Here is a 55,346-nt window from a genome sequence, read left to right on the forward strand (position 1 = left end):
TCTACTTGGGGATACCCAAAGACGAGATACTATCCATCACGAGGAACATCAATGCTCTGGCAAGGAAGATCCATCAGAAAGCCATCAGGCGGACGGTACCACCCCTCCTGCGGCAAAAAGCGTTTTGAGATCGGCAGGTCCCCGGCTGAGACCGTTATCGGAGAGAGCCGTAACCGTATCATCCGGACCCGCGGAGGAAACACAAAGGTTCGCGCACTCCGCAGTGAGTATGCATCAGTATCTGATTCAAAGACCGGGATCACAAAGAAGGTCGCTATCCAGAATGTCGAATCAAATACCGCAAACCCAAACTACGTCCGCCGTAAGATGCTGACAAAAGGGGCGATCATTAAGACGGAGATCGGCAGCGCCCGGATAGTTTCCCGCCCAAGCCAGGATGGCGTCGTGAACGCTGTTCTGATCGAATAAACCATACATTTTTCTTATTTTTTCCGGGGCCCGGGGATCAGTCTCTCATCTCCCGGCCAGTATGAACCAATATCGGGGGATAGAGTTTTAGCCACGTATCATCTCATATACGTGTATTATGCGCCGGGTCTCATACCAGTTCCCAAACCACTGTGATCTTGTCTTCGAACATGATGTTCCTTTCCAGGAAGCAATACGATCCATCTGCAAACTGGACGGAAGCCAGACGAATTTCCGGACAGAGAGAGGACTCTTCAAGCGCGAGATCCATGTTGAGATTGCCCGCGATAAAACCGGATTTGAGAGAGTACGGACAGATTCGGATTTTATCGACGATATCAGCGAACGCGCCGATTTTCTCCTTCAGATAAACGACACCCTCCTGAAGGGTGAGGGGAGATATCCTGCGGCGGAATATTCCTTCCTCCTCAGGGTTGATGATCTCGGCAGCCGGATAGAGGGATTCATCGTCCAGCAGGGGAGAGATGGAGAAGTTGACGCACTTGACCTGAAGAATCTCCTGAAGGGTGCCCTCTCGTGAGCCTCAGGACAGTGGTGGCAGCCGCATTCAGGCATCTCAGAAAAGAACGCCTCCAGAAGGTCGAGTTCATCTATTATATTGCTATTGACCGGAAATGGATGAATAAGGAAGAAGCAACCCTTCTCCTTGAACGGGCACGCGAGGAGGGACTTCTTCTCTTTCAGGGTGGTGTCTATATCCCTGCATTCAGTCCGGGAGAAGTAGAGATACCCTTGGGTTTCAAGCCTTCCACATCCATACTCAGGAAGGAAGATCCGATTGAGCGACTGGTCTCTTCGATCGCAGCAAGGGCAGGAACAGACCAGCGGGCGATGTATGCTGAAATGAATAGGATCATCCATGATCACTTTGATGACCGGCTCCTCCCCGAAGCGGCTGTCATGATCCTTGCACGCCGGTACCAGGTGGATACCGAGGGCTACCGGGAAGAGCTGATGAGCAGCCTCATTCAAAAGAGTGCCAAAAAAACCGCCTGATACCAGAGCGGTCAGAAAAAAGATTGGGCTTATTCAGCCTTTGCCTCTTCTTTTGGAGCGAAGATTTCTGCAAGAGGAGTCTTGCCGGTCTCAACGACCTTGACATTGATCTGCACAAAGTCGGATGTGATCTCAGATCCCCGAACCGTCTTCCTCCGCCGCTCCCCGCGCTTCGTTGGGTTGAAGCCGTTTCCGCCCGTCAGGAGCAGGTGGCGCCGTGCAGATCCTGGAAGCCCTCTCCGTGCCGGGATACCGGTTCTGTCGCTTCCACCGGTGATTTCGATGCGATACCCGTCAAGTCCGATGACACCAGCATCGATCTGGTGTGATATTGACTTTCCGATAAATGCACCAGCTGCACCGCCACTTGCTACCGTATTGTAGGAACGGCCGGTCTCTGGGTCTGATATAACAATTTTAAAGTCTACCATGTATCGAAACAACTCCTCGTTCTTTCCGAAGCCGAAGTACCCATATTGTTTGAGCGTCCCGGTTAATACTACTTACCCCAGAAGGGATTATCCCTCCTCCTGATCATTGCATATTCAGAGAGTGCTTCCTGGGAGCTGATATTGATATGGGAGAGCATCTCCCGCTCAAGAACCTTCACATGCCGCTCAGGAATTTCCACATAAAGGGTATCGCCAACATGGATCTGTCTTCCAACCGTTGGACCCTCAATCGATACGGCGATCTCCATCCCTTCTTTTGCCTCTGTGACGGTATCGCCTTTATCCTGCATCATCTTGACCGTCCCGACCGAGCGACCCTCAAGATTCATAAGATGCACCTTCGGTCTGAGGAGCCCGCCCAGAACACGGACACCAACGACTGCCGGATCACTCTGGCGGAAGACACAGTTGGGAAGGAGCTGTATCTTGGCAGGCATGATGACCGCTTCAAACTGCTGCGCCTCGCGCCTCCGAATCTCCTCATCCCGCCACTCGATGTAATCGTCGATCACCCGGTAGATGATATTTCCGGAGAATACTTTGATATCAGCATACCGCGGGTGTTTGAGCATCTCTTCGACATCAGGGAGAATATCAGTTGCGAAACAGATGATGACTTTATGAAGCGGCTCACGCATCGTCTCAAGCTCTATGATGTCATGGCGGCTGACCGGGCCGACATCTGCACGCATAATCTCTATCTCCTTCGCCTCAAGTTCCTTTGAGAGGGCCTCAAGCGCACCGATGGTATCTGCTTTAATACTGATACCAAGGTGCGAGAGTTTGACATTGACCGCCTGCATCTCGGCATTAATCTCCATAACCACCTCATCACGATTCCCTTTGATGACACGGAGCGGAGATCCGGAGACGACCTCATCAAGATTGGGTGCTGCAAGTTTGATACCTGCGGCGGCAGTTACCGACTTTACCCGTTCGAAGCGATCCTCAATGAGTATCTCCTTCATCGGGCGTGCCTTCAGGACAGATCGTACTTTTGTGATGATGCATCCCGATGCACCAGCCACCCCGATCTCATCCCCGACCGAGAGGGTCCCATCATAGAGGATGAGATCAAGGGTCATCCCAAGGCCACGTTCCTCCTTCACCTCAAGGACAGTCCCCTGGCCGGGGCCATCCGCGGTTATCTTCAGTGATTCGGTCAGGTACCGCTCGGCAAGGCCGATCATCACCATCAGGAGATCGGGGATGCCCTCACCAGTGATCCCTGACGATGGAACAATAGCGATGTTCCGTGCAAAGTCACGAACACGGTCATAGCGTTCGGAGTTGAACCCAAGATCAGAGAGCTCCCCGACGATCTCATAGATCCGGGTCTCAAGGATGCCCTGGACACGCTCATTCTGTTTTGCATACGTCTTCTGGAACGGTTCATCCGGGTGAACACGCCATCCGGGGATACGATCCACCTTGGTTGCAGCAACGACAAATGGTGTCTTACAGTTCCGAAGTATCTGGAGAGCCTCCTGCGTCTGCTGTTTAAAACCCTCATTGATATCGATGACCAGGATGGCTATCTCCGCAAGAGCGCCCCCACGTGCGCGGAGGGTGGTGAAGGCGCGGTGGCCGGGTGTATCGATGAAGAGAAGGCCCGGGATCTTGATCTCGGCCTTCCCGGTCAGCCCGCTCATCTTTCGTATCGCATCAATCGGTATCAGCGTCGCTCCGATATGCTGGGTAATGGCGCCCGCCTCGGTACTTACGACCTGTGAGCCGCGGATCTTATCGAGGAGCGATGTCTTCCCATGATCAACATGCCCAAGGACACACACGATCGGCGTCCTGATATTATTCTTAGCCATATCTGATACCCCTCCTGAAAAGCCGGGATTACCTGAATAATCCCGGAAAGTGATACTCTATAACGCATCCGGAGTATTATATTCTTTCGAGGAGCGGAAGTGGAGAGGGAGGGTGATCGTTGGGAGTCAATCCGTTAATTTAAAGAGTTAGAAACGGCAATAAGAATGAGCATTTATGCTAGGGTAGGGTAGCTGGACATCCTATAGGACTGTGGATCCTTTGACCCGGGTTCGAGTCCCGGCCCTGGCCTGAATCACCTTTTCTCTATGAATTGCATCCTGATCTGCATATCGGAACGTCAGGGACTATCATCAATTCTGGAAAGAGAGAGGAACCCCTTATGGGTTATGACCCTTCTTTGATAATCTGACATTTTCTTCTATTGGCCTTTGGATTCACCCCTGCCCTTCTCTAAATGAGATCCTATCAGAGCCCGTATCATTGCAAGGTCAAACATTCCCTTTCAGAGAGCATATCCGGGGCGATACCACCCAATCGGGAAGAGATGCGGAGAGGAACTATTATATCACCCCAGTGGATAAAACCAGAGATCAATAGGAGACGATGGAATGACTGACGAGATGAGAAACCCGGAAGGAAAAGAAGTACATAAAGGCATGAGCACCAGAGGCCGATCCATCCAGGAGTGGTGGCCAAACCAGCTGAATCTGAAGGTTCTTCACCAGCACCCGGCCCTCTCCAACCCCATGGGTGAGGGTTTTAACTATGCTGAGGAGTTTACAAAACTCGAACTCGCAGCGGTGAAGAAGGATCTCCATGCACTGATGACCGACTCGCAGGACTGGTGGCCGGCCGACTTCGGCCATTACGGTCCCTTCTTCATCCGCATGGCATGGCATAGTGCAGGCACATACCGGATGGGGGATGGACGGGGAGGTGCCGGTTCCGGCCAGCAGCGTTTCCCGCCACTGAACAGCTGGCCTGACAACGTAAACCTTGACAAGGCACGCCGTCTGCTCTGGCCGATCAAACAGAAATACGGCAGGAGCATCTCATGGGCAGATCTCATGATTCTTGCTGGAAATGTTGCCCTGGAGTCGATGGGCTTTACAACCTTCGGCTTCGCCGGCGGCCGCGAGGATGTCTGGGAGCCGGAAGAGGATGTCTACTGGGGCTCCGAGAGCGAATGGCTGGATGATACACGCTACTCCGGCGACCGGGACCTTGAAAATCCGCTCGCGGCAGTGCAGATGGGGTTAATCTATGTCAACCCAGAGGGTCCGGACGGTAACCCCGACCCCGTTGCGGCAGTGAAGGATATCCGCGAGACCTTCGCCCGTATGGCCATGAATGATGAAGAGACGGTTGCCCTCATCGCTGGCGGCCATACCTTCGGAAAATGCCATGGTGCAGGACCCGCATCCCATGTCGGGCCGGAGCCGGAGGCAGCGCCCATCGAGGAGCAGGGGCTCGGCTGGAAGAGCAGTTTCGGCACAGGAAAAGGCGGGGATACGATCTCCAGCGGCCTTGAGGTCACCTGGACAAACACACCGACGAAGTGGAGCAACAACTACCTCAGGATCCTCTTCAACCACGAATGGGAGCTGACAAAGAGCCCGGCCGGTGCGTACCAGTGGAAACCAAAGGGCGACGGAGGCGCCGGGACGGTTCCGGATGCCCATGACCCGTCAAAACGTCACCAGCCAACCATGCTGACAACCGATCTATCACTGAGGTTTGGTGAGGACTATGAAAAGATTGCCATGCGATTCCTTGAAAACCCCGATCTCTTTGCAGATGCCTTTGCCCGGGCCTGGTTCAAACTGACGCACCGTGACATGGGGCCGCGCTCACGCTACCTCGGTCCGGAAGTCCCTGCTGAAGAGCTCATCTGGCAGGATCCCATTCCCGCCGTCGATCATGACCTGATTGGCCCGGAGGAGATCGCCTCTCTGAAAGAGAAGATCCTGGCATCCGGCCTGTCGGTCTCTGAGCTGGTATCCACCGCCTGGGCATCGGCTTCAACCTTCCGTGGGTCTGACAAGCGCGGTGGTGCAAACGGTGCCCGCATCCGCCTTTCGCCACAGAAGGACTGGGAGGTCAACCAGCCTGACCAGCTGGCAAAGGTACTCACAACCCTTGAAAAGATACAGACCGGATTCAACAGTGAGCAGAAAAGCGGTATCAAAGTGTCACTCGCAGATCTCATCGTTCTCGCCGGCTGTGCAGGTATCGAGCAGGCTGCAAGGAATGCCGGCCACACCGTGGAGGTACCCTTCTCGCCGGGGCGGATGGATGCCTCAGAAGAGCAGACCGATGCGGAATCCTTTGCTGTACTCGAACCGAAAGCAGACGGCTTCCGCAACTATCAAAAGACCCGCTATGCCGTATCATCTGAGGAGTTGCTGGTTGACAGGGCACAGCTGCTGACCCTGACCGCACCCGAGATGACAGTGCTCCTTGGTGGAATGCGCGTGCTGGACACCAACGTTAACCAGAATCCGCACGGCGTCTTCACACAAAGGCCTGGGGCACTCACCAATGACTTCTTTATACACCTCCTCGATATGGGCACAGAGTGGAAACCAGTCCCTGAAGAGGAAGGTCTCTTTGAGGGGCGTGATCGCAGGACCGGTGATCTGAAGTGGACCGGGACACGGGTCGATCTGATCTTCGGCTCAAACTCCCAGCTCCGGGCTCTTGCCGAGGTATATGGAAGCGCCGACGCAGAGGAGAAGTTTGTACAGGACTTTGTCGCGGTTTGGGCGAAGGTGATGAACCTTGATCGCTTCGATCTTGCCTGATCATATCATAAACGTCCTCACGTGAGAATCTGACAGGATTTCGGAGATTCGTCGCGACTACCTCAGCAACGTGTGGACCATCACTGAACCACACCTTTTTTAGTTCATAGAACAATGGATATTGCTACGATATGGTAATTACCGGCATCGTACCCTCCAGAGGGCCTGTAGCTTAGCTGGTTAGAGCGCCCGGCTCATAACCGGGCGGTCATGCGTTCGAATCGCATCAGGCCCATTCAGCATCTCTTTTTCGCAGACACATTATCGATCAGCCCCGTCTGAAACGGCGCGCATAGGAAGGGGCACTCCATCCTTTCGAAATATGAGATGAGGTATGGCCATACAATAGGCAATACTACAAATAAGCGTATACCATGGAATAAATCTACCATTCCCATCCAGAACCATCCCTTCGGCAGACGCTGATACTTTATCAGCTTTTACCACAAGGGACGTGTATGAAGTGTCCGGTCTGTGGTGATGATTGCGTCTCCGATGCATTCGAGATCATCAATACAATGGAGACGATATTTGCCCCCTGCCCCCGGTGCAGGGGGAGACGGCTTGACAAAAAGGTACCCCCGCCCGATTACACCCCCCCTTCCCCCTGCACCTGCAAAAAGCGGTTCATCGATGACATATTTGCCCATATATACCGGATAGGGGTGGAGGAGGGGGAGGTTGTTGGAACTGAACCATTAAAAGAGATCGGAACCCCGCTCATTCATCCGGGAATGGTACTTAGTGAGGCACCGTACCTTCCACCCCGATCCCTTGTCCTCCTGACCGATCTCTTCTCTCAAAAGACGGCGGAGAGGATCGTCGCTGAGATACCCGAGGTCAGGGGAGTCGTCCAGGATACCCATATCACCCCAGGAATTGTCAGTCCGGATACAATGGAAACCCCAAAAACCCATATCCTCCTTGCCGGGTGCGATGTCCGCGCAAATATATTCAACACCCAGGTAGGGCCCATCGTCATTTATAAACAGACATCAACGATGCATATTGAATTTCCACGCCCGGTGAATCCGAAGATCCTTGCAGTCGATCGGAAGGTCTTCACAAAGAAGCCAAAGACGTTTGTTGATGCCTGTTGCGGCCCCGGGACTCTCGGGATCGTTGCAGCACGCCTTGGGGTCCCGCATATCATCTTCAATGATGCATGGTACGCTGCCGCCTTCTGGACGGCATATAATCTCAAGGTCAACCATGCCTACCTGGGGATCGATGATGTCGAGATCCGTGAGAGTTACCAGGCGATGGCAGAGAACCCGGTGAGGCGCGAACCATATCTGATCGCCACCACACGTGGCGGCCTTGCAGTCGAGGTCTATCAGGGGGACTACAGCCTTCTCACCCCCCATATACCAGAAAAAGGTGTGCTCACGGTGATTGATCTCTTCGACAAAGCCTCGCGCGATATGGTTGAAGAGGTTATCACCCGCTGGAAGGCAGATAATAAAGGAGATGTATTTATCCCATAACAACCGATTCTTTACGGGAACTAGCCCGGGTGGTTAGACGTCACCTGTGACCCGAAACCGTCGATATGCGGGGGGCGAAGTCTGAGGAAGGCCGAGGCAGCTTTCGGAAAGCAGGTACTTCCGACGTAGAAGCCTCGTCCTGTGAGGTCAACGGACAGGAACCAAGCTTCCGGAGGGAAGTGAGGCCTGTTGCCGCAGGGAACGGTTCAGGCCCGGAAGGGAGCAGACTTACTGTGGACGTCTGGCGCCCACGGGGGAGCGGGGTGGAGAAGGAAGCCCTGTGGAACGGGGGTATGTGCGGTCGACCGATGACACGTTCCCATTCTCTGATTTCTATGGTGAAAGTTGCTATTATCGGAGCGACAGGGCAGGTTGGATCCTATGCTGCCCATGCAATATCGCAGATTCCACAGATCAAGGAGGTTACCCTCTTTGGCCGTGATGGAAACCAGCAGTACCTTGAAGGGCTCTCCCGTGATCTGGTTGATTCATTTGCAGCCCGTGGAACAAATACAAGGATAAGCTGGAGCTGTGATGAGAAGGATCTCCGTGGATCGGATATCATCATCCTGACATCCGGTGCTGCACGGAAAGCAGATCAGAGCAGACTCGATCTCGCTGTTGAGAACGGAAAGATCGTTGCCAGGTATGCCGAAAAGATCGGCAGGACAGCCTCAGAAGCACTTCTCCTGGTCATTTCAAATCCTGTTGATATCATGACAGCGGTCGCTCTGAAGTATTCAAATCTTCCACCACACCGTGTCTTCGGACTTGGAACACATCTCGACTCAATGCGTCTGAAATCCTGTATTGCCGAATTCTTCAATGTGCATGTATCTGAAGTACATACACGGATCATCGGTGAACATGGTGACACAATGGTTCCCCTCTGGTCAGCGACGACAATAGGTGGCATTCAGATTAATAACCTCCCGGCCTTCTCGCACCTTCCAAAGGACAAGATCATGGAACGAGTCAAGACGAGCGGGTCATTGATCATCCGGAGCAAAGGATCAACGGTCTATGGACCGGGAGATGCAATTGCGACGGTCGTCCGGACAATTGTCGAAGATGAACACCGTATCCTTACCGTCTCTGCCTTCATCAAGAAGGAGGTGCATGATATTGGAAGTGTCTGCATCGGCGTTCCGGCACGTATCACACGCGGCGGTGTCTTTCCTGTACCGATAAAACTCCCCGATGACGAGCTGGAGGCTTTCAGAAACTCCACAGAGACGATTCGGAATGTGACACGACAGGTCTTTGAGTCACTCGAAGAGAGAGAATAAAAAAAATTAGATCATCCGGCTGAGATCGACGATCTCTGCACGGTCTACACCAGGAATATCAAGGAACTGTGACTCGATACCTTCTGTTGCACCTTCCTCATCCTGAATGACGGTTGCAACCTTGAGGGCGACGAGACCAAAGCCGATTGGCTCATCCCTCATATCTGAAACCCCTGGAATCTTCTCACGAATCGCTGCTTTTAATGCCTCAAGATCCACCTCAGGAGACTCGGGCATCACCTTCAGAATAACTGCTACTGCTCCCATCTTCACGGCCCCTGAAATCCACACTTCTGACAGGCATACTGGATGCTCTGATGTCTGCATCGTGCACACCGGCGTATCAGCTCGGCGCACTCAGGACACTTGAATTCAGTCGCGCCGCGCTCAGCGAGCGGAGCGTTGCATGACGTGCACTTAACCATTGACATAGTCGGACTCCCTTATATGATTGGGATACCTCGGTTATAATTCCTCTGTCCCGCCGGTGATGATGGTTCCGGAGAGAGGCTCCCCGGATAATGCCTGCCTGAGCGCATCGGAGCTTCTCCCATTGATAACCAGAGCAGAGATCCGCTTCCTCAGAATGAACGGGATACACGCGGGATCGACAGTATCAGTGACAACCGGAGAAGAGACCTCGGAAAGCAGCCTTCCTTCTGAGATGATGCCGTCGACCGATTTGAGAAGGATCAGCGGGAGGTCGAGGCGCCATGCAACCCATGCGGCTATTGTATCCGATGTGATGTCCCATGAATGTGGAAGGGGATCCTCCCTTCGCATCAGACAGTATGGCAGAAGGACCGACGGCTCATTAACGCGCACGATCCTGTCGGTTGTCGGGATTCCATGGGATCCGATATAATGGCCATACTGCTCCATCGCAGATATCGCCATCCAATGAGCGGCATCAGCATCGGGATCAAGGTCCCGGACCGCATCTGCAAAAGCGCCGCCTCCGGGAACGATAAGAGAACCTGTCCCATGATCAGTGAGAACCTGTACCAGACCAGGGACGATATCACGCAGGCTCCCCCCAAGCTTGATGACGTATGCAGGCATCCCCATGTACAGAAATGAAACCGGGACGGTAAAAAAGGAATAGATCAGATCTCTTTCATGCACAAGAGCATCCTCCCACTCTTGATTCTGCTTCTGCTCATCCCGGCAACCGTATCTGCCGGGATCACCGTCGTCGCCTTCTGCCCGGACCCCTATCTCCCCCATGATCCGGACGAGTTCATCGTCCTCTCAGGAGAGGGATCGCTTGACGGATGGACGATAAGGGATAATCAGGCGACACTCAGTTTTCCACCCGGAACAAGGATCAATGGGGAGCTTGTCATCGCACGGCAGGCTGAAGCTTATAAACTGACGCATGGTACATACCCGGATTATGAATGGGAGGAGTCAACCCCGGCAGTCCCAAACGTCATCAGAGAAGGGCGGTTTATCCTCGCCAATGCCGCTGATGAGATCACGCTGCATTATCATGATGAACTGAGGTTTGAGATCGCCTGGCCACGTGATATCCGGTCCCGTGAAGGGCAGGTGCATCGGATCATTGACGGAGAGTGGAATCCCCGCCCCTTCATGATCGGCCAGAGCGACTTCTCTCCACTGCGTGTCGAGGGGGTCTCTGCCACCCTCTTCGTCTCCCCCGACTCTGCATACGAGGTTATTGAAGAGGCGATCCTCTCAGCTGATCATACGATCCTCATGTCAGTCTATGAGTTTACCCACCCCGGAATAGCAGATCTCATCCGGGATGCCCACACACGGGGGGTTGATGTACGGATCCTCCTTGAGGGAGGTCCCGTCGGAGGGGTATCACCCGAACAGACAAATCTCCTCTCAGGGCTGAACCGGACAGGCATTCCGGTCGATATGATGGGATCTCCCGGAGGAGAACGGGCCAGGTACCGGTTCCTGCATGCCAAATACCTTATCATCGATGGAGAGTCCGTCATCATCACAAGTGAGAACTTCAAGGAGAGTGGAATTCCGTTTTCAGGATTTGAAGGAAACAGGGGGTGGGGAGTATGGATCCATGACCGCCGGTTTGCCGATTACTTCTCCATGGTCTATGCAGAAGATGCTGTGGGAAGGGATATCACCCCGATCATGCCGCTGTCCATAACCCAGGAGCCGCAGAGAATCAGCGCCACCGCCTGGAGATCACGGTACGCACCGATCCAAATCCATGATGCAACGGTTATGCCGGTCATCTCGCCCGACACCTCCCGGCTTGTACCCGCAATGATCGCTGAAGCAACGAGATCAGTCGAGATACAACAGGCATACATCAGAAACTGGACAAGGAACGATCCGAATCCATGGCTGGATGAGGCGGTCGCTGCCGCTCACCGGGGGGCGCATGTCCGGATTCTCCTTGACGCAACATGGTATAATATCGCTGGTGATAATGACAACGACGAGATGGTTGCGTTCATCAACGCCTATGCGCAACAAGCCGGTATTCCCCTTGAGGCACGACTCTTCGATGCACGCCGTCCAGGAATCACCAAGATCCATAACAAGGGGGTTATCGTTGATGGCCGGGCGGTTCTGGTCTCCAGCATCAACTGGAATGAGAACTCCCCGATGAATAACCGGGAAGCCGGGGTGATCATCGAACACCCGGACGCCGCTGCCTACTACCTCAGGGTCTTTAATGAGGACTGGAGGAGTGGATACCAAAGCCGGGATTCTCCGGTCAGTGAGAGAGACTGGACAAAGCCGGCTATCGCGACCGCGATGCTGATCTTCTTTGCAGGGATCATCATCGGGAGGAGATACCTCAGATAAAAAAAGGAAGTTACCGACGCTCTTTCTTGGCGCACCGGCAGATATCACAGATGGTGATGCTGCCGGAGCCATCATTCATGATGGTAAAGGCCCATCGATCAAGCATCTCTGCCATATCATCGGAGAGCTCTATATCTCCTGACCCGCGCTTTCTGCTCAGGTACTGTGATATGGCGGCACGTGAGATCCCAAGACGGCGGGAGACCTCGCTCTGCCTCACACCCTGCCTCTGAACCAGACGGCATACCAGCTCTGCCCGCATACGGGGGAGATAGTTCCGTGCCAGCTCGTCACAGAGCATGATGTCGCAGAGCGGCCTCTTCATGCAGTTGCCCTCTGTGGTTCACTCACCCTGCATTCATAGATGATCTGCCGTGCATCCCTGAAGTTAAACTTCTCAAGGATCAGACCCTGATCCTTAAGGCGCTTCAGGGCATACCGCACCGTTCGGGGTGCGAGGCAGCTCTCTTTAACAATATCCTTATGTGTCATCGAACCACCCTGCTCAAGCAGATGGAGAACCTTCTGCGAGGAGGGGGGTAACAACTCGGGATGCATAGAGATATGTTAACGCTGTTAACATAAGAACCTATCGCTTGATAAGAGGTCAGAGTTAAATGGATCTTTATGGTATACCGGCCTGAAAGAAAAGCCCTCACCCTCCTTGTAGGATCCCTTCTTATCATCCTCCTCATCCATGCAGGAATCACAATGGCAGGGCCGGGAGCATTCACAAAGCCCTTCGAACCGGATCTCCCTGATGGATCAAGGGTCTCACTTGAGGGATCGGTGGAGGATATCCGACAGACCCGGACAGGCGGGCATTGGAGTGCTGTCGTCTCCGGAACCCGGATATTTATTCCACGGGGAACCGGCGATCCCGGACTCAGGATAGGTGATCAGGTCTCTATCTATGGAATCCTTACAACGTACGACGGGGAGAGGGAGATCACGATACAGAGTGCAGGAGATATTATCAGGCACTGACCCATTATCGGGGCCTGGATTCAAAGATATCAGACCGGCTCTCCTCATCGAAACGGACTTTCCCAAATTCCTTCTTCCGGGTTGAATCCTTGATCTCGATCTTCGCATCCTTCTTCGTCTTCTTCCCCTCAACCCCAAAACCAGGAGAAGAGTCGCCATTATTGATTGTGATACGGGACATCAACGGGGTATTAGCCCCCTCCCAATATAAGAGTGTTGGAGAGGTTATGGGTTCAGAGCCCATCCCGGGGGATCAGCTGTGAATCCGACAGCCCACATGACGACCGTGAAGAGGAAGATCGTCCAGAAGAAGACACCAATCAGGTTTAATGCCCATCCGGATCGGACGAGTGTTTTGATATCGATATACCCGGTACCGAACGCAACCGCATTTGGCGGGGTTGCCACAGGGAGCATGAATGCAAGAGATGCACAGACCGCAGCTGTCATCATCAGAACGTAGGGGTGCAGGCCCATCGAGACGGAGGTGACTGCCATGATCGGCATCATCACCGAGGCGATGGCGGTGTTTGATGAAACCTCGGTAAGGAGCGAGACGACGAGCGCAATGATCAGGGCAACCACAGCGATCGGGAGGAGATAGAGCATCGAGAATGAATCAACGATAAGCCCTGCAAGTCCGCTCTTAATGAATGCAGCCGAGAGGCAGAGACCACCACCAAAGAGGATCAGAATACCCCATGGAATCTTCTCTGCCCATTCCCAGTTCATCGTGAAGATCCCCTCTTTCCAGTTCACGGGGAGAACAAAGAGAAGTACTGCGGCAAATATTGCAATCCCGGTATCAGAGATACCAGGGAAGATGAGATCCAGACCCGGAACCGTCACTCCACCAATATCCTTCGTCTTGGCAAAGATCCACGAGAATGCAGCAAGAAGGAAGACGAAAAGTGTCCACTGCTCTCCTCTGCTCATGGGGCCAAGCTCTTCCATCTCCTGTTTAATGACATCCTTTGCCTGGGAGAGTTTTCTTGGGAGATGACGGTATGGCACCTTAATCAGCCAGAGCCAGACGATGGGGATGAGCATTGTCGCAAGAGGAATACCAAACTTCATCCAGGTAAAAAAGTCGATCTCCGGAGCCTCCGGGAAGAGGATCTTCATCTGGGCTATGAAAATACCATTCGGAGGCGATCCGATGATCGTTCCGATACCACCAATATTGGCGGCATAGGCAACAGCAATGACCAGGCATCCTGCAAAGTCACGCTGCTCCTCATTCATCTCATTGAGTTTGGTATTAATTCCTGGCATCACCGTTGCAATGATTGCTATGGCGATTGGAATCATCATCATCGCTGTGGCAGTATTTGAGATCCACATCGAGAGGAATGCGGTTGCAACCATGAAACCAAGAATGAGCCGTCGGGGACTGGTTCCAACGATATTGATAATATGAAGGGCAATTCGCCGATGAAGCCCCCAGCGCTGCATCGACATTGCGATGATAAAACCACCCATAAAGAGGAAGATGACGGGGTCCGCATACGGAGTCGTCGCCTCTCTCACCGTGAGAACCCCAAGGAAGGGGAAGAGGACAATGGGAAGAAGTGCAGTCACCTCAAGAGGGATCGCTTCAGTCACCCAGAATATCGCCATCAGGACTGTCACAGCAAGGACATACCGTGCCTCAGTGGGGATGACCGCCGGATCTATCGGCACCAGCAGGAGCGTAAAAAACGCCAGTAAGCCGATTGCTTTCCCGATCTCTTTCTTCATTCCTTCACTGTATTGAAGTCAGAGGATATTAGCATTCCTTTTTGTATTATCATCATTGCGGAGGGGCGAAGGATCGGGTCATCATCAAAGAAATGCAGTTTGTTTTGGAGTGAATATATCTCATTAATTCTCCTTTCCAAGCTTTTCAAGGGCTTTTTGCACCGAACGTCTGACCCGCTCACTCTCATCGTCCACTGCAGAGCGAAGAGCCTCTTCTGCCCTCTCCCCTCCGATCTCTCCAAGAGCCCATGCAGCCTTCTCCCGGACAAGCCGCTCAGGATCTGTTATCAGAATATGGGCAAGTCTCTCCACGGCCTCTGGATCACCAATGCCACCCAGCCCCTCGGCTGCACCGATCCTCTTCCATTTATCGTCATCGTCGAGCATCGAAATCAGGTGGGGAACCGCCTCGGGATCTCCAAGCCTGCCAAGAGATTTTGCAGCGATCCAGCTGACATCAACATGGGGATCCGAGAGAGCTTCGATGAGAGGCCCGACTGCCCTCAGATCACCCTCCCCACCAAGAGCCTCCGCGGCCCGCCACCGGAAGGTCAGCGTCCCTTCACGAAGAAGTGTTATCAGATGAAAGAAGAGCTCATCCTTCTTTGCCACACCATTTACAAGTTCCGCCATCAGTCACACCTACGCCGCATACGATATTGGGTAACATAAATGTGCTGATCGCGATCCTCTTATGCCCCGACCTCCCATGGTACTTATATGGAGACCGAGAGAGGTGAAGAGTGCCGTACCTTTGCGGTAGCGCCTGGCGAGAAGATCGATATCCTCGAACTTGAAGAGCTTGGTCGGCGATATGATATTGCGATCTACCTGTACTTCGAGGAAGAACTTGCCAGAAAGGTATCAATCTCCGACGATCTTGCCATGTATAAAGAGGTTCCTGAATATGAACGCCCTTTTATCCGGCTTGACTCTTTTATATCCTTTGCAGGAAGCCAGGATCCAGGGTTCCGGGATAAGCTCTCTGAACTTCCGCTGATCCTTGAGGTCATCGCCTGCGGAGAGGCAGTCATCGAGGGAGAAGAGCGCCGGTATATTACCACACTGATGCCATTTCTTGACGAGATGGAAGCCCTTGAGATCTGAGATCTCAACCGGTGCTCCCGTCATAATGCCGCCCTGCGAGGGCGGCAGCATATATCACGGCTCCCAGAAGGATGATCATCGCTCCTGAAGGAAGATCAAGGGTATATGAAAGGGTAATTCCTGCAAGAACCGTGACAACCCCGATTAATATGGCGGTCACCATCATCGTCGGCAGCGTCCGGGAAAACAGCCGTGCGGTTGCAGCAGGGAGTGTCAGAAGAGCGATGACGAGGATGATCCCGACGACCGATATAAGAAGGACGACGGTGACTGCGATCAGAAGAAAGAGAAGAAGCGTCAGCCCACTGACCGGCAGCCCCATGATTTTTGCATACTCCTCATCAAAAGTGACCGCTGCCAGCTGATTAAAGAAGACCGATACAACCGTCAGGATCAGCAGAAGAAGCAGCCCCATCATCATGATATCCTGACGGGGAACAAGCAGAATATTTCCAAAGAGATAACTGAAGAGATCCGGCGCATATCCGGGTGTGAGTGCAATAAAGATGACGCCGGCTGCCATACCGGTTGCCCAGAGCGCACCAGTTATGGTATCGGTATCCTGAAGCTCATGGGTCCTGAGATACCAGATCAGAAATGCTGCACCAATTGTAAAGAGAAATGCGCCAAAGAGGGGATCGATCCCCAGGAAATAGCCAAGTCCCACCCCCCCGAAGGCTGCATGAGAGATGCCTCCACTTGTTGTGACCATCCTTCTGACGACGACGAAACTGCCGGTGATCCCACAGGCAATGGCAGCGATAACTCCGGCAATGATTGCATTCTGGAAGAAACCATACCCAAGTATCTCAAGCATCATCATGCTCCCTCAGTACCCGGTGCGGGACCCCATGGGCGATGAGATCGACAGGGCAGCCATACACCGATGTGAGCATCTCATCGGTTATCATCGCATCACCATGGGTGTAGAGATGGCGATTCAAACATGCAATCCGATTTACCTTCCCGGATATCGCCCCGATATCATGCGTAACGATGATCACCGTCATCTCGTCAAGAAGTGTATTGATAAGACTGAAGAACTGCTCTTCAGTCGGAGCATCGACATAGACGGTCGGCTCATCAAGGATCAGAAGGCGTGGCTCTCCTGCAAGTGCCCGGGCAATGATCACACGCTGCTGCTGGCCACCGGAGAGGGTCGAGAGGGGGAGATCCCCGACACCGGAGAGGCCGACCATGCCAAGCGCCTGCTCCGCTGCCTCATGATCCTTATCCCGGTATCTCCGAAGCAGGCCGGGAATATGGGAGAGACGCCCCTGCAGCACCATCTCTGTAACCGTGATCGGGTATGAGAAGTCGAAGGTATGGAACTGGGGGACATATCCGATCATCCGCCTGCCTTCACCAGGTGGATGGCCGAAGATGGATATTCGCCCCGATGAGAGGGGGAGAAGACCGAGAAGGGCTTTGAGCAGGGTTGTCTTCCCCCCGCCGTTTGGCCCGATGACTGCGGCGAAGTCATGCTCCCATACCTCCCAGGATACACCATCAAGGACGACATTCTGTCCATACCGGACGGATACATCCTCCATCAGAAGAGCCCGTGTCACCTCATCGCCTCTTCAAGAGCTTCAGCAACATGAATGAAGTTATTGAGATACTCTTCTGCAAGCGGATCGATCACGACAACCATCGCACCCGCCTCTGCTGCGATCACCTCTGCCGTCTTCTGTGAGAACTGCGGCTCGACAAAGATGATGGAGATCTCATCCTCACGGGCAATCCGGACTATCTCTGCAATATCGCGTGCAGTCGGTTCCCTCCCTCCGAGATGGACGGCGATCTGTTCCAGATCATACTCCCTCGCAAAGTATCCCCAGGCATCATGGGTGACGATGAAACGCCTGATACGGAGATCCGCCAGATCCTCCTGGATTCGGGCATCGATCCCACTGATCGCCTCATGGTACCCGTCAAGGTTCTCCCGATAGAATGCCTCACCATCAGGATCGATCAGAATGAGGGATGTGGCAATCGATTCAGCCATAACCCCCCCGTTCGCTGGAGAGAGCCAGATATGTGGATCATATCCTCCATCGCCATGACCACAGCCGCAATCATGGTGATCATCCATCAGGATCAGATCAATACCATGAGAGAGATCAACGATCCGCAGGTGGGGATTTTGCGAGGAGAGGCGTCCAACAAGCTGATCCTCAAATGGAAAGAGACCTTCCCCAACCCTGAAGAAGAGATCGGACCGGGATATTCTGCGAATCTGGCCGGGTCCCGGTTCAAAGGTATGAGGCTCGGAACCCGGAGGAACAACGACTGTCACCGAGACGCGATCCCCTCCGATCACCTCAACCATCTCTTTCATCGGAGGGATCGTGACCGCGATCTGGAGTACACCATCCGAAGAGACGGTATCATTCCGGATGCATCCCGAATAGAAGGATGCGATAAGGACGAGCAGGAGAATCAGGAGTACAGCCCTCATCATCAATCACTCCGGGGAGCAGCAGACCGCATCATGATCGATACGGCCACAGACCGACGTCGTCGGGTGACCGCATGATGCGCAGATCCGGTTTATCGCCTCACGCGAGACATAATGCTCAAATCTTTTGACTTCCGCACAGGCTTCACCAGGGGTAAAACCATAGTGCGAAAAGAGAAGGGAGAGAATTTTATGCCGCCTCTCAAGAAATTGAGCCATTTGATAGCCATCTTCAGTGAGATGGGCATCAGAATACGGCCGATGGACAAGGAGACCGGCTTCTGCAAGATCCTTGATCACCTTCGTCCCGGTTGATGGGGAGACACTAAAATACCTGGCAATATCCATCGTTGTCACACGACCTCCTGCCTCCAGAATGAACTTCAGATACTCTGCTCTTCCGGGTGTTATCTCAAATTCATCGAGAGATGACATACCCTGAACAGCATTCTTAAGATAATATAATTTTCGGTTACCGACACTTCTTTTTTTCCAGCGATGATCATCTCTTTGTAGTATGACGCCAGAGGATTCGATCAGAGGAGTCCATAATGACAGGGAGACGTATCTTTCAGAAGCCGGTCGTGGTCGTGAGCCGGTGTATCGAGTTTGATCATGTGCGGTATAATGGAGACATGATCACAAGTCATGCGGTCTCGTCGATGAAGCCACATATCACCTTCATCCCAATCTGCCCGGAAGTTGAGATCGGGCTTGGCATCCCCAGGGATACGATCAGGATCGTGCTGACTGAAGAAGGAGAACGACTGATACAGCCATCCACCGAACGGGATCTCACCGATGAGATGTCCACCTTCTGCTCATCGTTTCTTGACAGCCTGCCGACTGTGGACGGATTCATCATGAAGAATAAATCACCGACCTCCGGTATCTCGGAGGTGAAGAGATACCCATCTGCAGGGAAATCCTCACCCGTCGGAAAAGGACCGGGATTCTTCGGCAGAATGATACAGGAACGGTACACCGACCTCCCCATCGAGGATGAAGGGAGAATACGGAACCGGAGGATCCGGGAGCACTTCCTCACCCGTATCTTCTGCCTTGCCGATCTCCGTGCCGCAGAAGAGAAGGGAACGATGGAGGCGATCATCAGGTTCCATACGCAGAATAAGCTCCTCTTCATGGCATACAGCCAGCCGATGCTTGGAAAGCTTGGAGCCATCGTGGGAAACCGGGAGCGGCAGCCGGCTGCTGATATTTTTAGTCAGTACAGACCGATACTCCTTTCAGGAATGCGAAGGGCTCCACGCTTTACCTCTGAAATAAATGTCGCCCTCCATTCTTTCGGACATCTGAAGAAGACCATCTCCCGGGACGAGAAGGCGTTCTTCCTTGATGAACTTGAGGCATACCGACAGGGAAGAACGCCGCTATCAGCACTGAAGACCCTGCTCCGGGCATGGATTCTCAGGAGCAGCACCCCGGAGCTGGCAGAGCAGACATGGTTTGCACCCTACCCGGATCCATTGATGATCCTCGATCCTGAGGATACCGAACGAGGGCGTGATATGGAGATCACCTGATCAGGTCACCCAGCAGGTAATGATGCCGGTGGCCGGTGATCCGCACCCGTTGGGCACTCCCAATCTCCAGAGGTTCGCTGATGATGATCGGTCGGTAGGCACGGTCCCGGGTGGTGACAGTTCCCTCTTTGACAACCTCGGTCACCACCACATCCATCTCCTCACCGATGAAGGATGTATAGATCTCATCAAAGATCCCGCGTGCAACTGCCGTCGCCTGCCGTGATCGATCCTTCTTGAACCGGTCCGGCATATCATACCATGATGCGGCAGGGGTGCCCGGCCGGGCAGAGTACCGGGTGATATTGATCTTCTCCGGCCGGATCGCTCTCAGGAGATTGATCGTCTCAGAAAACTCCTCCCCGGTCTCACCGGGGAACCCGCAGATGATATCGGTTGAGATCCGGGCATACGGAAATTCCTCTCGTATCATCTCTACAATCCGGATGACATCATCCCGGGTGTACCGCCGGCCCATCCTCCGGAGCACAGTATCGGACCCGGACTGTATGGGGATATGAAAGAATGAGAAGATACGATCATCCCGGCATGCACGGAGAACCTTGCCAAGGACAGGATTGAGGGTATCAGGGTTCATCATCCCCATCCTGATCGCAAATGTTCCTGGCACCGCAGAGAGTGCAGAGATGAGATCGCCAAGATCCGATCCGAGATCCATGCCCCAGGCAGATACATCCTGTGCCGTCAGCTGGATCTCCACTGCACCCCTCGCAACCCGTCCCTTCAGCTGCCTGACCACCTCCTCCACCGGATAACTCAGAAGAGGGCCACGTGCCTTTTTTGTGATACAGTATGTACAGTGGCCGGTGCATCCCCGGGCGATCTGGATCACCGCCACCCGCCCGTCAGGCTGAGTTCCGGCAGACTGAAAGTGATGATGAATCGTATCCGGATCGATCACGACACCGCCACAACCGGGATCGATCTTCGGGAGGCAGCCGGTGACATAGACCTCCCGGCCTCCGAGGTGGGAGAGGCGCTGCCGCATCTCCCGTTCGGTCTTCTCAACAACGATACAGGTATTGAGAACGATTGTGTCTGCTTCGTCTGACGATCTGACGATCTCACATCCCTGCCCCCTCAGGATGACCGCTATCTTCTCGGAGTCGCCGGCATTGTATGTACACCCGTAGGTCTCGATGTACACCCGTTTCCTCTCTATCTGACTGATTGGATCCTGTGAAGCCATCGCTGATATCCTAAATGTTTGGGGGTGCAGAAAGAAGAAACCACGCATCAGAGCAGATTCGTGAGAAGGTGGTATCATCCACCACCCAAAGGAAGAGAGAAGATATATGAAATCCTGAGATCCCAAAAAGATGAATGAATGATAGTGACGAAGCCAGGCGAATCGCGTTGATCCGAAGCTATGCCAATTCCCTCAGCGTTGATCGAGAGCATGATGAGCAGGTGATGAAGAATGCACTCCTCCTCTTCGACGGGCTTGCCCCACTCCATGCTCTCGGTGATGATGCACGGTTTCTCCTGACAGCAGCCGCACTCCTCCATGATATCGGCTGGAGCCAGGGGCCAGAGGCGCACCATAAGAGCAGCCAGCGACTGATCAAAGAGGACCGAACCCTCCCCCTGGATAACAAGGAGAGGGTGATCATCGCCCTTCTTGCACGGTATCACAGAAAAGCGCTCCCTTCATTGAAGCACCGTGAGTATGCCGGGCTGGATGACGAGGAGAGGGCCCTTGTCAGGGTGCTCTCCTCCATACTCAGGATTGCAGACGGCCTTGATCGGACACACCAGTCCCTTGTCAGGGATATTGACGTCACCATCGTCGATACAGGAGTGACGATCACCTGTTCATCAGAACAGGAGGGAGATGCCGAACGATATTATGGGATCCAGAAAGCAGATCTCTTCACCAGAACCTTCGGCAGGGAGGTCGCCATCGAATGGAGAGTACAGGATTAACGCGAGAGACGCCCGGCAAGCCGCTCAAGCCATGACTTCCGGAGCTCGCGTTCACGGAGATCCTCTTCCAGCTCCCGGATCTGTGACCAGAGGGTTCGAAGCTCTGCTCGTGATGCCAGAACCTCCTCCCTCAGGAGAGAGATCTCGCGGATGATCTTCTCATTGTCGGCCTTCATTCCACCCCGGATACCACCCACCATCTGATCGATACGGCCGACTGCGTCACCGGTCCGACGAAGAGAGATGAGGACCTCATCACCAAGCTCCGGGGCAGGTGGCGGCGGAGGGACCGATACAGGTTTTTCTGCATCATCATCTGTTGATGACGCAATATCCTCAAGCGATCGCCCTCCTTTCAGAACTGATATGATAGGGCCGCGACTGAGCCCCTGTGCAGTGAGATCTGCGATCACCCGGAATTTTTTGACCGCGGACTGGTCAAAGAGCCTGACCTTGCCAATTGTTCTATACGGGAGATGGTCCCCATACTCATCGGCATACTGCCTGATGAGATCCTCGGGAAGGGAGAGGAGGGCTGCTATCTCTGCTATTCGGACTGTATCTTCTTTCATCACGGAATCACTCTGCTCATGATACTAGGAAAGTCTACTACATAACCCTCGTTATCTGTCTGCTCGATAATGGCCGGGGTTCCCCAACGGGAAAGGACTTATGGCAGCCAGATGACATGTACTTCATATCAGAATGACCCCGCCAGGTGCACCCCCAGAAAACCCGGAGGACCGGAAATTCAGAGGTATCCTCATCAAGCAGGAGGCATTCACCGCAGACCTGACAGGGGAGAAGATCATCCTCTCACCCGAATCGGGGGCAGGAGCGCGGCGTGAGTTCCATCGGTCAAACATCTTTGATGCTGTTGCTGAGACGAATCCGGATGGGCTCCCCTCAATCGCCCTTGCGATCAACGCAGGTGGCGTGGTCCGCCGCATGATCCTTGCATTCCCTGAATGGGCAGGGGGAACGGCTTCCCGTGACCGTTTCAGGGAGAGGGTGCACCAGATGAAACAGGGCGGGCCTCCATCCCCACCATTGGGCGGATCAACAATCAGGATCAAAGGATCCGAGTACAGGCTGGAGATCCTCGAAGACGGGATCACCATCACACCTGCATCAGGTGGGGGCGCTCCACGATCCTATCAGCGCTCAGCAATAGAAGGATACCAAAGAGAAGAGGGAGAGATCCCATCACTTATCCTTAGGATACATGCAGGTGGTGCAGTCAGGGAGATGATCCTCGCTTTCCCGGAAGGGGGTGCGACACGGGATCAGGCAGAAACAGTAATCGCGAAATTTTTTACGGGATCAAGGGTTGAGGAGAAGAGAGAGTTTATTTTTATCGACTCGATCCCCGGGGCCCTCATCAAAGGGCAGCCCTTTACGATATGGATCGCCGATGCAGGTGTCAGGATAACACCGGAGTCGGGTGATGGGACCGGGAGGGAGTTTCTGAGATCGGATCTCTTCGATGTCGTCTCCGAGTTCACTCCTGATGGAGAGTATGCCGCTGTACTAGCCATTATGACCGGAACCGGTGTCCGCCGGATGAAGATCATCTTCCCGGACGGAATGACCAGCCGGGATCGGGCAGTCAGGTACCTCAAAGATATCATCAATGGAGTACTCCGGAAAGCCCCACACGGTGAGACAAAGCAAGAGAAGAGAGCCACCGCAAGGGAATATCCAATCTGCCAGCGATCCGGATTGATGAGCCCGGAGGGGAGACGGGGGATTCTGCTCACCTCGCAGAGGCTGATCATCTATGAGGGAGATGAGCAGAATGTTGAAATCATCAGAGAGCACCCGCGCCGTTCTATCCTTGACGCATCACCCTGTATAGACACCTCTGGTGAGCCGTCAATCCTCATCTCCTACATGGACAAGGATAAGGAGATTGGTCAGCATCATCTTACATTTCCAGAGGAAGAAGAACGGAATGCATGGATTACCCTTCTGACCTCCGACGAGACGCCACCCCCCCTCATCGAGGAGGAGGATCAGGAGACCATCCCCCATGAGGAGGAGGAGACGAGACATGAAGAGGAGGCTGAGGAGGAGGAGGACGAAGATTCACCGCCCGAGGATGAAGGGGAGCCCCCGACATGCCTGCGCTGTCCGGTCTGCAGCACAATACTCGCACCGGAGAGTCCCTGGTGTGACATCTGTGGCATCAGGGTCTCACCGGAGAGAGACTGGAGGGGGAAGGTGGATGAGACGGCCTGCATCGATTTTCCATCACCCCCCCGGGAGTATGGGAGGTTTCTCACATTTCTCATCGCACCCTCCGGGGCTGAGCGATTCCGTGATGATCCCCTCCATAAGCCGCTCCTCGTCTTCATTTCAGCAGTCCTTCTCTGCACATTCAGCAACTATCTGGCCATTACGGCAGTATACCGGTATCATGGTATCGATCCCTCCCTCTACCCTGTATTGACAGAGCTGACGACAGATCCCGGAGCCGCAGCATTTTTTACTCTGAGTGTCCTTCTGATCGCCTCTCTTCTGGTTCTTGTGACAAGCATTATGGCACATCTGATCACCGGCAGGATTGATGGAGGATTTGGGATTACAATCAGGATCACCCTTTATTCGATCCTTCCGTTCGGAGTGGCAGGCCTCATCCCGGGTATCGGGATCCTTCTTGCTGCATGCTGGTCGATCATCATCATCTCAATCGCACTCAGGAGCATCTTCGATTTTTCAGCCCCGGCATCCCTCTTCCCGCCAGCCCTCTCCTATTCGGTATTGCTCACCCTGATTGTTCTTCTGCCGGGAGGTCTCCTCTGATGAGATCGTTTCTTCTCATTCTTCTCATCCTCCCATTCATCTGCGCAGTCGGATCAGCGGCCTTTCCCACCATCACCAGTGACACTACAACAGGGGTGGCACCGGCGACCATCACCTTTACAGGATCGGTGATCGGTAATGAAGAGAGCCCTGCCGACTGGTCATGGAAGTTCACCCGGTCCGGCGACCCATCAAGCAGGGAGCCTCTCGTGGCAAGCGGCAACCCGGTCACCATCACCTTTGACCGTGCCGGCACCTGGCATGCAACCCTTCAGGTGAGTGTGGATGGAAGGCATCCCGTGAGCAACCCGTATAATGTTATGATCCATGAGAGAGATGCCGTACCCGAACCGGCATTCACCGCAAGCACAAGAACCGGGACAGCACCGCTCACCGTCACCTTCACCGACAGATCAACGAACACCCCGACGAGCTGGTTCTGGGGATTTGGTGACGGGGCGACAGGATCCGGACAGACGGTGACCCATACCTATACAGAACCCGGAACGTATGCCATCTCCCAGAGGATACGCAATGATGCCGGGAGCTTCTCAAAGACCTGGCAGAACTACATAACCGTCACGACACCCCCGGTTGCCGGTTTCACCATCAATAGAACCGGGGGTGAGCCACCGTTTCCCGTCGCCTTCACCGACAGATCAACCGGCGGGATCATCAGCCGGGAGTGGGACTTTGGCGACGGAACAGTATCTGATCAGGTCAATCCTGTGCATACCTATACCCGGCAGGGGGTCTACACAGTCTCCCTCACCGTTGTGAACAAGAATGGAACCGCAACGCTGAGCAGAAATAACCTTATTATCGTCAAGAGACAGGCGATAACCGACTTCACTGCGAATGTGACCACCGGAGGGGTACCGCTCACGGTACAGTTTACGGATCTCACAAACGGCAGCCCAAACCAGTGGAGATGGGACTTTGGAGACGGTTCGACCTCATTTTTGCAGCATCCGGAGCATACGTACCGGTATCCCGGCACATTTGCGGTCTCTCTCGCAAGCTCCGGCAGACAGGGGAGTGGAACACTGCGGAGGACCGGGTATATAACTGTTCATCCACCTCCGCAAACGGCGTTTGATGCCGATATCACCTTTGGCTCCGCACCTCTCTCCGTTCAGTTCTCTGATCGTTCGACAGGGGGGCCAGCGGAGTGGATCTGGGACTTCGGGGATGGAACGACCAGCACCATACGCCATCCATCCCACACCTACAGAGAGGAAGGGATCTACCCTGTGTCACTCTCGATCAGAAATGAATACGGAACTGATCAGAGATCCAGACCAGAATATATTACCGTGATCCATCCGGCCCCTGAACCTGCCATAATGGCAACAGAAGTATCTGAGCCGGTCATGGATGAGAACCGGACAGATGTACCGAAGAATATATCCCTGGAAATCCCAATCAAACATCCCGGTGCGGCAATCACCGAGTACATCAGACTGATAAAGGATATATTGAGCAGATAGCCGGAGAGAAAGCCACCCTCTCCGAAAAGCAGGATATCCGATCAGGGATTCTTCGAATGGCTTCTATTAAGACCGGAAAGTTCACAGGATGCCCCGCATTCAACACCATTAACCACCCGGTATGCATCTGCAAGGACGGCGGCATTGGCGAGGAGGCCTGCAATGAGAACCGTCTCAAGGATCTCTTCACGGGTTGCACCCTTCGCCTGCGCTGCCCGCATATGATAATCGACGCAGTGGCTGCATTTCAGGGCGGCCCCGACAGCCATGCTGATCAGCTCGACCACCTTGGGCTCAAGCCTGGATAACTGGGTGACCGAATCCTTATAAAGAAGATGCGAGATGAGAACTTCCGGCCTCTCTGCCATCCTCTGAAAGATTAACGGAACAGCGCCGTACTCGCTCTCAATCTCCTCAAGCCAGCTGCGGGCAGTGGAGTCCGTTCCATTCTCCTGTATTCTCTTTATAATCGTCTCGAAGTTCATTCCGGATTACACCACGATATGAGTCTCTGAAAAGGGTTTGATCCGAACCAATATGTAATCACGCATTCGTGATGGAATGATATCTGCGATATCACCTACGGTAACGCCTTCTTCCACCGGGAGTCGCCTGATGGTATCCGCATACCGGGTAAATGGAAGCTTCACACGAACCCCGGCGAGCTGCACGGTTATCGGGGTCGGGGAGAAGACCTCATCAATCTCAGGAACGCCCTCCTGGATAACATCCTGAAGCCGTGCGGGAGAGACGGAGAGTGGATCCTGCGCCAGTTCGTCACGTGAGAGATCAAGGACACGGGCAACCTCCTCCACAACGGCATCAAGCCTCCCGATATCAGCCTCGGTCCTCGTCCTGTGCATGAATCTCCCCAGATTACCGACATAGCCTGCCGCAGGCGGATCGGTGATCCGCTTCAGGGCATCAACCGGTGGTGCTCCGGTCAGGATGACCGGGACATGAACCCCGCGCCGGAGGCCGTTGAACTTCTCTTTAATGCAGGTCTCGAAGTTGCCAAGGACATAGACGGCGACATCATGCTCATTGATGACATCCCGCTCCTCATCATTCAGCTGTGAGATACGTTTTCCAAATCCCCGCGCAAGACCGACCATATTGGTCTTCGCACCGACGGTTCTGAGATACTCTGCGATATCACAGGCTGAATGGGGGAGGTGATGAATCTCAAGGCTTGGAATAACGACAGCTATCTCTGTTCCGACAAGGGGGGAGGCCGTAACCTCTCCTGCGAGCGGGCGGACAAACGATCTGAACCGTTCGATATCATCCTTTGGGATCAGAACCTGAAGGACAACCTCCTGGGCGATATCATGTTTCTGGATGATATAGCCTCCGAGATCCTCGATATAATCCATCACCTCGTCATGCCGGTAGACACCGCCCCGGAATGTAACCGGTACAAGAATCATTCTGATTCCTCCCCAATCAATGCAAACTGTTCAGAGACGATACCCTCGACGACATGTTCAGAGAGGGTGTTTTCACTTGCAACATAGAAGAACCGGCGTTTGCCATACGACTCCCTTCTGACCTTGAAGCCCTCGGGGGCGATAACCGTCAGTGCATAGATGAGATCACGGAATATGGTATCTGCCCGGTTTGTCACCTCCATGCCCTCAAAATCAGCCGGAATCTCAGTATCGCTAATGATAATGGTGAACCGGTCAGGCTGGTCAACATGATCGTAGCCAAAGAGGGTATTGAGTTTTACAAGGAGCCTGGCCAGATGGGTCTCATCCCTGACAGACAATATGGCAGAATCTCCCTGCCTCTGCACAGAACCGATATCAGAGACACGAATGGATCCTCCGGCATCCCGAATCGTCCCGACAGCGACGAATATCGGGATTCTCGGATCAATGAAGATCCTGAGTTTTGAGACGACCGAGGTGAGATTGTGATCCTGGAGGACGGTTGAGGTTATCTGTTTATAGATATCCCGTCCTGCTTCCTCAAAACATTCCACCTCGTAGCGATCCATCGTCGTCACACGCGATCACTCCTTCTCCATATCGATGAATCCTGAGGCGAGGAGGGCAGAGCCGGTCGCTCCGATATACTGTGAATGATGCGGCACAAGGATCTCCGTCTGGAGGAGATCCCCCATTGCCTTGACAAGCCCTTCTATCAGGGATGTACCACCGACCATAATAACCGGCTCCCGGATATCAACCTCCTGCAGCTGCTGCTCAAAGACCTGTTCAGCTACAGAATAACAGGCGGCAGCGGCGACATCTTCAGGGGTGCTTCCGGATGCAAGGGCATTCACAAGGCTCTGGGTTCCAAAGACGATACAGTAGCTGTTCATCGGGACGCCATGGCCTATTCCCTTCATTGCGAGGGGACCAAGTTCGGTAATATCGATTCCAAGACGCTTTGCTGTCATCTCAAGGAAACGCCCGCTGGCTCCTGCACAGATACCGCCCATCGTGAACGTCCCAGGGATTCCGTCAATCACCGAGATCGCCTTGTTATCCATCCCGCCGATATCAATCACCGTTGAGGGGCCACGCTGCCGATCAGCGAGGTAGACAGCCCCTTTGGAGTTGACGGTCAGCTCCTCCTGGATGAGATCCGCCTTGAGGTGCTTTCCGATGAGGAACCTGCCATAGCCGGTCGTTCCAATCGCCTCGATATCCTTCAAGGCAAGCCCGGCCTCCTTCAGGGCGGCTTCCACGGCCTCATCTGCGGAACGGAGAACCTCGGTGGTCGGTACCCAGCCTGTTCCGATGATCTCGTTCTCCTTCATTACGATACACTTCGTCGTTGAAGAGCCGGAATCGACACCCAGTGTGATCCCGGACTGTTCTTCCCGTGCAAGAAGCGCACGCCGGCGTGCGATCGTTGTCAGCGCCTCCATCCGTGTCAGAAGGGTCCCTGATGTCGTCCGTTCCGTAAACGAGTAGGAGACGACGGGAAGTTCTGAGTTCTCATGGATATACCGGCGAAGCTCGTTCCTGACGATCGCCGCCTCGGCACACCGGAAGCAGCTCCCGATGAAGACGGCATCCGCATCGACTTTCCCGGAGACGAGGGCATCAGCCCGGGCAATCGCCAGTTTCAGATCCGGGCTCTTCACATTGAGGCCGAAGGTTGCCTCGGTCTTCTTCAGATCAGCAAGCGAGATATCCGGATAGAAGAGCTGGGCGTCAACCGATGCCGCAGCCTCTGCGATCTCGTTCTGGACACCGGAGTACTCGGCCCCGCAGGTGAGCTGTGCAATTCTGACCGGCCGGCTCATTCTTCATCGCCCCCGAGCTCCTTGAGGAATGATTTAATGGATGCAACGAAAGCCACACCCTCATCCTGCGTCTTTGGATAGACGAGATCAAGGACAGGTATCCCTTTCTGTTTCAGCCGGAAGATGAGAAGTTCGTTTGTTCTGGCACACCCCATACACCCAAAGGCAAACTCAGCATCGTTGACGATGATCGCCGCCTCGGCAGCGTCCAGGAGCGGACCATAGACGGACATCCTCCCGCGAACCCCGGACGGCACCTCGACTGCGGCCCACCGGAGCCCTTTCTTCGGATCTTCCGGTGTTATCTGGAGGGGAGGCGAGTCAAATCCGGGTGTCTGAATATGATCCCGGATCGAGAGTGCTGATCCGAGTGGTTCATGCCCGAACCTGGCAACGAGATCAGACAGCATCAGGCTTGTTGCAGGATAAATGAAGACTTTTGCCATATTCAGGCCTCCTCTGTCTCTATAATCGTCGAGAGGTCATCTATATCGAGGGGGGTTGCCCGCCTGATCGGTACGGCTGCTTTCAGCAGATCATTATCATTCATAGTATCAATCTCTCGTAATCCGTGTGATATGAACCGTGCAAGGCCGATCTCATACTCATGCCCGAGGTATCCAGGCCTGGCACCACCAAGATTTGCCCGGCACCGCCGTTGATCCCCGGGGGGAAACCCCCGATCCTTGATGAAGATATGATAGGGATCAAGCTTCCTCAGTGCATCGATAATCCGTGACACCTCATCCGGGGATCCGGTCACCTGAATACCAAAGCAGGTCTCCTTGATCATCACACCCATTGCAACCTCATATGCGGCGATAGCCAGGTCCTGCGGTGTAGTATGTGGCGAATCGACAAAGACGTACTTCGTCACGCTCCCGACATACTCTGGTGTATACTCATTCATCGCTTCACCTCCCTGATATAGATGATATCCCCTTCCTTGAAGTCCTTCAGTTTCCCGACATCAATGACGCTTCCAATGATATTGGTTCCCTCAAGAGGCTCACCTGTTGGTCCGAACTCATCGTCCTCCGAGGTCCGGACACCGACGAGCCCGGCACCACGCCGTGAGGCGTTCGTCATCGCCAGTGAGTTTGCCGGGATGGTATCGACCGGGGTATTCTCCGGGATGATATTAATCCGCTCGGGTATCTCGGGTTCAAAGAGCCAGACATCCTCGTATGTGAAGAAGAACGGAAGCATGCCAACCGAATAGAGTTTCAGGCCGGTGAACCTCCGGAAGATATCAACGGTCTTTGGTGCCTTCTCGTCATCGAGAAAAATATCGATGACATCGTCCTCCCTCATCGTCGTCAGCCGAACATGGCCTGCTGCAAGAACCTCCAATGTTGTTGCCGGCTCCTGATCGGTGATGACCCGATCGGATGCATCCATATCATCCATAACCTCAAATGAGATCTTCCGTTCTTCCAGCAGGGCACGGGCATCACCAATATGCATCCCTCGAAGATCAAGGCGATCAGGCTCGGTGATGACGGCGCATGTTTCGCCATCACCGATCAGGCGGATCAGTTCAATCCCATGGGTCACCTGGCCGACCAGGGTATGGTGAGCGCTCGTTGCAACATCCTCCCGGTAGATAAACATCGCACCAGAGTTTCGCCCTTTTGTCCTGACAGTGACAGCCCCTTCATGCCGTGGACGGGTCTGCTCCTGGGGGACTTCAAGCCTGCCAAGATGGGCATCCATGCAGTGGGTTGATGTGGTACGATCTGCATGGTAGATACCATCTTTAAAGGAAAAGAGGAGATGCTCCGCCGAACGCGCTATCCTGGGATCAACCGACTCGTCGGTATACCCGTCTGCCCGTATCCGGATATAGGAGACGATCTCCATCCCATCCTCCAGCAGCATGGAGAGATCGGTCGTTGTGACCGAGTGGGTTGAGTCGGCCCAGCTGATCATCCGTTCTACCGCTGTTATTCTGTCGCCAGTCGTGAGCCGGTCTATCACCGCACGCCCTGCAACCACCCGGCCGATGATCCCGCCGTCAGATGAGGCTCCGTGATCAGCCTGATGATCCTTGCGCGAGAGGATCAGGTAGGAGCGTTTTGGATCATACCCACCACAACCGATGATGAGATCCCCCCGTGCATATCGTGACGGGGAGCGGGATGGGGAAAACGATGCCGGAAACGGGCCAAAAGCAGCCGCATACCGATCAGCCCAGTGTATGGTTGAGCCCGTCGCATCGTCATCCGGATCCGGTAATGTCACGCCCGCATCCGGAATCTCGACCACGAATTCTCCTGCCGACGTAACGACCCGAAAATGGCGGGTCACCTCCTGGGAGACGGTGCCTGGCCGTATCACCGCAACAGAGAGTGCAGGATCATGATCCGGAAGAATATCACTGAGGCGATCTCCTTCATTGGCAGTGAGCTGACTGCCATCCAGGGTAATGCGTAGCATACTACTCTCCCTGTATGGCGCGACTCATAATATTCTTCTCCTCCTCTGTGAGGAGATTCATAATCTCAGTCGTCGTCCCGATCCGGACGATCTTTCCACCCCGCATCAGGGCACAGCGATCACAGATATCCTGGACAAACTCCATATCATGGGAGACGACGATGAAGGTCTCCTCCATCTCCTCCCTTGAATGGAGGATCGAGTGCTTGACATCCACTTTTGTGATCGGATCCATTGTTCCTGTCGGCTCATCAAGGACGATGATCCTCGGCTCACGGATCAGCACCTGTGCCAGAGCAACCCGGTGCCGCTCACCCTCTGAGAGGGTATTTGGAAGACGGTTTAAGACAGCCTTCCCTTTCTCCTCAGAGAAGCCCGCCATCTTCAGGGTGATCATCGCCTTCCTCATTGCGAGCTGTTTTGGAAATTCAAGGCCGATTGAATCGGTGAGATTATCAAGAACGGTTCTATGCGGGAAGAGATCATACTCCTGGTGAAGAAGGCCGATATACATCTTTGCCCGGCCGCGGTACTGGTATCCGGGCCTGCCCATATCGACCCAGTCATCCCCGATCTTGATCTCAAGTTTCCCGCTTGTTGGCTCAAGTATACCAGAGATGATCCGTGAGAGGGTGGTCTTCCCCGCACCACTTGTTCCGATGATCCCAAAGATCTCCTTCTCCTGTATCTCGAAACTGACACCATCAACCGCGCGGATAACCCCACGGTCAACAGAGATATACCGTTTCTTGAGATTATCTGATTTGATCAGGGTAGTACCAAGCTCGGGCTTTGCAAAGACCTCGTTATCCTGGTGTTCTTCCATGAACTTCGCGATGACCTCTTTTGGGGTCCCGACTGCCACTATCTCACCATCAGAGAGGAGGATGGCACGATTTGAGACATCTTCGATTGCACTGGCAAAGTGGGAGGTGATGATCATCCCCATCGAAACCGAGGATGCAGCCTCTTTGAGCATCTCGTGGACAACACGTGCCATCTTTGGATCGAGGGTCGCCGTCGGCTCATCAGCAAAGAGAAGGAACGGCTCTTTTGCCAGCTGACGAGCAAGAACGACGCGCTGCTTCTCACCACCTGAGAGGTCACGGGCGATATGCATCATCCGGTGGGATAAACGGACCTCATCAAGGAGATCTGCGGCACGGGAGACGGCTTTCCCGGATGGATAGCCGACATCATCAAGGGCACGAAGAACATTTTCGATGACACGATCGTTTCCATACAGCGCAAACGTCCGCTGGAACATGATTGCGGTTCGTTTCATCAGATAGCGCCGTGCCGACTCATCATCATTCCATAAATCGATATCTGCCGGCTGAAGCACGCCACCGGAGCAGCGGGTGCATGGTGAGCCTGCGGCACTCTGGAGCTCTACCCTGCCACAGGCGTCACAGACCGATACATGATAGATGATCGTTCCACTTGTCGGGGGCTGATCAATCCCACGAATCAGATGGATCAGAACAGTCTTTCCGGCACCACTCCTTCCGATAATGCCGACGGTCTCACCTTCTTCGATTGTCAGATTGATGTTATTGAGTACCCGTGTGCCATTAAACTCCATGCAAAGGTTTTCGACAGTGATGAAAGGTTTCATAAATTGCCTCTTGAGATAGTATGTAGAGGAAGGAGCATATTAGTCTTTATATGGGAACAGAGCTGCCAGGTTCGACGCGTGCTATCCCTTCGACGATACCGATCACCTCACATACCTCAGTGATGACGTAGTCTGCAGTATTGAAGAGGGCTTCGATCCGCTCGCCGGGCTGCTGCTCAGAGAGTATGGCGATATCCGACTCCCGCATTGCACGGAGGTCATTGATCCCATCCCCGACCATCAGCACTGTACTATACTCTTTCTTCAGATCCTGTACGATCTGTGCCTTCATCGTCGGGGTGGCGACCCCATAGATCCGGTCACGGGGAATGCCAAGATAATCACCCATCCTCTCAAGTTTTGAGCCCCGATCCCCGGAGGCGATGAAGGTGGCAACCCCCATCTGGTGCAGGCGCGTTATCGTCTCCTTTGCACCCGGGAACGGGCTCCCACCGGCTGTCAGGGTGAATTCGATGGATCTCGTCCTGATGTTGAGGATCGCACCGGAGTTGATGGCCATAATCGTCTTCTGCTTGCTGCACCTGACCCATACATCCCGGATCGTCTCCTGAAGATCACCAACAACAGCATGCTCCTCATGATAGAGTATAGCGGCTACATCATCCTGTGTGATAACCTTACGTCCACAGGAGACCCCAAAGTCGATACAATGATCTCGAAGAAACGCTGAGAGAAGCTGATCTTTATCCCCTTTCATCACATCCTCGGAATGGACATTGATGAGGATGAGTATCCGGTCGGCATCATCGAAGGTGAGCGTCGTACTCTCGACATCCCCAAGGAGTGTGCCTTCAAATACATCCTTTGCGGCCCGGTATGTCCGCAGGAGGGTTCCGGCACTATCAAAGACTACTGCAATCGTCATCGGATCAAGACCACCATTTATCTATACTATCGACGAGGGTTCTTATATGCCTCTTACTACGACAGCCGAAGCTATCAGGTCGATGGAGATCCGGGGTGCCGGACGTATAGCGCGTGCAGCAGCTGCCGCGCTCCGTGACCATGCAGGGACGATCACCACAGACGATCTCAGGGATTTCAGGGACGAGATGTATCAGGCAGCGTATCTCCTCCGATCCACCCGCCCGACTGCCGTATCGCTCCCAAATGCCATCCATATTGTTATGAGGGATCTCAGAACGGCAGGAGATGCAACCGATGCGCGCAGCGGGATTATCAGAAATGCCGGGGCGTTCATCAGATCCTCAGAGGAGGCGGTCAGGACGATCGGCATGATCGGAGCCAACCAGATCAGGGACGGCGACACCATTCTGACCCACTGCAACTCCGAAGCTGCTCTCGCCTGTATCATCGAGGCGAAGAGACAGGGGAAAGAGATAGAGGTCTTTGCAACCGAGGTGCGCCCCTGGAACCAGGGGAGGCTGACCATCGAGGCTCTTAACCATCATGAGATACCGACACATTTCATCGTCGATTCGGCAGTCCGGTTCTTCATCAATGATGTCGATCTCGCCATTGCAGGTGCTGATGCCATCTCTGCAGATGGATCGGTGATCAATAAGATTGGAACCTCACAGATCGCCCTTGCGGCCCATGAAGCCCGGACGAAGATGATCATCGCAGCTGAGACCTACAAATTCGCACCCCGGTCAAGTATCGGCCTTGAGATCCCGGTAGAGGAGAGGCCGGGATCAGAGGTGCTTCCTGATGAGATCGCGCAGAAATATCCCTTTGTCAGGGTGCGTAATCCGGTCTTTGACAGGACACCCGGGACCTATATCGATCTCATCGTCACCGAGGAGGGGGTCATTCCACCCGAATATGCACCGGTAATCATCAGGGAGCACCTTGGATGGCAGGTATCGGATTTTGAGGAGGAGTTCCGGCAAATGTAAGAAGAAGGGATATCCTTTTTTCTATCCATCATGCAAGATGAATGAGGAGATTGATCATGGGTATTGAATTTGTCAAATTACAGGGGAATGGCAATGATTTCATCCTCATCGACGAGATGAATGGAGAGGTCATTCCGGAAGAGATGAAGCCGAAGTTTGCGATGTTATTCTGTGACCGCAGGTTCGGGATAGGCGGGGATGGTGTCCTCTTCATCTCAAAGTCAGAGACTGCGGATATCAGGATGCGCCTCCTTCAGCCTGACGAGTCGGAGGCAGAGATGTGCGGAAACGGAATCCGTTGCCTCGTCAGGTACGCTTCTGACCGGGAATATGTCGGAGAGGAGTGTACGGTTGAGACGATGGCAGGCATCATGCCGGTGAAACTCGGATATACCGATGAGGGGGACTTCTTTGCAACAATTACGATGCCGATTCCGGCATTTGCCAGAAGTGAGATTCCAGCGACCGGAGAATCAGATGCCGACTATTCTGAGGAGATTGCCACCTATCAGGTCTATGCGGTCAATACCGGAGTCCCTCATGCAGTCGTCTTCGTCAGTGAGATAGGTGCCATCGATCCCGGGCAGATCGGTCCCGTCATCAGGAATCACCAGACCTTCCCAAAAGGTGCAAATGTCAACTTTGTCGAGAAGGTCGCCGACAGCACCCTCCGGATCCGGACATTCGAGCGCGGTGTCGAGAGTGAGACGATGTCCTGCGGAACGGGTGCAACGGCATCAGCGGCAGTCGCCCGAAAACTCGGCTATGTCGGCAACGACGTTCTGGTCGAGACGAAGGGCGGCCCGCTCCGAATTTCGTTTGGCGAGACAGTGACGATGACCGGACCCGCAGAGTCGGTCTTCATCGGTATGATCCAGCTCTGAGAACCGCCATATAAAAGTTAAAACGATGAGAGCCGGAATATTCCGGTCTCTTCTCCCTTTTCAGAAGATATATTCAGCAGATCCGAATGCCGTCTCCGGTGATGATAAAATCAAAATATTCCCCTTCCGGCCGTGAACGGTGTTTCACGACGATTGCACGCCTCTTCTCCTCCCTCCGTTCGATCCTGATGATCGCCTTTGAGATATGGGAGAGTGAGGTGCCTCCAAGGCCCGAGAACCGGTTTGTGGTGACATCCATATACACCTGATTGGTGATGAGCGCCGGGATCTCATGCTTGCGGGTGAGCGAGAGGAGATCGATCATCTGTCTCCCAAGTACCTTGAGCGCGTCACCACGCCGTTCCATCTCTGAGCGGTAAAGGGCTGTGGCAGAGTCGAGAACAATCAGCCCGATCTTCTTCTTTTGAAAGATCTTCTCTGCATCAAGGATCATCACACCCTGTTCGGCAAAGTCGATTGGTTCATAGAGGAAGAGCCGGGTTGCGAGATCCGCCGCAGGATCATCACCTCCTGCTACCTGGGTGAAGCGATCCGGAGAGAAGCCTTCGGTATCGAAGAAGATGACCCCCTCCCCCTCCCTGAGGGTTGCAACCGCAGCCATCAGGGCGAGGGTGCTCTTCCCGCTCCCCGGCTCCCCATAGATCTGGGTGATCATCCTCCGCTCAAGGCCGCCGCCGAGGATGCGGTCAAGATCGGGGCTTCCGGTTCGTACCCGGTTTATCTCCACCTCTCCAACTCCTTCCGTGCGGCATCCTCAGCCTGCCACTTCACCTCACGAACCGGGCGGCCCTGTCTCACAGCAGCCGCCAGAACTGCATCAAACTCCGCCTTGACGGTGAGGGTCTCCCCCTTCCATGAACCGACCTTGACCCCGATCTCATCCCCCTCAGGGAGCCTGACGGTGATAAACCGTCGATCTGCGATGAACCGGTGGACCGAGGGGATGCACCGGACACCGAGTGTTCCAAGCTCCTCTGCCAGGATCAGGGCGAGTCGTTCGGAGTCCTCCTGGCGGCAGATAACCCTGATGAGATGACCGGGACGCCCTTTCTTCATGATGAGGGGGCTGGCAGAGGCGTCCCTGGCACCTTCCCGGTGAAGGCGGGCGATAGTTGCTGCGATAACCTCGCCATCCGCATCATCGACATTCGTCTCAAGGATATCGACCCAGACCCCAAAACCCCCGCTCTCGAGGATCATCACCCTCAGAATGTTCGGGCGATCCGGGGGATCCCGGGTACCGGCACCATAGCCGATGGATGCAATCGTTCCATCAGCCGGAGCCTCCCCAGCAAAAGAGGAGAAAAACTCGGCAAGGAGTGCAGCACCTGTCGGGGTGGTCAGCTCCCCGGTCTCCTCCATGGAAGGACGGACGGTCAGTCCCGAATCCTGAAGGATGTATGCCGTTGCCGGAGCTGGAACCGGCATCCTGCCGTGCGCGGAGTTGATCGTTCCCATACCGAGCGGAACGGGAAGGACCGGGATGGTATCAGGGGAGAGGGAGAGGAGCGCGGTACATGCACCCACCACATCAGCTATTGCATCATCTGCTCCGACCTCATGGAAATGGGGATGATCACCATGAACACGCACCTCGGCTGCATGAATCCTCTGGAAGACCCGTTCGGCCATATTTTTCGCCTCATCAGGCGCATCAGCCATGGAGAGACGATCAAGCACCTCTTCCAGAGTCCGGGTACAGTCTTCGGCGCAGGTCTGAATATACGTCGCGGTGATCCCCCTCCGCTTCACCTTTGTGATCACCGGCTCACCAACGACCGATGCCATCGCTCGTCTAACGAGTTCTTCGTCTGCTCCTGCATCAAGGAGGGCTCCGATGATCATATCCCCGGCAGCACCATTCGCCGGATCAAAGAGGATTGTCCGCATCGTTAAACACTACTTATATGTCCGGATACCGATGACAATAAAGTAATGCCTGAAGTTTTTCTGAAAGTCGATTCTGCCTATCCCGAAGACCTTGGTGGAGGGAAGGCACGGCTCGATCCTGAGACGATGCTTGCCCTCCGTGTCTCGCCGGGAGACCTTGTGACCATCGAAGGAAAGAAACAGACGATCGCAAAGGTCTGGAGAGCGATGGCAAAGGACTGGGATCAGCAGAAGATCCGGATCGATAAGTTCACCCGTGAGAACGCATCCGTCGCCATCGGGGATCGGGTTAAAATCAAAAAGATCGAGGCGGTCATCGAGGCGAAGGAGATAGTGATTGCGCCGCCTGAAAACATCCCCCCGAATCTCCCGATCAGCATGGAGCATGCTGCACAGGGGCTCATCAACTTTCCAGTCTCCATCGGCGATGTCGTTCCCATCAGGGCGATGATGGTACCACAGCTTGTTGAGTTCAAAGTCATCAGTATCGAGCCCGAGGATGCGATGATCATCTCCAGAAATACCCAGATAATGATATCTGACAAGCCGGCTGCCGGATTTGAAGGGCTCAAGCGGATCAGCTATGAGGATATCGGAGGGCTGAAGGATGAGCTCCAGCGGCTCAGGGAGACGATAGAACTCCCGATCCGTCACCCCGAGCTCTTCAAGACCCTGGGTATCGAGCCGCCAAAGGGTGTCCTCCTCTACGGACCTCCGGGAACCGGCAAGACCCTCATCGCACGTGCAGTCGCCAACGAGTCAGGTGCACATTTCATCTCAATCGCCGGACCGGAGGTGATCTCAAAGTACTACGGAGAGTCTGAACAGCGCCTCCGGGAGGTCTTTGAGGAGGCAAACGAGAATGCGCCATCGATCATCTTCATCGATGAGCTCGACTCGATCGCACCGAAGCGGGAAGATGTAACCGGAGAGGTCGAGCGTCGTGTCGTGGCACAGCTTCTGACGATGATGGACGGGCTTGAGGAGCGGGGGCAGGTCGTCGTCATCGGGGCGACGAACCGCCTCGATGCCATCGATCCCGCACTCCGGCGACCGGGCCGGTTCGATCGCGAGATCGAGATCGGGGTCCCCCCGACGGCCGACCGGGAGGAGATCCTGAACATTCATACCCGCGGAATGCCGCTTGACGAGACGGTCAGAATCGATCTGATTGCCACCCAGACACATGGATTTGTTGGTGCGGATCTTGCAGCCCTCGCCCGCGAGGCGGCGATTCGCTCACTCCGCCGTCATCTGCCGATGATCGATCTTGAACAGGAATCAATCCCCCAGGAGATCCTCGACGAGTTGAAAGTGACCGGAAATGACTTCCGGGAGGCACAGCGTGAGGTATCGCCGTCTGCCATGCGTGAGGTGATGCTTGAAGGTACCAATATCCGCTGGTCCGATATCGGTGGCCTTGCCTCAGCACGGCAGGAGATCCGCGAGGCAGTCGAACTCCCGCTGACCGAAAGGGAGAGATTTGAGGAACTCGGGATACAGCCACCAAAAGGTGTCCTCCTCTATGGACCCCCCGGAACAGGCAAGACCCTTATCGCAAAAGCGGTCGCGACCGAGTCAGGTGCAAACTTTATTCCAGTGAAGGGTCCGCAGCTCCTCTCAAAATGGGTTGGTGAGAGTGAGCGGGCGGTCAGGGAGATCTTCAAGAAAGGAAGGCAGGTTGCGCCATCGATCATCTTCTTCGATGAGATGGATGCCCTGACACCGGCCAGGGGAGCCTCAGGGGAGGCATCCCACACCATCGAGAGCGTCCTCAACCAGATCCTCACCGAGATCGACGGGATCGAGGAGATGCGGGACGTCGTTGTGATGGGCGCGACGAACAGGCCGGATATCGTCGATCCCGCCCTTCTTCGCCCAGGGAGATTTGACCGGCTCGTCTATATCGGGGAGCCTGACAGAAAGGACCGTGAGATGATCATCAGGATCCATCTCAGGAGTATGCCGGTCGAGGGAGATCTCATCGAGGAATGGGTTGATCTCCTCGAGAACCTCGAGTATAGTTGTATCATTTCGGTCTTTGAGTCGATCGGAACCGGATCAGAGGTGACAACTGATGCGATCCGATCCGCGGCAGCGGATCTTCCACGAAAAGAGGAGAGGCAACTGAAGCGATCGGAGATCAGGAAGCTCATCTTCGAATGTATCCCAAGATGTGATCAGCAGTATTCAGATCCTGCCCGTACTGATCTCATCACAAAGATTGCAGACCAGACGGAAGGATACGTCGGATCTGACCTCGAAGGGCTCTGCAGGGAGGCAGGGATGCTTGCGATGCGTGAGGGAGTATCCAGGGTTGCTATCAGGCATTTCGAAGCGGCATTTGAGAAGATCCACCCCACAATGAATGAACGCCTGGTAGAATACTATAAACGAATCCAGCAACACTTCAAGGGCGGTCTTCCAAAGCAGTCACAACCGATTGAGTACCAGTAACTACTTAACAGAAGGGGAGGAAACCCATCTCCCCATGGTACCTGAGACAGAGAAGGAGCACTGGTCTTCAGGATTAGGATTTATCCTTGCTTCAATCGGTGCTGCGGTCGGTATCGGAAATATCTGGCGATTCTCGACGCATGTGGGTGAAAACGGAGGAGGGGCGTTTCTACTCCCGTTCCTCCTTGCCGTCTTTGTTATCGCCCTCCCCCTGATGATCCTTGAGATCAAGGCCGGCCGTGCGCTTGCCGCAGATGTCGTCACTGCTTTTGAGAAGGTCCATCATCATTTCGATAAGGTGGGCTGGCTCTTTATTGCAGTCGGTTTTGTCATCCTCAGCTATTATCTTGTTATCACCGGGTGGACACTCGCCTTCGTCTTCTTCTCCCTGCTCTCCACTGATGGCTGCTTTGAGACATTTACCGGGAGCTATGCTCCGGTCGCCTTCTTCATCATCTCCGCACTCCTGACAGGCGGTGTGGTCGCTCTTGGTGTTAAGGAGGGGATCGAGCGGATTGCCCGCTGGTTCATCCCACTCAGCTTCTTCATCCTGATCGGCCTTGCGATCTACGTCATCACCCTTTCAGGGTACCGGGAGGGGATCGAATTCTTCCTCACCCCTGACTTCTCTGTCCTCTCTGATCCCATGCTCTGGGGATCCGCCTTCGGCCAGGCATTCTTCTCCCTTTCTGTCGGCACAGGTATCCTCCTCACCTATGGATCCTATCTGCGGCGAACCGTTCCTATCGCCCGTTCTGCCGTCTATATCACCCTTGCTGACCTCACGGTTGCTATCCTTGCCGGATTGATCATCTTTCCGATCGTCTTCACCCATGGATTATCTCCTGCAATGGGGGCTGAACTGACCTTCGTCATCCTCCCACAGGCATTTGAGATGATCCCCTATGGCGCGTATGTGGGGTTTGCCTTCTTCCTTCTCCTCTTTGTATCCGCACTGACGGCAACCGTCTCGATGATCGAGATGCCGATTGCATCGCTTATTGCGCGGAGAGGGATCTCAAGGAGGAGAGCAAGCCTTCTGCTGACCGGAGGGGTACTCCTGATCGGCCTCCCCTCAGCACTCAGCTATTCCGCGATGAACCTCTCGGTACAGGGCATTCCGATTCTTGATCTCCTTGATGAGACCGCCGGGACATTCGGCCTCCCGTTGACGGCACTCGCAACAGCAATCGCGTTTGCATGGCTCCTTGATCCCCACCTCCTTCGGGAGAAGGGCGGGATGAAGGGGCCGATCCCCCATTTCATCCTTTGGGTATGCAGGTACGTCATCCCGGTGGTGCTGGTTGTCACACTCTTCATCCTGACAATGGATCTGCTGACCGGGTGATCGATACCCTGATAGAGAATGATCGCATATGCTCATCATAAATGCAGAACGATGATGAGATAGCCACCTCCATGCTTGAGACGGCTGCGATAGTGACCCGTGTCGCCGGGCGGATCAGAGAAGAGAGGGCAGAGGAACTGATATCCCTGATCCTCTCAGGGAAGCGGATCTATGTCACCGGTGCCGGGCGATCGGGACTTGTCGCAAAAGCCTTTGCGATGCGGCTGATGCACCTTGGTTTCACCTGTTATGTCATCGGTGAGACGATCACACCTGCATTTGAGTCCGGGGATGTGCTGATCGCCTTCTCCGGATCCGGAGAGACGAAATCTGTGGTGAATACCTGTGAGAAGGTCCGGGAGCTGGGGGGAATCATCTGTCTCATTACGGCAAACATAGGATCCAAAACCTGGAAGGACGCGGAGATCGCAATCGATCTCGGGGAGTCGTCCGGGGATCATCGGATATCCCCACAGGAGTATGAGATCCGCCAGATCACCGGGCAGTACCGCTCTGCATCCGTTCCGATCGGGCGGGGAGCTGTCTTTGAGATGGTCGCACTCATCTTCTCTGATGCCATCATATCAGCCCTGATGAAGGCACGCCACCTTGATCCCGAAGAGGTCAGGCGGCGGTTCTCAAATATGCAATGATATCCCCTTTTTATTGATATCCCTGGCAGCAGCGATGGCGGTTGAGAATGCAGCCTGGAGATTGTATCCCCCGGTATCGCCATCGATATCGAGGACCTCCCCGATGAAATAGAGGTTCTTCACGAGCTTTGACTCCATCGTCTTTGGTGAGACCTCATCAAGAGCGACACCCCCCCGGGTCACCATCGCCTCTTCGAATCCACCGACCCTCCGTACCTGAAACGGCCATGCCGTGAGGAGGGAGACGATTGCGAGGCGTTCCTCCCGCCTGAGATGGGCGATGGTGCAGTCATCCGCAACCCCCGCCGTAACGATGAGCTGCTGGATGAACCGCACCGGGATCGGATACTGTGCAAGGATCGTCCTGACGAGTCGCTTTCCCCCGGTTGCCTGCCCTTCGGTGAGGATTCTGTTGATATCCCCCTGGCTCTTCTCAGGAAGGAAGGCAACCCGTACTGTGTCACCCTTCCTGATGAACCGTGACGCATGAAGGATCACCGGGCCGGAGAGGCCTTCGTGGGTAAGGAGGAGATCACCGGAGACCTTTCTGATGATCTTCCCCTCACGCTGGATCGAGACGGTGAGATCATCAAAAGAGATCCCTGCAAGATCAGAGAGCGGGTACTCCTCAGGATAGACCGGTGAGAGGGCCGGGCCGATCTCTTCGATCCGGTGGCCGAGTGATTCGCCGAAACGGTAGCCGTCCCCGGTCGATCCGGTGGAGGGGTAGGATGCCCCCCCGGTTGCGATGATGAGGATATCAGTCTCCACATCCCCGCTTTCGGCTTCAAGGATGAACCGATCTCCGGTTCGGGATACCGCAGTGACCGGGGTTCCGGTGCGTATCTCAACACCCCGCTCCCGGCAGGCAGTGGTCAGGATGGAGAGGATATCTGAAGCCTTCCCTGATGCAGGGAAGATCTTGTTGTTATCATCGGTGATGACCGGGCAGCCATGCTCTTCAAAGAAGGAGATGAGATCCCGGTTGGTATATCCCCGGAGACATGCTTTGAGAAAAGCTCCGTTATCACCGTAATGGGGGAAGAAGTCGGCGATACCACCATCATGGGTAATATTGCACCGTCCCGACCCGGTGATGAGGAGTTTGCGCCCCGCATGAGCCTTCTTCTCACAGACGATGATCCGCAGGCCCTCCGCTGCGATATGAATGGCTGAGAAGAGTCCGGCCGGCCCGCCCCCGATGATACCGATGACCGTCTCTGCCATCAGCACTCCGGACAGGGCTCTCTCTTTGCCATACGTATCGCCTCCCTCAGTTCCGCAGCTGCTGATCTGACATCCTCGAATCCGAGGACCGCCGAGATGACAGCAACACCATCTGCCCCGGCAGCGATGACCGGGGCGACATTTCCTCTGCTGATCCCGCCGATGGCAACCAGCGGAAGGGAGGAGGCCGATCTGATCGATCTGAGTGTTGCGATGCCATGGCCGTTCCCGGCATCATCCTTTGAGGTGGTGGGAAAGATCGGGCTGAGAGCGATATAATCGGCACCGGCCGCCTCGGCCAGTTCTGCTTCGTCCGGATTTCCAACCGAGCACCCGATAATGAAGTCTGGTGGTGTAATCCGGCGTGCCTCTCCAACCGCAAGATCCTGCTGGCCGAGATGAACACCATCCGCCATCGAGGCAAGGGCAATATCCACCCGATCATTGACGATGAACAGGGCGCCTGCCTCAAGGGTGAGCGCCCTGATCTCCGAAGCCACCTGATAGAGCCGGCGGGAGGGCATCGTCTTGTCGCGGAGCTGGATCACATCCGCACCGCCTTCAAGAGCCATCCGTGCAAGCTCGGTATGGGATCTCCCAAGGCCTACCGCCTCATCGGTGACGATATAGAGATCAAATGCCACGCCGGATCTCCACCTGCATCCCTTCTCTGAGATCCTCAGGTGAGAGGGAATAGAGGGCATCAAAGAGCCCTGTCCGGAATGAATATGGTCCTGCGGCTCCGGGGGCAGCTATCTCCCCGGCTCTGCCGAATGCCACAAGTGCCGCAACGGCAGCCTTCGACGGAGATGAAGCAACAGCAGCAAAGGCCCCGACGAGAGATGCTGCCATGCATCCTGTTCCCGAGAGGCGATCCATCATGGGATGGCCGTTTCTGATGAGATAGACCTCGCCATCACCGGTGACGACATCGACCTCTCCGGTCATGGCGACGATGGTCCCTGTCACCTCTGCGCACCGGCGGGCAACATCGACGGGATCACCGGAGCAGCCATATGAATCGACACCCCGGACAGTGCCACCGCTCCCGGCAAGGACACCGATCTCGCCTTCATTCCCCTTCAGAATTGTCACGTTGCACTCCCTCAGGATACGAAGTGCACTTTCGGTCCTGAGCGTCGTCGCCCCGACACCGACCGGATCAAGGATGACCGGAATTCCACGCTCATTTGCGGCCTTCCCTGCGATGATCATCGCGTCAACCTGGCCAGGCCAGAGGGTTCCAATGTTCAGAACAAGTGAAGACGCAATTCCTGCCATCTCCCCAGCTTCTTCTGCGGCGCCCGCCATTACCGGCGCAGCACCGGCAGCGAGGGTGATGTTTGCACAGTCATTGATGGTGACGGTGTTGGTGATATGATGGACGAGAGGCCGTTCCTTACGGACCTCAGATAAGAGCTCTCCACAGTGCTGTTTCACATGTACGTATTGGTTATGAAGAGAGAAAAGTGGTATGGAAGGGGAAGCGCATACAGAGTATCCTCTCTTCAAAATAATCCGATTGGTTTATATACACCCATGATAGTTTTCCTATTATTCCGGAGAGCTCCTATGCACCAGATTTCTGCCCTTCACCGTACCATCCTGATCTTTTTTGTCTTCTGTATACTCTTCATCGGAGGAGCCGGAGCAACAGGCCCGGCAGTCATCATCACTGATCATTCCGTTACCCCTGCGGTCCTGATGCCCGGGGAGCAGGGGCTCATCAGGGTAACCCTGATGAATACTGCAACAACCGCACAGAAGACGGATGCAACGATACTCACTGCCGTTCAGACAGTAACATCATCGGAGAGTGCAGATGTGCCGCTGATCGTCGAGAGCGTCTTCCTGGACGGGCGTGGCGATATTTCCGTTCTGGATGGTAATGCAGCCTTCACAGGTGTCATCGGGCCGGGCCAGTCCATTGATCTCACCTTCCTGATCAAAGCCCCGGAGAAGGAGGGGGTCTTCTTTCCACGCCTGAGGGTACGGGTGAAAGGCGGCGAGAGTACTATCTACCCGATACCGGTAAATGTCAATATGCCGATCTCCCATATCAGAATCCCGGATATCCAGATATCACAGCGGGATCTCCCGTTTGTCCAGCCCGGTGAAACAATCAATACAGAACTCACGGTTGAAAATATCGGAAAGAGCCCTGCACATGATATCCTCATCTCCCTAGGAGATGGTGAGGCGATGATCGCCCCTGTCGGGGCCAGGGCATCATCATCCCCGATACTCCCATCGGGAAGCGATCTGATGATGCCACTCTCATTCCGTGTCAGCAGGGAGATAGAACCCGGGCTCTACTCACTCCCGATAACTATCCGTTATCACAGAGTTGATGGAACGCTGGTGCAGGAGACGGCATCATACTCTGTTGATGTGCGGGGATCAGCCGCACTTGCCATCTCCTCGGTGAGGACAGAACCTGTTACACTCACAGCTGGGGAGCAGTTCAATCTCGTCATCAGGCTTGAAAACACCGGAACGGGAAGAGCTACCAGCGTCTATGCAGATATTGATATTCCGATGAGAGGGAGCCGTGAAGCCTTCATCGGAACGATCCGCCCGGGAAATGATGCTCCGGCGGTCTTCCGACTGACCGCCGGTGAGAGCGGGGATATCCCTTATACACTCACCGTCCGGTACTCTGATGATTATGGGGATCATGAGAGCAGGGAAGATCTTATCCAGGTTGTACAGAGCAAAGGATTTGTTCTTCCCATCGCTGCTGCCATTCTCATACTGATCATCATCGGAGCATCAGGCTATTATCTGCTCAAAAAGAAGAGAACGGAGTGACCGGGCGTGTTTTCATGGGTACGGGTCTCACTCTTCCTTGCCTGGCGTGCAATTCGGCGGGGAGGGAAGACCGGGATGCTCTTAAATATCCTCATCATCGCGATGGTCTTCACCAACATGATCATCTTCTCCGGATTTATCGGAGGGGTTGTTGTTCTTTTCCATGACCAGACGGTCGATTATGTCACGTCAGACATTGTGATACGCCCCGATCATGATGAACGGACACTCCATCATGTGGATGAACTCATGGAGCGGATCAACAGGGTGCCGGGTGTTGCCCGTGCATCAGCCCGGTATTCGATCGGCGGAACCCTGACGCATAAAGGATCGATGGTGAGTGTCCCGGTAACGGCGATCAATCCCCGGGATGAAGTGGAGGTCACAAAGATTCACGAACATATGATACAAGGAAGTGACTTCCTCTCCCCCGGCGACGATGGTATCCTGCTTGGGATGTTTGTTGCTGGCCATGAGGATCCCGGCATGGACTTCTTTGATTCACTCGGGGGTGTCCGGGCAGGCGACTCTGTTGAGGTGATGTACGCAAACGGTGTCGGCAGGACATACAGTGTGAAGGGAGTGTTTGCGACAAAATCCTATCAGGCAGATTACATGGCTTTCATCTCATGGGAGGAGATGAACGAGGTTCTGGGGTTTGAGAATACAGAAGCGACAGAGGTGCTTGTCAGGGCATCAGGGGGTGAGGATCTCGGCCAGGTGAAGATGCGTCTTATGGAATATGGAGTCCAGGAGCGGGTTGAGACCTGGGAAGAGGCGATGCTCCTTGAGATAGATGATATGGTGGAGACCTTCCTGATCATTGACCGTATTGCAATCGTCGTCAGTATGATCATTGCGATTGTCGTTATAGGAATCGTCTTTACGATCAAGACCATCAACAACCGCCGACAGATCGGCATTCAGAAGGCGATCGGGATCACAAACCGAATCATCATCGGCGGATATCTGATGCAGGCACTCTTCATCTGGTTGTTTGGCACCATCCTCGGGATGGTGATAGTGAATCTCCTGATGGTCTACTTCTCGGCACATCCGCTTGAGTTTCCTGATGGGGATGTCTCTCCGATCTTTGAGATGTCGGTGATGCTTATGAATGCGGGGTGGCTGGCACTTGCATCCGGGCTTGCCGGATTAATACCGGCATGGCGGATCACCCGGGAGAATACCCTTGAGGCGATGCGGGGATGATTGAATGATCGAAGTGACTGATCTCACAAAGACCTACCGGATGGGGGACGTGCTCGTTCATGCATTAAACGGGGTGAGCATCAAGATCGGTGAAGGGGAGTTTGTCGGTATCGCCGGTGCGTCAGGGAGCGGGAAGTCGACACTCTTTCATATGATCGGCCTTCTCGATACACCGACAGGCGGTTCCATCTCCATCTCCGGACAGAATGTCCTCAGACTCTCTGATTATGAGAAGACTCTGTTCCGGCTGGAATGGCTCGGTTTTGTCTTTCAGGAGTATGCTCTCTCCCTGGAGCTGACCGCATATGAAAATGTCATCCTCCCGCTGATGGCGCGAGGTATCCCCGAAGACGAGATGGAGAGCAGGGCCCTGACCATGCTTGAGCATGTGGGGCTGGGTCCACGGGCCGATCATCTTCCAAAAGAGCTCTCCGGCGGCGAACAGCAGCGGGTCGCCATTGCCCGCGGGCTTGTCAATGATCCTGCCATCCTGCTGGCCGATGAACCGTGTGCAAACCTTGACTCAAAGAACTCAAAAGCTGTCCTTGACCTCATCAGGGAGATCAACCAGGAGAATAATCAGACGGTGCTGATGATATCGCATGAAGACTGGCATCAGCAGTATTTTGATCGTCTGATCCGGCTCTCAGATGGGAAGATTGTGGAAGGGTGAGGGGGTACATCACGTTTGTTTTACTTCAAAGTAGACCACCCGGTCATATGTATCAGGTGGTAGCAGGCCCTCAACTGCTTCTTCAGCAACATCCCTGGTTTTCCCTGCTTATAAGCGTGAATGTATCAAAGAGGTTACAGCATGAGTAGGTATGCCTTTTTCTGATTGTTTATCATTATAGTTCGCAATACTCCGTGCCTCTTCCCGAATGCCCGCCTCAGGGCAGGTTCTACGGGATACGGGATGAAAAAGATGGATGGGGGCCTGCATTCACTCTTTTCTGATCAGAAAAGCCGCAACTGCCAGGATCCCCCCGATGACCGGTATCAGCGCCATTGAGGATCGCTCAGCAGGGACCGGCTCCCCGGGTATAGATGCTGCCTCAGGATCGACCGTCTGTTTATTATGCCTGATGACCCCGGGGAGAGAGTCCACATCGGGGAGTGAACGCGGGAAGTTGGTAAAAATAACCCTCTCAGCCATGATCCCATGGTCATGGAGCGCCTCTTCGATGCCTTTTGCCATCTCGCCTGACTGCATGTTCTCAATGACATAACGGACATTGCGGTACTGCTCCGGGTCGGCATTGATAGCATCGATCACCTTCACCGGGGTGTGCCGGCCCTGCATATAAAATTCCGGTCCGAATATCGAGACGACATTGAGCCCAAGCCAGGACTCTGCCGCCTCACGCTGCCAGACCATCACAATGACATCCTGGCCCCCGATTCTCTCCTTCTCTCCGCCACTCAGATCCTCTGCCTCAATCGACCTGAGATATGCACGATAGTTCACCTCAAAGTCCTCCCCATGTGCCGGATTAAGGCTGATCAGGATCTCTTTAATCTCCTCGGCAAATGTCGATGCCTGCTCAGGGGTGTTCCAGATCTGCTGATCAGTTGTTATCCAGTCCGGCGTTCTTCCGAAGTTTGCATCAAGGAACCTATCAACAGCCTGTTTTGCGATATTGTCCATGGTCGGGGAGTTGTGGTGGAAGAAGTATTCTGCCTCCACAATGGCATCTTTCTGCATCTGGATTCGTGTATCGATGATATCACCCTGAAGATGCGGGCAGACGGTCGGATCGGCAATTGTGGTGACGCTGACATGATCCCCCCCGATTGCGGAGATGGGGTCAGCATAGACGGTCGTTGTTGCCACGATATTCATTGCTCCGGCAGCCGGCACTCCGGCAATGAATAAAACGAAAAGGATGAAAAGTAGTTGTTTCATTGTACTCATTTCTATCAATGAGTTATGGTATAGTACACATATTAATAAATTATCATTTACCCTGAGGAACTCCTTTTGGCACCCTCCGTTTCGGAGAGATGATCACGGCGATGACGAAGAGGGCACTGAATGATACAGCGATCAGCGGGGCTACCGGGAGGGAGTAAGAAAGCCCGATCCAGGCTCCTGTAACACTTACCGTTCCGGCGACTGCTGGCGCAAGGATGAAGAGCCCCCGGACGGAGTTACAGAACTGGTAGGCTATCGCTGCCGGTGTGACGAGCCAGACATAGAGGAGGAGCCCGCCGATGATATGGATTGAGAGTGCAACCGTGATGGCGATCATAAAGAGAATTGCATAGAGGATCGGCCGGACCCTGATACCTGAAGCCTCCGCAATCTTTCTGTTGAATATCACGGCTGTTATCTCCTTGAAGAAAACAATGACAAAGAGGACCGCCAGAATGGAGATGACGGCAAGGGCATAGATATCAGATCGATACAGTGAGATGACATTCCCAAAGAGGAGTGCACTGGTATTGACACCTGTCGTATGATACTGCATGTAGGCAATGAAGAAGATTGCAACAGCCATCGTCATCCCAAAGAGTATGCCAAGGATTGTATCGGTCGGCATCCTTGCCTTATCAGAGAGCGGGCCAAGAAGGAGTGCCAGTGTCAGGCTTGCCAGAATGGCGGCAATGGTCCCGTCAACTCCGAAGAAGAGCCCGGCAGCGGCACCAGCGAATGCCGCATGCGCCATCGTAAACCCGATTGACGAGATGTTCATCTGGGTGATGATCACCCCGAGGATACTGCAGGCAATTGAGGCGAAGAGCATCGCTTCGACGGCACGGCAGATGATATTGTTTGCGATGAAGAGATCAAGCATTTGATCGACCTGAGAGACCACGCACCCGCCCTTCAACCTCCGATGCCGAACAGGTGTTGTTAAAGGTGATTGTGCCATCATTCATCACAATCACGCGGATCGATCCATTCTCCGGCAGTGCATCGAATGCATGAGAGACCATTACAATGGTACATCCACGCCTGGTGAGATCAGCAAGGATCCCACATATAAAGTCCCGTGTGGCGAGATCCAGGTTGGAGAACGGCTCATCCAGGAGGAGGATATCCGGTTGCTTGGCAAGGCTCTGGGCAATGAGCACCTTCTGCTGCTGCCCCCCTGAGAGCTTTCCAATCGGCCGGTCGGCGAGATCCCGTATTCCAAGCAGATCCATCGCCTCTTCAGCGATCCGCCGGTCCTCTTCACCCGGCCTCCTTCCATATCCGAGGAGGCCAAACCGCCCCATCATCACCACATCGGAGACGATGAACGGCGCAAGAGGATCGAAACTGAAGTTCTGAATGACGTAGCCAACCCGCCTGCGAACGCTATTGCCATCCTTTGCAACATCGATTCCGCCTGTGACAACCCGCCCACTGACAATCGGGAGCAGGCCGTTAATCGTCTCAAGCAGTGTCGTCTTCCCCGCCCCGTTCGGTCCGCCGATAATGACAAACTCGCCCGGATTGATCGAGCAGCTGATCCCCCGAATCACCGGGAGTGCCGACCCCTCGTATGCCGTCTGAACATCGGAGAGTTGGATCATCCCCTTTGTCATCTGACACTCCCGCCTTCACTCGTCCCGATGCTGAAGAGATCAGCGTCATCATAGCCAAACATCGCCTCGGCGAGGCCCTCGACCCTCGCTTCGTAATCCTTCCCGTCTCCAATCGTTCCCTCGGGTATGGTGAATGGGTGCGGAATAATTCTGAGAATCTCCCCATCCCGTTCAAACTCGACAGCAACTGTGTCAGACACGATGATCTCGATGTTCCGCTTCCCCAGTGTACACCCACTGCCAAGTTGGATACCGTCTGCGAGACAGGACTGGGGTGGCGTTCCTGAGCAGTAGATGCGTGCCCTGAGATCGAATGGATTATTGCAGAAATTATCCCGGACGTACGTTCCAATCCTGTATCCAATGACGATGAAAGGCCCAAGATGGCCATGAAATGCTGCGAGATCCTCTAATGAGAAGTCCTGTTTGAGGTGCATGTACCTGCAATGATCATGGTTCTGCATGATGATCTGTATGCATTGATGTTATAAAATAGTGGTTTGATGCTACGATGATGAGTGGAATCACGGAGGTCAATGAGATACAGATACGAGACACACCTCAAACAGAAGATCCCTGGTCCTGTCAGGTTCGTGTCAGATGAGTATCCGTTATCCTGCAGTCCATACTTCTGAGACACAAACTCAGTCGAAGGAAATTTTATGGTGTCGTGAAAGATAGTATAACAAAATACGGGAGATGAAAAATGCAAATACAGCTTACAGCCATTATTGAAAAGGAAGGCGATGGCTATGTATCATTCTGCCCCGAATACGACATTTCAAGCCAGGGTGATACAGTTGAAGAAGCCCGTAATAACCTTCATGAGGCCTTAGAGCTCTTTTTTGAAACCGCATCTCCTCAGGAGATTCAGTCACGATTCGCCCCGTTTTAATCCACTCCAGGCTATGCTTCCACTGGGGAGATAGATCAAATTTCAGCTTCATCCCAAGATCCCGAACCTTCTTTGGCACCTCAGTGATCTGGTCAAACCCGTCAGGGAGATTGGCATCAATTCAAGAATAACAAAAAAAAGAAAAATCATTTGGATCAATGATGATCCAGCGACGCCGCCAACAGGACTCGAACCTGTGACATACTGGTTAACAGCCAGTCACTCTACCAACTGAGTTATGGCGGCACAGAGTTGCCTAAAATAATTGCCCTTCAAGACATTTAAACATTCCCAATACCATCACGCTTCATCGCCTCAAGGGTGGCGATGAGGAGATCAAGTTCTTCAGAGAGGCTGGCGAGCATCTGCCTCGTCTCCGGGGTCGCATACGCACCCAGGGGAGAGGGGCGGATATATCCCATCTGTTCAAGGACTCGCAGGGAATAGCGCACCCGGTGCTGGGGCTCTCCGAGAACATCGGAGAGCTTGATGATCCCGATCGGTTCATGTGCCACGACCGCACGGGCAACCATCAGGTGCCGGCGGATCAGGTCAATCTCATCACCGATCTTTTCAAGCACCCGGTATCAACCCCATATAACCCCTTTATGCGGACTTTCCATGAATATCAAGCCACTTCTTCGTCTCAATGTAACTCTTCCGGGTGACAACTCCGGTAACCACCGCGATAACCGCAAGGGCGGCAACAACCGGCATTCGGAGCGCATATTCCGGAGGGACGATGAAGAAGATAAGAATAGCTGCTGCAACAGAGAAGATGAGGACATTAAGCATCATGACGAGCTTAATATACTTAAACTTGAAGATTTGCCTGGCTGACTCATCCATGGATCATTATATGCCCTGCCAATAGATAGCATGCACGATCATAAAAGCCGGTCCAGATAGTGGATTTAAGGAACCCCCCATGGAAGACCAGAAATGATATTGGTTCTCAAAATTCGGGCATCAATAAAAGATATAACTATATTTGATCACTTCATACTCTAGTGTTGAACCATGCGGGCGAGTCGCTTCTTCTGGCTGATGGCAGGAATGATCCTCGTCCTCCTTCTTTTTGTTAGTACATCCGGATGTGTTGAAAACAATGACCTTGATTCGGAATGGAAGGAGGTGCGATCATCAAAGGAAGCACACAGGAACAGCCTTGACAGCTATATCCTCGTCTATACGATCGGCATCGATCTCTGGAATATCGAACTCGACTCTGCCACACCAAACACCCGGATCCTCAGAACCCAGATTATGCGTGAAGAGACCTTCCTCATGGATCTTGCCGGAAAGCACCTCCTCCTCTCATCTGATGTCGTCAGGTATTCTGAGGTTGCAGAGAGCCTCGAAGGGGGAGGCAGGGATGATGCGATTGCCAATGCCTGGGATCTCCGGGTATATGATGAGGAGATGTGGAATGCCCAGAACGCCTTCATCGGCCGCCTCTCATCCCTCTCCCACTATATCGACGAGGTCGAAGCGGGCCGGGGGGAGAGCAGGGAGGCGATTGCATACCTTGAGAGCGGAAACACCCTCTCCCGGGATGCGGCATCCGCAATCAGCCGGGCAGATGCAGCATTCGCCCGGGCAGAAGCACGCCAGACCTGATCCCTTTTCCGAAGATACATCACCTCCTGCACCATATAATAAAGAATGGATGCACTCGATGATGCCCTGCAGAAGGCCGGGGCAGAGGCGTTCGTCGCCTATGGCACCTCGGCGGATGCCACACTCCGGTACCTCACCTCGTTCCGGACGAGCGATCCGATCATCTATCTGAAGCGAATTGGGGAGCGGGGCACTATTGTTGTTCCTGCCATGGAGGTTCACAGGGCGGGCCTTGAGTCTCCCTGCTCGGTGATGAGCAGGGCAGATGCAGGATTCTTCACCATTCTGAAGGACGAACCTGATCCTCTGAAGGCGACCGCGAGGGTCATTGCGGATCTTGCCGGTGGTCATATTCTGCTCCCTCCCGATTTTCCATTCGGGCTTGCAATGGAGATTGAGCCTCTCAGATCCGTATCTGTTGAAAGGGATGCACTATCGACACTCCGGGCCATCAAAAGCCCTCAGGAGATGGGGATGATCCGTCGGGTGCAGCAGGCTACCGAAGATGCGATGAACAGAGCAATCTCGATGATTCAGAGATCAGAGCCGGTTCATGACCAATTGATAACACCGGAGGGGGAGGTCCTCACATCAGAGATGGTCAGATATGGCATTCACTCGGCACTTCTCAGACATGGCTGCCGCGGAATGGATACAATCGTCGCCTCAGGCGAGGAGACCGCGGATGTCCATCTGCGGGGGAGCGGTCCGATCACCGCAGATGCACCGATCATCATCGATATCTTTCCCCAGGACGAAGAGACCGGGTACTTTGCGGATATGACACGGACCGTTGTCCGGGGCGAAGCCACCCCTGAGATACGGGAGATGCATGCAGCAGTCTCAGATGCACAGATCCTCGCCTTCTCTCTTGTCCGTGATGGAGCAGACGGATCGGTCATCTATCAGGCGGTCGCCTCCCACCTCCGTGACGCAGGGTATGAGACAGAGCCCAACGGGTTTGTCCATAGCCTCGGGCATGGCGTTGGCCTTGAGGTGCATGAGGCACCCGGTCTCAGTAGCCGCGGCAGCACGCTTGCAGCCGGTAATGTCATCACGATTGAGCCGGGATTATATTACCCCGGAGTCGGCGGGGTCCGTATCGAGGATATGGGTGCAGTGACAAAGTATGGATTTGACCGCTTTACCAGATTTCCAGAGGTCTTCTGTATATGAATGATGAAATAATTGAACAGTACCGCGAAGCTGGCCGCCTTGCAAAGAGAATACTTGCTGATGGGGCAGGACAGATCACCCCCGGAGTACTCCTCTCGGACATTGCAGACTCGGTCTGTTCAATGGTCGCAGATGCCGGGGCGGGGATAGCATTCCCGCCGAATATCTCCATCAATGAAGCAGCGGCACATGATACAGCCGGACCAGGTGATGAGCGAATCTTCCAGGAAGGGGATCTCGTTAAACTTGATATTGGCATCCATATTG

Annotated in this window: 61 protein-coding genes, 3 tRNA genes and 1 other RNA gene (1 of these 65 only partly in view); 28 read left to right on the top strand and 37 right to left on the bottom strand. The window is 54.1% G+C overall.

What is annotated here, in order from left to right; translation table 11 throughout:
- Nucleotides 1-51 precede the first annotated feature (51 nt).
- The 3 genes from J2T58_RS00660 to J2T58_RS00670 all read left to right on the top strand — a co-directional run bounded on the left by J2T58_RS00660 (nt 52) and on the right by J2T58_RS00670 (nt 1,446).
- Nucleotides 52-429 carry a 30S ribosomal protein S8e gene (locus J2T58_RS00660; RefSeq protein ID WP_253486634.1) on the top strand — a complete coding sequence of 126 codons (378 nt, stop codon included), beginning with the start codon at nt 52-54 and terminating at the stop codon, nt 427-429.
- Between the two features lie 118 nt (nt 430-547).
- Nucleotides 548-970 (top strand): hypothetical protein, encoded by a 423-nt coding sequence (locus J2T58_RS00665; protein ID WP_253486635.1) that lies wholly within the window; start codon nt 548-550, stop codon nt 968-970.
- Nucleotides 967-1,446, top strand: coding sequence for a DUF2240 family protein (locus tag J2T58_RS00670; RefSeq protein WP_253486636.1), 480 nt, complete (start codon nt 967-969; stop codon nt 1,444-1,446). The genes J2T58_RS00665 and J2T58_RS00670 overlap by 4 nt, the downstream gene beginning before the upstream one ends.
- A gap of 29 nt (nt 1,447-1,475) precedes the next feature.
- On the opposite strand, the gene J2T58_RS00675 is transcribed toward J2T58_RS00670, so the two are convergent.
- Nucleotides 1,476-1,877: a 30S ribosomal protein S6e gene (locus J2T58_RS00675; RefSeq protein WP_211531189.1), complete on the bottom strand. Its 402-nt coding sequence runs from the start codon at nt 1,875-1,877 to the stop codon at nt 1,476-1,478.
- A 68-nt stretch (nt 1,878-1,945) separates the two neighbouring features.
- A complete protein-coding gene (gene infB, locus J2T58_RS00680; RefSeq protein WP_253486638.1) occupies nt 1,946-3,721 on the bottom strand; it encodes a translation initiation factor IF-2 in 1,776 nt (591 codons plus the stop codon).
- A gap of 177 nt (nt 3,722-3,898) precedes the next feature.
- Here infB and J2T58_RS00685 point away from each other — a divergent pair.
- The 6 genes from J2T58_RS00685 to J2T58_RS00710 all read left to right on the top strand — a co-directional run bounded on the left by J2T58_RS00685 (nt 3,899) and on the right by J2T58_RS00710 (nt 9,263).
- Nucleotides 3,899-3,971: transfer RNA gene (locus tag J2T58_RS00685), tRNA-His, on the top strand.
- 320 nt (nt 3,972-4,291) lie between these two features.
- Nucleotides 4,292-6,487 carry a catalase/peroxidase HPI gene (katG, locus tag J2T58_RS00690; RefSeq protein WP_253486639.1) on the top strand — a complete coding sequence of 732 codons (2,196 nt, stop codon included), beginning with the start codon at nt 4,292-4,294 and terminating at the stop codon, nt 6,485-6,487.
- A 161-nt stretch (nt 6,488-6,648) separates the two neighbouring features.
- Nucleotides 6,649-6,722 (top strand) — tRNA-Ile (locus J2T58_RS00695).
- A 223-nt stretch (nt 6,723-6,945) separates the two neighbouring features.
- Nucleotides 6,946-7,974 (top strand): hypothetical protein, encoded by a 1,029-nt coding sequence (locus J2T58_RS00700; RefSeq protein WP_253486641.1) that lies wholly within the window; start codon nt 6,946-6,948, stop codon nt 7,972-7,974.
- 13 nt (nt 7,975-7,987) lie between these two features.
- An RNA gene (gene ffs / locus J2T58_RS00705) (signal recognition particle sRNA) lies at nt 7,988-8,297 on the top strand.
- A gap of 12 nt (nt 8,298-8,309) precedes the next feature.
- Complete coding sequence (locus J2T58_RS00710; protein ID WP_253486643.1) at nt 8,310-9,263, top strand: malate dehydrogenase; 954 nt, start codon at nt 8,310-8,312, stop codon at nt 9,261-9,263.
- 6 nt (nt 9,264-9,269) lie between these two features.
- Here the strand turns inward: J2T58_RS00710 and J2T58_RS00715 are convergent, their stop codons facing one another.
- From J2T58_RS00715 to J2T58_RS00725, 3 genes are read right to left on the bottom strand one after another with little or no spacing between them, the layout of a single operon-like run.
- Nucleotides 9,270-9,530 (bottom strand): elongation factor 1-beta, encoded by a 261-nt coding sequence (locus J2T58_RS00715; RefSeq protein WP_253486644.1) that lies wholly within the window; start codon nt 9,528-9,530, stop codon nt 9,270-9,272.
- A 2-nt stretch (nt 9,531-9,532) separates the two neighbouring features.
- Nucleotides 9,533-9,694 carry a zinc finger domain-containing protein gene (locus J2T58_RS00720; protein ID WP_253486645.1) on the bottom strand — a complete coding sequence of 54 codons (162 nt, stop codon included), beginning with the start codon at nt 9,692-9,694 and terminating at the stop codon, nt 9,533-9,535.
- 34 nt (nt 9,695-9,728) lie between these two features.
- The gene (locus J2T58_RS00725) at nt 9,729-10,388 is read right to left on the bottom strand and encodes a uridylate kinase (RefSeq protein ID WP_253486648.1); all 660 of its coding nucleotides are present in this window, start codon (nt 10,386-10,388) and stop codon (nt 9,729-9,731) included.
- Here J2T58_RS00725 and J2T58_RS00730 point away from each other — a divergent pair.
- On the top strand, nt 10,383-12,071 hold the full coding sequence (locus J2T58_RS00730; protein WP_253486650.1) for a phospholipase D-like domain-containing protein: 1,689 nt from the start codon (nt 10,383-10,385) through the stop codon (nt 12,069-12,071). The genes J2T58_RS00725 and J2T58_RS00730 overlap by 6 nt on opposite strands.
- 10 nt (nt 12,072-12,081) lie before the next feature.
- Here the strand turns inward: J2T58_RS00730 and J2T58_RS00735 are convergent, their stop codons facing one another.
- Entirely contained in the window at nt 12,082-12,396 is a 315-nt protein-coding gene (locus J2T58_RS00735; protein ID WP_253486654.1) for a transcriptional regulator, read from the bottom strand.
- Nucleotides 12,393-12,629 (bottom strand): winged helix-turn-helix transcriptional regulator, encoded by a 237-nt coding sequence (locus J2T58_RS00740; protein WP_211531199.1) that lies wholly within the window; start codon nt 12,627-12,629, stop codon nt 12,393-12,395. The genes J2T58_RS00735 and J2T58_RS00740 overlap by 4 nt, the downstream gene beginning before the upstream one ends.
- A 69-nt stretch (nt 12,630-12,698) precedes the next feature.
- Here J2T58_RS00740 and J2T58_RS00745 point away from each other — a divergent pair, with 69 nt between their 5' ends.
- Nucleotides 12,699-13,058 (top strand): hypothetical protein, encoded by a 360-nt coding sequence (locus J2T58_RS00745; RefSeq protein WP_253486656.1) that lies wholly within the window; start codon nt 12,699-12,701, stop codon nt 13,056-13,058.
- Nucleotides 13,059-13,062: 4 nt separating this feature from the next.
- Here the strand turns inward: J2T58_RS00745 and J2T58_RS00750 are convergent, their stop codons facing one another.
- The 3 genes from J2T58_RS00750 to J2T58_RS00760 form a co-directional block, all read right to left on the bottom strand.
- On the bottom strand, nt 13,063-13,239 hold the full coding sequence (locus J2T58_RS00750; RefSeq protein ID WP_253486658.1) for a hypothetical protein: 177 nt from the start codon (nt 13,237-13,239) through the stop codon (nt 13,063-13,065).
- A 44-nt stretch (nt 13,240-13,283) separates the two neighbouring features.
- On the bottom strand, nt 13,284-14,798 hold the full coding sequence (locus J2T58_RS00755) for a DASS family sodium-coupled anion symporter (protein ID WP_253486660.1): 1,515 nt from the start codon (nt 14,796-14,798) through the stop codon (nt 13,284-13,286).
- Nucleotides 14,799-14,921: 123 nt separating this feature from the next.
- Entirely contained in the window at nt 14,922-15,431 is a 510-nt protein-coding gene (locus tag J2T58_RS00760; protein ID WP_253486663.1) for a HEAT repeat domain-containing protein, read from the bottom strand.
- 87 nt (nt 15,432-15,518) lie between these two features.
- On the opposite strand from J2T58_RS00760, the gene J2T58_RS00765 reads away from it, so the two are divergent.
- Entirely contained in the window at nt 15,519-15,905 is a 387-nt protein-coding gene (locus tag J2T58_RS00765; protein WP_253486666.1) for a hypothetical protein, read from the top strand.
- Between the two features lie 4 nt (nt 15,906-15,909).
- Here J2T58_RS00765 and J2T58_RS00770 read toward each other — a convergent pair whose 3' ends face one another.
- Genes J2T58_RS00770 through J2T58_RS00785 form a run of 4 tightly spaced genes read right to left on the bottom strand, consistent with a single transcriptional unit; the run spans nt 15,910 to nt 18,801 of the window.
- The gene (locus J2T58_RS00770; RefSeq protein WP_253486668.1) at nt 15,910-16,728 is read right to left on the bottom strand and encodes a metal ABC transporter permease; all 819 of its coding nucleotides are present in this window, start codon (nt 16,726-16,728) and stop codon (nt 15,910-15,912) included.
- Nucleotides 16,715-17,476, bottom strand: a complete 762-nt coding sequence (locus J2T58_RS00775; protein WP_253486671.1) for a metal ABC transporter ATP-binding protein — start codon at nt 17,474-17,476, stop codon at nt 16,715-16,717. Before J2T58_RS00775 ends, J2T58_RS00770 begins: the two co-directional genes overlap by 14 nt.
- Complete coding sequence (locus J2T58_RS00780) at nt 17,473-18,369, bottom strand: metal ABC transporter solute-binding protein, Zn/Mn family (RefSeq protein WP_253486673.1); 897 nt, start codon at nt 18,367-18,369, stop codon at nt 17,473-17,475. The genes J2T58_RS00775 and J2T58_RS00780 overlap by 4 nt, the downstream gene beginning before the upstream one ends.
- 3 nt (nt 18,370-18,372) lie before the next feature.
- A complete protein-coding gene (locus J2T58_RS00785) occupies nt 18,373-18,801 on the bottom strand; it encodes a metal-dependent transcriptional regulator (RefSeq protein WP_253486675.1) in 429 nt (142 codons plus the stop codon).
- Nucleotides 18,802-18,917: 116 nt separating this feature from the next.
- On the opposite strand from J2T58_RS00785, the gene J2T58_RS00790 reads away from it, so the two are divergent.
- Nucleotides 18,918-19,910 carry a YbgA family protein gene (locus tag J2T58_RS00790; RefSeq protein WP_253486677.1) on the top strand — a complete coding sequence of 331 codons (993 nt, stop codon included), beginning with the start codon at nt 18,918-18,920 and terminating at the stop codon, nt 19,908-19,910.
- Here the strand turns inward: J2T58_RS00790 and J2T58_RS00795 are convergent.
- Nucleotides 19,903-21,120, bottom strand: a complete 1,218-nt coding sequence (locus J2T58_RS00795; protein ID WP_253486679.1) for a tRNA (N(6)-L-threonylcarbamoyladenosine(37)-C(2))-methylthiotransferase — start codon at nt 21,118-21,120, stop codon at nt 19,903-19,905. The genes J2T58_RS00790 and J2T58_RS00795 overlap by 8 nt on opposite strands.
- A 134-nt stretch (nt 21,121-21,254) precedes the next feature.
- Between J2T58_RS00795 and J2T58_RS00800 the strand changes: the two genes are divergently transcribed.
- On the top strand, nt 21,255-21,857 hold the full coding sequence (locus J2T58_RS00800) for an HD domain-containing protein (protein WP_253486682.1): 603 nt from the start codon (nt 21,255-21,257) through the stop codon (nt 21,855-21,857).
- Here J2T58_RS00800 and J2T58_RS00805 read toward each other — a convergent pair.
- Nucleotides 21,854-22,429 carry a MerR family transcriptional regulator gene (locus J2T58_RS00805; protein ID WP_253486684.1) on the bottom strand — a complete coding sequence of 192 codons (576 nt, stop codon included), beginning with the start codon at nt 22,427-22,429 and terminating at the stop codon, nt 21,854-21,856. The genes J2T58_RS00800 and J2T58_RS00805 overlap by 4 nt on opposite strands.
- A gap of 133 nt (nt 22,430-22,562) precedes the next feature.
- Between J2T58_RS00805 and J2T58_RS00810 the strand changes: the two genes are divergently transcribed.
- Both J2T58_RS00810 and J2T58_RS00815 read left to right on the top strand, forming a co-directional pair.
- The gene (locus tag J2T58_RS00810) at nt 22,563-24,662 is read left to right on the top strand and encodes a Yip1 family protein (protein WP_253486686.1); all 2,100 of its coding nucleotides are present in this window, start codon (nt 22,563-22,565) and stop codon (nt 24,660-24,662) included.
- Complete coding sequence (locus J2T58_RS00815) at nt 24,662-26,152, top strand: PKD domain-containing protein (protein ID WP_253486687.1); 1,491 nt, start codon at nt 24,662-24,664, stop codon at nt 26,150-26,152. Before J2T58_RS00810 ends, J2T58_RS00815 begins: the two co-directional genes overlap by 1 nt.
- A gap of 41 nt (nt 26,153-26,193) precedes the next feature.
- Here J2T58_RS00815 and J2T58_RS00820 read toward each other — a convergent pair whose 3' ends face one another.
- From J2T58_RS00820 to J2T58_RS00860, 9 genes are read right to left on the bottom strand one after another with little or no spacing between them, the layout of a single operon-like run.
- Entirely contained in the window at nt 26,194-26,637 is a 444-nt protein-coding gene (locus J2T58_RS00820; protein ID WP_253486689.1) for a carboxymuconolactone decarboxylase family protein, read from the bottom strand.
- A gap of 6 nt (nt 26,638-26,643) precedes the next feature.
- Nucleotides 26,644-27,582 carry a methanogenesis marker 7 protein gene (locus tag J2T58_RS00825; RefSeq protein ID WP_253486691.1) on the bottom strand — a complete coding sequence of 313 codons (939 nt, stop codon included), beginning with the start codon at nt 27,580-27,582 and terminating at the stop codon, nt 26,644-26,646.
- A complete protein-coding gene (locus tag J2T58_RS00830) occupies nt 27,579-28,154 on the bottom strand; it encodes a methanogenesis marker 17 protein (protein ID WP_253486919.1) in 576 nt (191 codons plus the stop codon). The genes J2T58_RS00825 and J2T58_RS00830 overlap by 4 nt, the downstream gene beginning before the upstream one ends.
- Nucleotides 28,155-28,169: 15 nt before the next feature.
- Nucleotides 28,170-29,414 (bottom strand): methanogenesis marker 15 protein, encoded by a 1,245-nt coding sequence (locus tag J2T58_RS00835; RefSeq protein WP_253486693.1) that lies wholly within the window; start codon nt 29,412-29,414, stop codon nt 28,170-28,172.
- Entirely contained in the window at nt 29,411-29,860 is a 450-nt protein-coding gene (locus tag J2T58_RS00840) for a methanogenesis marker 5 protein (protein ID WP_253486694.1), read from the bottom strand. Before J2T58_RS00840 ends, J2T58_RS00835 begins: the two co-directional genes overlap by 4 nt.
- A 2-nt stretch (nt 29,861-29,862) precedes the next feature.
- Complete coding sequence (locus J2T58_RS00845; protein WP_253486695.1) at nt 29,863-30,324, bottom strand: methanogenesis marker 6 protein; 462 nt, start codon at nt 30,322-30,324, stop codon at nt 29,863-29,865.
- Complete coding sequence (gene mmp3, locus J2T58_RS00850; protein ID WP_253486696.1) at nt 30,321-31,853, bottom strand: methyl-coenzyme M reductase-associated protein Mmp3; 1,533 nt, start codon at nt 31,851-31,853, stop codon at nt 30,321-30,323. The genes J2T58_RS00845 and mmp3 overlap by 4 nt, the downstream gene beginning before the upstream one ends.
- A gap of 1 nt (nt 31,854) precedes the next feature.
- Nucleotides 31,855-33,471 carry a methyl coenzyme M reductase system, component A2 gene (atwA, locus tag J2T58_RS00855; RefSeq protein ID WP_253486698.1) on the bottom strand — a complete coding sequence of 539 codons (1,617 nt, stop codon included), beginning with the start codon at nt 33,469-33,471 and terminating at the stop codon, nt 31,855-31,857.
- Between the two features lie 46 nt (nt 33,472-33,517).
- Entirely contained in the window at nt 33,518-34,357 is an 840-nt protein-coding gene (locus J2T58_RS00860; protein WP_253486700.1) for an HAD family hydrolase, read from the bottom strand.
- A 46-nt stretch (nt 34,358-34,403) separates the two neighbouring features.
- Between J2T58_RS00860 and J2T58_RS00865 the strand changes: the two genes are divergently transcribed.
- Nucleotides 34,404-35,351, top strand: a complete 948-nt coding sequence (locus J2T58_RS00865) for a ribose 1,5-bisphosphate isomerase (RefSeq protein WP_253486701.1) — start codon at nt 34,404-34,406, stop codon at nt 35,349-35,351.
- Between the two features lie 56 nt (nt 35,352-35,407).
- Nucleotides 35,408-36,235, top strand: a complete 828-nt coding sequence (dapF, locus tag J2T58_RS00870; protein ID WP_253486702.1) for a diaminopimelate epimerase — start codon at nt 35,408-35,410, stop codon at nt 36,233-36,235.
- Between the two features lie 73 nt (nt 36,236-36,308).
- Here dapF and radB read toward each other — a convergent pair whose 3' ends face one another.
- Complete coding sequence (gene radB / locus J2T58_RS00875) at nt 36,309-36,983, bottom strand: DNA repair and recombination protein RadB (RefSeq protein ID WP_253486703.1); 675 nt, start codon at nt 36,981-36,983, stop codon at nt 36,309-36,311.
- A complete protein-coding gene (gene larC, locus J2T58_RS00880; protein WP_253486704.1) occupies nt 36,974-38,146 on the bottom strand; it encodes a nickel pincer cofactor biosynthesis protein LarC in 1,173 nt (390 codons plus the stop codon). The genes radB and larC overlap by 10 nt, the downstream gene beginning before the upstream one ends.
- Before the next feature lie 45 nt (nt 38,147-38,191).
- Here larC and J2T58_RS00885 point away from each other — a divergent pair, with 45 nt between their 5' ends.
- Genes J2T58_RS00885 through J2T58_RS00895 form a run of 3 tightly spaced genes read left to right on the top strand, consistent with a single transcriptional unit; the run spans nt 38,192 to nt 42,604 of the window.
- Complete coding sequence (locus tag J2T58_RS00885) at nt 38,192-40,603, top strand: CDC48 family AAA ATPase (protein ID WP_253486705.1); 2,412 nt, start codon at nt 38,192-38,194, stop codon at nt 40,601-40,603.
- Nucleotides 40,604-40,637: 34 nt separating this feature from the next.
- The gene (locus tag J2T58_RS00890; RefSeq protein ID WP_253486707.1) at nt 40,638-41,951 is read left to right on the top strand and encodes a sodium-dependent transporter; all 1,314 of its coding nucleotides are present in this window, start codon (nt 40,638-40,640) and stop codon (nt 41,949-41,951) included.
- A 41-nt stretch (nt 41,952-41,992) separates the two neighbouring features.
- Nucleotides 41,993-42,604: an SIS domain-containing protein gene (locus tag J2T58_RS00895; RefSeq protein ID WP_253486708.1), complete on the top strand. Its 612-nt coding sequence runs from the start codon at nt 41,993-41,995 to the stop codon at nt 42,602-42,604.
- Here the strand turns inward: J2T58_RS00895 and J2T58_RS00900 are convergent.
- From J2T58_RS00900 to thiM, 3 genes are read right to left on the bottom strand one after another with little or no spacing between them, the layout of a single operon-like run.
- Nucleotides 42,590-43,831 carry a BaiN/RdsA family NAD(P)/FAD-dependent oxidoreductase gene (locus J2T58_RS00900; RefSeq protein ID WP_253486709.1) on the bottom strand — a complete coding sequence of 414 codons (1,242 nt, stop codon included), beginning with the start codon at nt 43,829-43,831 and terminating at the stop codon, nt 42,590-42,592. The genes J2T58_RS00895 and J2T58_RS00900 overlap by 15 nt on opposite strands.
- Nucleotides 43,831-44,475 (bottom strand): thiamine phosphate synthase, encoded by a 645-nt coding sequence (gene thiE, locus J2T58_RS00905; RefSeq protein WP_253486710.1) that lies wholly within the window; start codon nt 44,473-44,475, stop codon nt 43,831-43,833. The genes J2T58_RS00900 and thiE overlap by 1 nt, the downstream gene beginning before the upstream one ends.
- Nucleotides 44,465-45,271: a hydroxyethylthiazole kinase gene (gene thiM, locus J2T58_RS00910; RefSeq protein ID WP_253486711.1), complete on the bottom strand. Its 807-nt coding sequence runs from the start codon at nt 45,269-45,271 to the stop codon at nt 44,465-44,467. The genes thiE and thiM overlap by 11 nt, the downstream gene beginning before the upstream one ends.
- Nucleotides 45,272-45,403: 132 nt before the next feature.
- On the opposite strand from thiM, the gene J2T58_RS00915 reads away from it, so the two are divergent.
- The 3 genes from J2T58_RS00915 to J2T58_RS00925 are packed head-to-tail and all read left to right on the top strand — an operon-like array spanning nt 45,404 to nt 48,527.
- The gene (locus tag J2T58_RS00915) at nt 45,404-46,642 is read left to right on the top strand and encodes a COG1361 S-layer family protein (RefSeq protein ID WP_253486712.1); all 1,239 of its coding nucleotides are present in this window, start codon (nt 45,404-45,406) and stop codon (nt 46,640-46,642) included.
- 6 nt (nt 46,643-46,648) lie between these two features.
- Nucleotides 46,649-47,854 (top strand): FtsX-like permease family protein, encoded by a 1,206-nt coding sequence (locus J2T58_RS00920; protein ID WP_253486713.1) that lies wholly within the window; start codon nt 46,649-46,651, stop codon nt 47,852-47,854.
- Nucleotides 47,855-47,858: 4 nt separating this feature from the next.
- Nucleotides 47,859-48,527 (top strand): ABC transporter ATP-binding protein, encoded by a 669-nt coding sequence (locus tag J2T58_RS00925; protein WP_253486714.1) that lies wholly within the window; start codon nt 47,859-47,861, stop codon nt 48,525-48,527.
- Between the two features lie 270 nt (nt 48,528-48,797).
- On the opposite strand, the gene J2T58_RS00930 is transcribed toward J2T58_RS00925, so the two are convergent.
- Genes J2T58_RS00930 through J2T58_RS00945 form a run of 4 tightly spaced genes read right to left on the bottom strand, consistent with a single transcriptional unit; the run spans nt 48,798 to nt 51,852 of the window.
- Nucleotides 48,798-49,760 (bottom strand): metal ABC transporter substrate-binding protein, encoded by a 963-nt coding sequence (locus tag J2T58_RS00930; protein WP_253486715.1) that lies wholly within the window; start codon nt 49,758-49,760, stop codon nt 48,798-48,800.
- 52 nt (nt 49,761-49,812) lie between these two features.
- Nucleotides 49,813-50,673, bottom strand: coding sequence for a metal ABC transporter permease (locus J2T58_RS00935; RefSeq protein WP_253486716.1), 861 nt, complete (start codon nt 50,671-50,673; stop codon nt 49,813-49,815).
- On the bottom strand, nt 50,645-51,388 hold the full coding sequence (locus J2T58_RS00940; RefSeq protein ID WP_253486717.1) for a metal ABC transporter ATP-binding protein: 744 nt from the start codon (nt 51,386-51,388) through the stop codon (nt 50,645-50,647). Before J2T58_RS00940 ends, J2T58_RS00935 begins: the two co-directional genes overlap by 29 nt.
- On the bottom strand, nt 51,385-51,852 hold the full coding sequence (locus J2T58_RS00945) for a formylmethanofuran dehydrogenase subunit E family protein (protein ID WP_253486718.1): 468 nt from the start codon (nt 51,850-51,852) through the stop codon (nt 51,385-51,387). Before J2T58_RS00945 ends, J2T58_RS00940 begins: the two co-directional genes overlap by 4 nt.
- Before the next feature lie 242 nt (nt 51,853-52,094).
- Here J2T58_RS00945 and J2T58_RS00950 point away from each other — a divergent pair, with 242 nt between their 5' ends.
- Nucleotides 52,095-52,283, top strand: a complete 189-nt coding sequence (locus J2T58_RS00950; RefSeq protein ID WP_253486719.1) for a type II toxin-antitoxin system HicB family antitoxin — start codon at nt 52,095-52,097, stop codon at nt 52,281-52,283.
- Between the two features lie 173 nt (nt 52,284-52,456).
- On the opposite strand, the gene J2T58_RS00955 is transcribed toward J2T58_RS00950, so the two are convergent.
- The 3 genes from J2T58_RS00955 to J2T58_RS00965 form a co-directional block, all read right to left on the bottom strand.
- Nucleotides 52,457-52,529 (bottom strand) — tRNA-Asn (locus J2T58_RS00955).
- Between the two features lie 35 nt (nt 52,530-52,564).
- Nucleotides 52,565-52,864, bottom strand: a complete 300-nt coding sequence (locus tag J2T58_RS00960) for a hypothetical protein (RefSeq protein WP_253486720.1) — start codon at nt 52,862-52,864, stop codon at nt 52,565-52,567.
- Between the two features lie 25 nt (nt 52,865-52,889).
- Nucleotides 52,890-53,132 (bottom strand): hypothetical protein, encoded by a 243-nt coding sequence (locus J2T58_RS00965; protein ID WP_253486721.1) that lies wholly within the window; start codon nt 53,130-53,132, stop codon nt 52,890-52,892.
- A 171-nt stretch (nt 53,133-53,303) separates the two neighbouring features.
- Between J2T58_RS00965 and J2T58_RS00970 the strand changes: the two genes are divergently transcribed.
- The 3 genes in view from J2T58_RS00970 to map are tightly spaced (at most 45 nt apart) and all read left to right on the top strand, a layout consistent with a single transcriptional unit that may run on beyond the window.
- Entirely contained in the window at nt 53,304-53,903 is a 600-nt protein-coding gene (locus J2T58_RS00970; protein WP_253486722.1) for a hypothetical protein, read from the top strand.
- A gap of 45 nt (nt 53,904-53,948) precedes the next feature.
- Nucleotides 53,949-55,079: a M24 family metallopeptidase gene (locus tag J2T58_RS00975; RefSeq protein WP_253486723.1), complete on the top strand. Its 1,131-nt coding sequence runs from the start codon at nt 53,949-53,951 to the stop codon at nt 55,077-55,079.
- Nucleotides 55,076-55,346, top strand: partial view of a type II methionyl aminopeptidase gene (gene map, locus J2T58_RS00980; protein WP_253486724.1) — the beginning only. 605 nt of this gene lie beyond the right edge of the window; only the first 271 of its 876 coding nucleotides appear in the window; it begins with the start codon at nt 55,076-55,078; the stop codon falls past the right edge of the window. Before J2T58_RS00975 ends, map begins: the two co-directional genes overlap by 4 nt.

Origin of the sequence: Methanocalculus alkaliphilus, from assembly GCF_024170505.1 — an archaeon.
GTDB lineage: Archaea > Halobacteriota > Methanomicrobia > Methanomicrobiales > Methanocorpusculaceae > Methanocalculus > Methanocalculus alkaliphilus.

Excerpts from the sequence above, each read along its gene's own strand:
- J2T58_RS00660 (WP_253486634.1), top strand. The coding sequence starts at position 52 with ATGCTCTGGCAAGGAAGATCCATCAGAAAGCCATCAGGCGGACGGTAC.
- J2T58_RS00665 (WP_253486635.1), top strand. The coding sequence starts at position 548 with ATGCGCCGGGTCTCATACCAGTTCCCAAACCACTGTGATCTTGTCTTC.
- J2T58_RS00675 (WP_211531189.1), bottom strand. The coding sequence starts at position 1,877 with ATGGTAGACTTTAAAATTGTTATATCAGACCCAGAGACCGGCCGTTCC.
- infB (WP_253486638.1), bottom strand. The coding sequence starts at position 3,721 with ATGGCTAAGAATAATATCAGGACGCCGATCGTGTGTGTCCTTGGGCAT.
- katG (WP_253486639.1), top strand. The coding sequence starts at position 4,292 with ATGACTGACGAGATGAGAAACCCGGAAGGAAAAGAAGTACATAAAGGC.
- J2T58_RS00700 (WP_253486641.1), top strand. The coding sequence starts at position 6,946 with ATGAAGTGTCCGGTCTGTGGTGATGATTGCGTCTCCGATGCATTCGAG.
- J2T58_RS00710 (WP_253486643.1), top strand. The coding sequence starts at position 8,310 with ATGGTGAAAGTTGCTATTATCGGAGCGACAGGGCAGGTTGGATCCTAT.
- J2T58_RS00715 (WP_253486644.1), bottom strand. The coding sequence starts at position 9,530 with ATGGGAGCAGTAGCAGTTATTCTGAAGGTGATGCCCGAGTCTCCTGAG.
- J2T58_RS00720 (WP_253486645.1), bottom strand. The coding sequence starts at position 9,694 with ATGTCAATGGTTAAGTGCACGTCATGCAACGCTCCGCTCGCTGAGCGC.
- J2T58_RS00730 (WP_253486650.1), top strand. The coding sequence starts at position 10,383 with ATGCACAAGAGCATCCTCCCACTCTTGATTCTGCTTCTGCTCATCCCG.
- J2T58_RS00735 (WP_253486654.1), bottom strand. The coding sequence starts at position 12,396 with ATGAAGAGGCCGCTCTGCGACATCATGCTCTGTGACGAGCTGGCACGG.
- J2T58_RS00740 (WP_211531199.1), bottom strand. The coding sequence starts at position 12,629 with ATGCATCCCGAGTTGTTACCCCCCTCCTCGCAGAAGGTTCTCCATCTG.
- J2T58_RS00745 (WP_253486656.1), top strand. The coding sequence starts at position 12,699 with ATGGTATACCGGCCTGAAAGAAAAGCCCTCACCCTCCTTGTAGGATCC.
- J2T58_RS00750 (WP_253486658.1), bottom strand. The coding sequence starts at position 13,239 with ATGTCCCGTATCACAATCAATAATGGCGACTCTTCTCCTGGTTTTGGG.
- J2T58_RS00755 (WP_253486660.1), bottom strand. The coding sequence starts at position 14,798 with ATGAAGAAAGAGATCGGGAAAGCAATCGGCTTACTGGCGTTTTTTACG.
- J2T58_RS00760 (WP_253486663.1), bottom strand. The coding sequence starts at position 15,431 with ATGGCGGAACTTGTAAATGGTGTGGCAAAGAAGGATGAGCTCTTCTTT.
- J2T58_RS00765 (WP_253486666.1), top strand. The coding sequence starts at position 15,519 with ATGGAGACCGAGAGAGGTGAAGAGTGCCGTACCTTTGCGGTAGCGCCT.
- J2T58_RS00770 (WP_253486668.1), bottom strand. The coding sequence starts at position 16,728 with ATGATGATGCTTGAGATACTTGGGTATGGTTTCTTCCAGAATGCAATC.
- J2T58_RS00780 (WP_253486673.1), bottom strand. The coding sequence starts at position 18,369 with ATGATGAGGGCTGTACTCCTGATTCTCCTGCTCGTCCTTATCGCATCC.
- J2T58_RS00785 (WP_253486675.1), bottom strand. The coding sequence starts at position 18,801 with ATGTCATCTCTCGATGAATTTGAGATAACACCCGGAAGAGCAGAGTAT.
- J2T58_RS00790 (WP_253486677.1), top strand. The coding sequence starts at position 18,918 with ATGACAGGGAGACGTATCTTTCAGAAGCCGGTCGTGGTCGTGAGCCGG.
- J2T58_RS00795 (WP_253486679.1), bottom strand. The coding sequence starts at position 21,120 with ATGGCTTCACAGGATCCAATCAGTCAGATAGAGAGGAAACGGGTGTAC.
- J2T58_RS00800 (WP_253486682.1), top strand. The coding sequence starts at position 21,255 with ATGAATGATAGTGACGAAGCCAGGCGAATCGCGTTGATCCGAAGCTAT.
- J2T58_RS00805 (WP_253486684.1), bottom strand. The coding sequence starts at position 22,429 with ATGAAAGAAGATACAGTCCGAATAGCAGAGATAGCAGCCCTCCTCTCC.
- J2T58_RS00810 (WP_253486686.1), top strand. The coding sequence starts at position 22,563 with ATGACCCCGCCAGGTGCACCCCCAGAAAACCCGGAGGACCGGAAATTC.
- J2T58_RS00815 (WP_253486687.1), top strand. The coding sequence starts at position 24,662 with ATGAGATCGTTTCTTCTCATTCTTCTCATCCTCCCATTCATCTGCGCA.
- J2T58_RS00820 (WP_253486689.1), bottom strand. The coding sequence starts at position 26,637 with ATGAACTTCGAGACGATTATAAAGAGAATACAGGAGAATGGAACGGAC.
- J2T58_RS00825 (WP_253486691.1), bottom strand. The coding sequence starts at position 27,582 with ATGATTCTTGTACCGGTTACATTCCGGGGCGGTGTCTACCGGCATGAC.
- J2T58_RS00830 (WP_253486919.1), bottom strand. The coding sequence starts at position 28,154 with ATGGATCGCTACGAGGTGGAATGTTTTGAGGAAGCAGGACGGGATATC.
- J2T58_RS00835 (WP_253486693.1), bottom strand. The coding sequence starts at position 29,414 with ATGAGCCGGCCGGTCAGAATTGCACAGCTCACCTGCGGGGCCGAGTAC.
- J2T58_RS00840 (WP_253486694.1), bottom strand. The coding sequence starts at position 29,860 with ATGGCAAAAGTCTTCATTTATCCTGCAACAAGCCTGATGCTGTCTGAT.
- J2T58_RS00845 (WP_253486695.1), bottom strand. The coding sequence starts at position 30,324 with ATGAATGAGTATACACCAGAGTATGTCGGGAGCGTGACGAAGTACGTC.
- mmp3 (WP_253486696.1), bottom strand. The coding sequence starts at position 31,853 with ATGCTACGCATTACCCTGGATGGCAGTCAGCTCACTGCCAATGAAGGA.
- atwA (WP_253486698.1), bottom strand. The coding sequence starts at position 33,471 with ATGAAACCTTTCATCACTGTCGAAAACCTTTGCATGGAGTTTAATGGC.
- J2T58_RS00860 (WP_253486700.1), bottom strand. The coding sequence starts at position 34,357 with ATGACGATTGCAGTAGTCTTTGATAGTGCCGGAACCCTCCTGCGGACA.
- J2T58_RS00865 (WP_253486701.1), top strand. The coding sequence starts at position 34,404 with ATGCCTCTTACTACGACAGCCGAAGCTATCAGGTCGATGGAGATCCGG.
- dapF (WP_253486702.1), top strand. The coding sequence starts at position 35,408 with ATGGGTATTGAATTTGTCAAATTACAGGGGAATGGCAATGATTTCATC.
- larC (WP_253486704.1), bottom strand. The coding sequence starts at position 38,146 with ATGCGGACAATCCTCTTTGATCCGGCGAATGGTGCTGCCGGGGATATG.
- J2T58_RS00885 (WP_253486705.1), top strand. The coding sequence starts at position 38,192 with ATGCCTGAAGTTTTTCTGAAAGTCGATTCTGCCTATCCCGAAGACCTT.
- J2T58_RS00890 (WP_253486707.1), top strand. The coding sequence starts at position 40,638 with ATGGTACCTGAGACAGAGAAGGAGCACTGGTCTTCAGGATTAGGATTT.
- J2T58_RS00895 (WP_253486708.1), top strand. The coding sequence starts at position 41,993 with ATGCAGAACGATGATGAGATAGCCACCTCCATGCTTGAGACGGCTGCG.
- J2T58_RS00900 (WP_253486709.1), bottom strand. The coding sequence starts at position 43,831 with ATGGCAGAGACGGTCATCGGTATCATCGGGGGCGGGCCGGCCGGACTC.
- J2T58_RS00915 (WP_253486712.1), top strand. The coding sequence starts at position 45,404 with ATGCACCAGATTTCTGCCCTTCACCGTACCATCCTGATCTTTTTTGTC.
- J2T58_RS00925 (WP_253486714.1), top strand. The coding sequence starts at position 47,859 with ATGATCGAAGTGACTGATCTCACAAAGACCTACCGGATGGGGGACGTG.
- J2T58_RS00930 (WP_253486715.1), bottom strand. The coding sequence starts at position 49,760 with ATGAAACAACTACTTTTCATCCTTTTCGTTTTATTCATTGCCGGAGTG.
- J2T58_RS00940 (WP_253486717.1), bottom strand. The coding sequence starts at position 51,388 with ATGACAAAGGGGATGATCCAACTCTCCGATGTTCAGACGGCATACGAG.
- J2T58_RS00945 (WP_253486718.1), bottom strand. The coding sequence starts at position 51,852 with ATGCAGAACCATGATCATTGCAGGTACATGCACCTCAAACAGGACTTC.
- J2T58_RS00950 (WP_253486719.1), top strand. The coding sequence starts at position 52,095 with ATGCAAATACAGCTTACAGCCATTATTGAAAAGGAAGGCGATGGCTAT.
- J2T58_RS00965 (WP_253486721.1), bottom strand. The coding sequence starts at position 53,132 with ATGGATGAGTCAGCCAGGCAAATCTTCAAGTTTAAGTATATTAAGCTC.
- J2T58_RS00970 (WP_253486722.1), top strand. The coding sequence starts at position 53,304 with ATGCGGGCGAGTCGCTTCTTCTGGCTGATGGCAGGAATGATCCTCGTC.
- J2T58_RS00975 (WP_253486723.1), top strand. The coding sequence starts at position 53,949 with ATGGATGCACTCGATGATGCCCTGCAGAAGGCCGGGGCAGAGGCGTTC.